This is a genomic window from Sporosarcina sp. P1 (assembly GCF_002743155.1).
Taxonomy (GTDB): Bacteria; Bacillota; Bacilli; order Bacillales_A; family Planococcaceae; genus Sporosarcina; species Sporosarcina ureae_B.
Genome location: NZ_PDYS01000001.1, coordinates 288,234 through 345,904, shown reverse-complemented (window position 1 = coordinate 345,904; position 57,671 = coordinate 288,234). Strand labels below are relative to the sequence as shown.

Here is a 57,671-nt window from a genome sequence, read left to right as displayed (position 1 = left end):
GTTCCTTCAACGAACACCGGTGTGCCTTCTGCAAGCTTCACTTGTTCAGGATAACTCACCCAGAATGGCGAAGGTATGATGACTTCGTCGCCTTTATTAAGCAACACTTGGAAAAGTGTATAGAGTACATGCTTCGCTCCAATACCGACTAACACTTCCTTGCGCGTATAAGTCAATCCTTGGTCTCTTTTCAATTTGTCAATTATGGCATCCTTTAATTGTGGGAGACCACCAGCTGGAGTATATTTCGTCTTACCATCCTTCATTGATTGGTATGCTGCTTCCAAAATGTTTTTAGGCGTATTATAATCCGGTTCGCCAGCTCCAAGTCCGATCACATCGATGCCCGCTGCCTTCATTTCTTTTGCCTTTGCTGTAATCGCTAATGTTGTAGATGGTGATAAAGTACTTACTCTGGACGCTAATTGCTTTCTCAAATTGACCGCTCTCCTTTTGTCCTAATCCCATTTTTCTCTATAACTTTGATATTCGCTTTAACCATTTTCCATCTGCAAAATTCAGATACGCGTAGTGTAAGAAATCCTCGTTATCGAGATAACTGACTTCCCAAAACGGGGTGTCATTTTCCAAACCCAATGAGGCGTTGAGAACTTTTTCGACGTTCTCCTCTTTTTGTATGATGTCTTTGGCTTTCCGCTTTGTAATACCATCTTTGATTGATACAGCTTTCAGAATCTTTGTCGTCTCTTCTTCCACGAAGATAATTTTTTCATGGTTATTTTTATCTGTACCATAAACGGTAATCCATGACGTTTTACCATGAAAATGATCCATCTTATCTACTTTTTCAAGAACGTTATTTGCCAATATGGCTTCTTTCGCTTTGTTTTCAGATGTAGCAAACGGTTTCTCCGCTTGATAGAAAACGACAATAGTAATCGTGAACCCGAGCGCGAGTAAAAATAGGAATAGAAACTTAATCCAGTTGAGCATAAGTGTCACTTCCTATCGAATGAACCGCAGATTTTTTTCGATTCATTTTCTAACCTGCTTTCTTTTTGTACATCACTCATTATAACAATTTTCGATCTCGTTAACTAGACCTTCCAAAGATACTTTTTTCACTAATGATTTAGGTAAAGCTTGTAAAAAGGATTGGCCGTAGGATTTAGTATCAATGCGTCGGTCCAATATGATAAAGAATCCTTGTTCATCGGTTGAACGAATCAATCTGCCGAACCCCTGTCTGAAACGCAGTATGGCTTCGGGTAAACCAAGATGGGTGAATGCATTTTTATGCTCCGCAACTAAAGCTTCTGACCGAGCCTTAAATAATGGCTCCTCAGGTGAAGTAAACGGTAAACGAACGATGACCACCGCAGTTAATTGTTCACCCGGCACATCCACACCTTCCCAAAAGCTTGTCGTACCGAATAATACGGCTTTCTTTTGCTGCTTAAACGTCTTCAGCAACTTATGACGGCTTCCCGAGCTGACACCTTGTGCGATCAGCATGTATTCTTCTTGTAATGACTCGCTGTCAAGTACCGTTTGATATGTCTTCTTCAACATATCATGAGATAAGAACAAGGCAAATACGCGTCCTTCAATCGCAACGGCCGTTTGGATCAATGCATCTGCTACCGCTTCAATGTACTCATCATTTGAAACTTGCTGAATATCCGGCATATCTTCCACAATCAATGTATGCGCACCTTCATAGAAGTTGGCTGGAGCCTCAAATGTATAAAGCGGCACGCTAGAAGGCAATCCTGCCTGGTCTAGCACGAAACGGTCCTGTTGTCCCGCCGTTAATGTTCCGGACGTCCAGACGATGCCCGTTTCGCCTTCAAACGTATCAATAAAATTACGGATCACTTCTGAACCATTTACTGGACTTTTTTTAATTTGTAAACTGCCAGGTAAACTTCGGCTGTCTTTCTCCATCCAAATGGTAGTGCTTCTGTTTGGTTGCTCCAAAAATAATTCTATCCACTCGCCCGCTTTGATTTTCATTTCATTGATCCAATAAAACCATTCACTTAGTGCTGCTTGCTCATGTAAAGTCAATTCATTCGACAAGTTTTGGATGGGCATTGCATAGTTTTCGGTCACACTTATATATTCATTCATCTTACGCAACACTTTGTCGAAGATTTCATTCGTCCGCAAACGTTTGGATAATGGCTTCACAGTTCTCGTTGTCGACTTATTATCGTTAGTTGAATTGGAGTTCGCCAGTATAAGCATCGACTCGTCAAATGCCAACATGAATTCATTGAATGAATATTGAAGACGTTCAGTAAACGTTTTATGATTGAAATGAAATCGCTTTAAGATATCCTGAATATCAAACAATAGTTGGCAGCTAGCTAAACCGTTCAACTGACTCATTACATACTTCCATTTCGTATAAGAAAATACTTGTTGATGCGTCCGAATTGCCGCTTGGTTCATTTGATGGGCCTCATCAATCACCAATCCACTGATGGAATGGAACAATGGATCATAACGTTGCTGGTCATTCACCAGCATGGAATGATTCGTCAAGATCACCATCGACTGCTGACAGTTTTTTAATGTATGCGTATAAAAATCCGCCACCCGCTCGTCTTTCTTTACCCGCATTGAACGCTTACGAATACGGTCGATAAACAGTTGACCGCCACCTGATACATTGACTTCATCTAAATCGCCAGTCGTCGTTTCCGTTAACCAGACCAATAACTGCATAATTGTGATGGAATCATCATAAACCTCATCGTTAAAATGCAAAAGTTCTTCAAATTTCCCAACTGAAATATAATTCGCCATACCTTTAACGACAGTCGTGGGAATCGTCATTTGCAAAGCCTTTTCAAGCTTCTGGACTTCTTCAGCGAGTGTGTCGACTAAGTGATTCGTATACGTACTAATGACAACCGGCTGTTTCGTTTCATAGGCGCGAATCAAAGCAGGCACTAAGTAGCCAATCGTCTTACCAACACCCGTTGGAATCTCCACTGCGATTTGCTTCTTTTCAACAAAAGCTTGCCATGTCAAATCCATTAAGTGTGCTTGACTTTCCCTAACATGATAAGACGGATGAATTTTCTGCATGACTCGTTCTTTCGCCATGTCGTCGACAGGAAATTCTATTGGCTGTGGCCACGATGTAGTGGTTGGTTTAGATTGCAAATAAGGGATCCCACGAAATAGTGCATAGTCACTGGACGTGTCTTTTCCACGTACATGCTTAAGGGCTTCATAAAATAATGTCGACACATCCGATTTCATTGCAAATGAACGCTCATGCATACGATTCAGCGTCTCTTTAGGCAACGTTTTGATTTTCTCAATAGCCTTCAATAAAAACAACGCTGTCGCTTCTGCATCATCATCTGCCCGATGTGCTTGCTTCAATGAAATATTTAATGATTCAGCAATATCTTGCAGACGATAGCCAGGTAAAGTAGGATACATAATCTTCGCTAGTTCTACCGTATCGATCGTCTTGCCATGCCATTTTGCCATACCACAACGAACCAATTCTTTTTGTAGAAATGATACATCAAAGTCTGTATTGTGCGCGACAAAAATACATCCCGTAAGCAAATCAGCCACTTCTTCAGCAATCTTTTCAAAAGGGGCAGCATCCTTCAACTCTTCATCACCAATGGATGTCAGCTGGTGAATGAAAGGTGGAATCGGGCGCTGGGGATGTACGTAACGCATATATGTATCTGTTATTTTATTGTTTTCAATAAATACAATGGCAATTTGAATGATCCGATCTCCATTTAAAGGTGAATGACCAGTCGTTTCCAAATCGACAACTGCATATTTGCTTGTAGACATACCATCATCAACTTCCTATTTGGTTTCTAATGCAAATTGTATCACATTTACCACGGCGACTCACGTCTTGCATGTGGTCATAAAAGAAACCCATCATACCAAACAAATTGAAAGGGATATTTAGGTAGTGGTTCGGGATTGTAGCTCCAGCTGGGGACGCAGATCGACATTGCTACCTCTTCCTACTTACTTATTCTACAAATGAAACCCCCATTCGAATAACTCTCAAATGGGGGTTCAATACTTTTTAGAATATCGCGACGCCTGGCTTTTCGGTGATTACTTCCTTCACACGATTCTGTTCATCCATAATCAGCACAGTTGGTTGATGCGTACGTGCCTCTTCGTCGGACACATACGCATAAGAAAGAATGATCACAATGTCGCCCGGCTGCACAAGACGCGCTGCAGCTCCATTGACACAAATCACACCACTTCCTGGCTCTCCTTCGATAATATATGTCTCGAAGCGCGCACCATTGTTATTATTGACGATTTGTACCTTCTCATTCGGCAACATACCCGCAGCCTCTAATAATGCTCCATCGATTGTAATGCTGCCTACGTAATTCAAATTAGCTTCCGTAACAGTAGCACGATGTAATTTTCCATTCATCATCATTCTAAACATTTTTCTCATCCTTTATAGTTGACATAATAATATTATCTATCAATCTCGCGGAAGTAAATTGTACCGCTGCGGCCAAGATCACTTCTTCCATATCATTAATATTCTCTTCTAGAGAGGGATAGGCAAGTGCTTCGACATAATCAATCGTACCGGATGTTTCTTCTTCAATTGCTTTACGTACAATCTTCACTACTTCTTGCAGCGGAACGCCTTCATAATAACTGCGTTTCCCCTGACACAGTGCACGGTAGATTGCACTCGCTTCATTTCGTTCATGTTCAAGCAAACGAACATTACGAGAACTTTTCGCAAGTCCGTCATTTTCACGCACAGTAGGTACACGTGCAATTGATGTGCGAAGATTGAAATCACGTACAAATGTTTCGATAATCGCTAGTTGCTGCGCATCCTTCATCCCAAAATAAGATTCATCTGGATCCACGATGCTAAATAACTTTAATAGTACTTTCAACACTCCGTCGAAATGTCCTGGTCTTGAAGCTCCGCAAAGACGCGAAGCTTGTTCACCAGGCAAAATACTGATCCCACTCTTACGAGGATACATTTCTTCAACAGAAGGAATAAATAAATAGTCGACACCTGCTGTAGAAGCCAGTTCCGCGTCATGTTGCTCATCGCGTGGATAGGCTTCATAATCTTCTCCCGGCCCGAACTGCGCAGGATTAACGAAAATACTCATGACGACAATATCATGGTCTCTTCTAGCTTCTTCGACTAATTCCATATGACCTTCATGAAGGAAGCCCATTGTCGGTACGAAACCTACTGTGCGCCCTTCACGTTTTCTTGGATTCAGAATGTTTTGCAATTCCGCAATGGAGCGGACAATTTGCATGGTGGCACTAGTATTCATAGTGTTTTGCCTCCGTATAATGCTTCAAGTTCTTCTTCTTTCATTGTAAAACGATGGCTTTCAGAAGGGAATGAACCGTCCTTAACTGCTAGATTATATAATTTCATCGCACCTTCGATATCTTTACCGACTTCTGCGTAACTTTCAACAAACTTTGGTAGTTTGTGGTTGCCGTAGCGCACCATGTCATGGAATACCAGTACTTGCCCATCTGCTTCAGCACCCGCGCCGATTCCAATGATAGGAACTGCTACTGCCTGCGCAACTTCTTTCGCTAATTGGAAAGGAATACATTCCAGTACAATCATGAACGCACCCGCTTCTTCACAAGCTTTGGCATCTTCAATCAGCTGTTTAGCTGCAGCCGCCGTTTTCCCTTGTACTTTGTATCCGCCACTGACTCCAGCAGACTGCGGAAGCAATCCTAAGTGCGCACATACTGGTATGCCAGCTGTCGTCAACAACTTGATTTTATCGATGACTGCACCGCTTCCTTCTACTTTCAGTGCATTCGCAGAAGTTTCCTGGAATAAACGTAAAGCATTCTGTAACGTTGTGTCAGCAGATCCGTGATACGTACCAAATGGCATATCTACAATAACGAATGTATTTTTTGCACCTCGTCGAACCGCTTTACCGTGGTGACTCATTTCGTCCAGCGTTACATGTGCTGTCGAATCATAGCCAAGCACGACCATGCCAAGGGAATCCCCGACAAGAAGTACATCAATCTCCGCCTGTTCTGCAATTTGTGCTGTCGGATAATCATATGCCGTCAACATACTAATTTTTTCACCGTTCGCTTTCATTTTGGAAAAATCTGTTGTGGTTTTCATTGTTCATCTTCTCCTTTACGTCTGATTTCAGCAGGCGTTTGGTAGGCAAAAAAACCAAAATAAAACCCTACTGATCCAAATTTGGACAGAAGGGTTGCGTAAGCGTTTGATTTTGCTTCCTCCGTCCCTGTCTAAATAGATCAAGGCAGATTTCTTATATAATTCATTTGCCAAACAGGTGCAGCTCTAAAATTGATACCGCCCTATGCGTACACTATATCAAAACTGTAAGAACCTGTATAGTTTTAATTCTTAACTTCAATATCTGCGGAATAAATACCACGGACCGTGCCATCTGCAAGTCGTAGTTCCAGCATGCCATCATGGGAAATACCCAGTGCAATACCTTCAACTGTTTCATGGACCATACTCGCTTTGATTTTCTTACCCGTTATCGCAGCATAGCTCTCCCATAAAATTTTAATCGGCGCAAATCCTTTTTCAACATATAAGTCTGTATATTGCTCAAGGTACTTAAGAATGGCTGCCACTAATTGTGCACGGTCAATCATTTCCCCTTTTTCAATACGTAATGAAGTCGCAATTGTTTGCAGTTCTTCAGGAAAATCAGACTGTTGCTGGTTGGCGTTAATACCCATTCCTAAAATAATTGCTTTGACACGGTCGGGATCTGACTGAAGCTCTGTCAGAATACCTGTGACTTTTTTGCCATTGATTAAAATATCGTTCGGCCACTTAATAACTGGTTGAATATCCGCTACTTCTTCAATTGCACGAACAATTGCGACCGCTGCAACCAATGTCAGTTGCGGCGCATATTGAGGCGCCAAGTCAGGGCGAATGATCAAACTCATCCAAACACCTCGATTGGCCTTAGATGTCCATGGTCTCGCTAAACGTCCTTTACCAGCTGTCTGTTCTTCCGCAATAATCAATGTGCCATCTTCCGCACCATTTTGCGCATCTTCATGAGCTATTGTCTGCGTAGTGGGCACAGTTGTGAAATATTTAATAGTCCGACCATAGCGTTCTGTCGTTAAATACTCGGTGATGTTCCCTTTGTTGACCAAATCGGGTGCTTCGATTAAATAATAGCCTTTTTTACGCTGTGACCCGATTTCATAGCCCTCTTCTTCAAGTTCTTTAATATATTTCCAGATTGCAGTGCGCGAAAGACCGAATTCATCGGCAATATCTTGACCCGATATCGGCTCGCCTTGTGCGGCAAATAATCGTTTCAATAATTCACTTTTCACGGGAGATTTCATTGATAAACCATTCCTTTATCGCCAGTGCGTCATTTTTAATGTGTCCGTAGACAACTGCTCGTTCAATTTTCATGATCCAATCACTTGTCCATTTGCCAGCACTTTTTCCTGACCATTTTAACAAATCCTTGCCAGTGAAAGACAGGTCTGTGCGTTGCAGAATCGGTAATTGTTTTTTATACTGTTCAATTTGCTCTTTGTTTATCTCATAATCTTCATGATTTGCGTTAAAGATTTTCCCCACTACTTCTAGTATGTCAGTTGGATAAATATAGAAATCCCACGAATCAAACGCTCGATGCTTGCGTATAGCATATGCTTCTTCACATTGTTTCAAGAAGCGTTTTTCGTCATTAGATAATTTGAAGAGCCGAGCCAGTTCTGTTGCGGGTGTGTCCGTTATTACAAGCATTGCAGCAAAGCCATGGCGCGCGTGAAGAAATGGTGTATAGCGATCTAGCGATTCAAACGCTGCAAATAACTCAGGAAACTGTTCGGGCAATTTAATTTCACGTCCGTAATGAAAAGCTCGTGAAGGGTTCTGTCCTTGAAACAGTTTATCCATCTCTGTTTTGATCCGTTCAATCGCCACATGATGCAATGAAGGAAGCAGCGTCCTCATCGAATGCAATGTTTCCATTTCTATATCAAAATCCAAGACAGATGAAAAGCGCAAGGCACGGAAAATTCGTAACGGATCTTCTTGAAAGCGTTCTTCAGGCTTCCCAACAGCACGGATGACTTTTCGCTGTATATCCTCGAGTCCATCAAATAAATCAATGAGTTCCCCGTCTACCGTCATAGCGAGTGCATTGATCGTAAAGTCACGGTGTTGCAGATCTTCTCGTAATGATGCTACATAGACGGGATAACAAGCATCGCTAGTTGTAGCTTCTGTACGGTATGTCGTCACTTCAATCGGCTCTCCATGCATCAGCACAAGGATCGTACCGTGTTCAATACCAACATCAATTGTCCGTCTAAACACTTCTTTGACTTGAGACGGTGTTGCGGAAGTTGTAATGTCAATATCCAGCGGCTTTTTACCAAGCTCGGCATCACGAACTGCACCGCCGACAAAGACGGCTTCATAACCCGCTGCTTGCAATTCCCTAACTACTTGCCGACTTGCTGCTGAACCGAAAGAAGTTGTCATTTCATCGCCGCCACTTCATAATATAATTCTTCATATTGCGCTACAATCGATTCGGAACTGAATTCTTCCTGTACGGTACGTATAGCATTGCTTTTCATGTGTTGATGCAACTCGGGATCACTTAGTAACTGTGTCACATGATCGGCGACGGCTTGTACATCACCTAGTTCTACTAAAAATCCATTAACGCCGTCTTGAACAACTTCTGGAATTCCACCGATCGCATTTGCTATAGCTGGCACACCACAAGCAAAAGCTTCAAGCAGCACGAGACCGAATGCTTCTTTCTCGGAAAGTAACAACATCACATCACTGATTGATAATAATTCGGGCAGATCGTTACGCTTCCCTAAGAAGTAAATATCTTCTTGCAACTCGTGAGTAGTAACAAACTCTTCCAAAGCGAATTTTTCTGGGCCTTCACCAACTAATAATAATTTCGCTTTATGCTGCTTATCAATCAATCGGAAGCTTTCGATAATATCGGGAATACGCTTCACTTTACGGAAATTAGATATATGGATTAGGACTTTTTCATCCGACGCAATGCCAAGTTCTTCCCGAAGATGTCCCACTTCACGTGGATAATACTTTTCTTCATCAATGAAATTATAAATTGTTCGAATTTCTGTCGTCGGTTGCAACAACTCGATCGTTTCATTGCGTAATGAACGGGATACAGCTGTCACACGATCGGACTTATTGATACCGTAAGACAAAGTATTTTTTAATGCAGGGTCGTGACCAAGAATTGTCACATCGGTGCCATGTAGGGTCGTGATGATGCCAATAGATGATTGCGCCATATCTTTCGCCAAAATAGCGGAGATTGCGTGTGGCACGGCGTAGTGAACGTGTAGCAAATCCAGCTGTTCTGATTCGATGACTTGCGCTATGCGATTGGCAAGGGCAATGTCGTACGGCGGATACTTAAAAACTGCATATCCTTCAATCGTCACTTCATGAAACTGGATATTCGGATGGATATCTAAAAATCGAAAAGGTCTACTCGATGTAATATAGTGCATCTCATGACCTTTGGCCGCCATTTTAAGTCCTAACTCCGTCGCTACTACACCTGAACCTCCAAGCGATGGGTAACAAATGACACCTACTTTTAATTTTCTTTGTTGCATATGTTAACCGCCTCACTGCAAAAGTTTAATCTATAATATTTTCAAGCCCGTAAATAAATCGCGGAGTAGAAACAGATTCACGAATCGATAGTAATATACCCGGCATAAAGGACTTCCGGTCGAATGAATCGTGACGGATCTTGAGCAACTCCCCTTCACCACCAAGTAGTACTTCCTGATGTGCGAGTAATCCCGGTAAACGAATACTGTGAATCTTCATTCCTTCTATATCTGCACCGCGTGCACCTTTAAGCTTCTCTTGTTCTTCTGGGTGACCTTGGATGTGAGCTGCACGTACTTCACGGATCATCTCAGCCGTTTTAACAGCTGTTCCAGACGGTGCATCCAATTTCCGATCATGGTGCATTTCAAGTATTTCAACGTCTCCCAAGTAACGAGCGGCTTGTTGAGCAAATTTCATCATGAGGACAGCGCCAATCGAAAAATTTGGTGCAATAATACAGCTTTTTTGCTGTTCATTGGAAAGGTTCTCTAAATCTGTGAGCATTTCGGGAGTCAAACCAGATGTCCCGATTACTACATCCATGCCTAGTGACAAGGCTTGACTTGCGTTAGCAAATACTGCATCGGGGTCCGTGACATCGAGTAATACATCAGGATGGTGTGCGGCATGCAACGCTTCAAGCGATGTATAAATCGGTATTCCGTCCTTGGTATCAGTTACTGTTCCATTATGTAAATATTCCCCGTCATGTTTATAATCAAGTACCGCCACGATTTCAATATCTGCAGCTTCCGTTCCTGCTACTATAGCAGTCCCACCCATTCTTCCACGTGCACCTGCTATCGCTAATTTAATCATCATTCTTTTCCTCCTTTTTTGTCCAGCGGTCTTTATCTCTTGTATTGAACTTTGTCAATACGGTATCAAGCGCTTCAGATAAATCGATTTGTTGTGAGTTAGCAAAACAAATTAAGACAAATAATAAATCGCCTGTTTCTTCCTCCAACGTTCGGACGGCTTCAGTAGATTTTTTCTTCTTCATACCGTAGCGATCCTGTACTTCACGGGATAATTCCCCTAACTCTTCTGTCAGCCGTGCGATGAGTTCCATTGGAGGAAAGTATCCTTCTTTAAAACCGGTTATGTATGTATCAACATCTTGTTGTAATTGTTCCATCGTTTTAGTCATCACAATCACTCCCCTTCCTATCGTATGCATTCTTCCGGCTATTGTCAAAATATAATATTTAGCACATACTATGTATATTGCACGTTTTATCGAATGATAATAAGCGCGTACATAGGACAAGAGCTCGATTACATAAAAAACCGATTAGTAGGGGGAGTGTTGTGTTTGTTCGCTGGAATTCGCATACGGAATATTTTAATGATTATTTTAGGTGCAGCGCTATTTAGTTTTGGACTTGTGAACTTTACGATTCAGCATGAACTGGCAGAAGGTGGATTTACGGGAATTACGTTAATCCTGCTGTTTGCTTTCAATTGGGACCCTGCTTTGATGAATTTATTGCTGAATATCCCTATGTTTTTAATAGGCTGGAAAATGCTTGGCAGACGTTCTTTCATCTATACCATCATCGGTACAGTGGCAGTGTCGGTTTTCATTAAAGTGTTTATGAAGTATCAAGTGAATATTCATATGGAAGGCGATTTGTTCCTAGTCGCGCTCTTTGCTGGCGTCTTCATCGGTGTGGGACTAGGTGTTATATTTAGAAGCGGTGGGACAACAGGCGGCTCCGATATCATAGCGAGACTCGTGCATAAGAAATATGGAATTACGATGGGCAAAACGATGTTTGTTTTTGACGCCGCTATCATTTTATTATCTTGGGCTGTCTATTTAGATTATCGCTCAATGATGTATACATTGGTTGCGCTCTTCGTTGGAGCACGCGTCATTGATTTCGTTCAAGAAGGGGCGTACTCTGCGAGAGGTGCATTCATTGTAACGAACTTCCCGGATGAGATCGCCAGTAAAATATCAGATTCCATGGAGAGAGGCGTAACCGTGTTCAAAGGTTATGGCCATTTTTCAAAAGAAAATCGTGAAATCCTCTATTGCGTAGTCGGTAAAAATGAAATGATTCGATTAAAAAATCTCATCACTTCTGTAGATCCCGAAGCATTCGTCTCCATGATGGAAGTACATGATGTAATGGGCGAAGGATTTACATTGGATGAACAAAAACGGCCAATCGGTGATTAAAAAAATCCTTCTGCTATTTTAGCAGAAGGATTTTCCCTATTTATTAGTCGCGGTTTAAAAAGATTGAAATCAAACGCACTAGCTCAAGTACAGCTACTGCAGTTGCAGCAACATATGTCATAGCGGCCGCACTCAATACTTTTTTCGCCTGTGGTTCTTCATCATTACGGATGATACCAAGTTGAACGATTTGATCCATCGCACGTGATGATGCATTAAATTCTACTGGCAATGTAACAATTTGGAATAGTACTCCAACTGCCATCAACAAGATTCCGATACCTAGCAAAGAATTCATGCTAGAGAAGATAATCCCGATCATGATAAATACCCATGATGCGTTAGAAGTTATACTTGCGACGGGCGCCAATCTGTGGCGGAAACGCAAGAATGAATAAGCTTCTTTGTCTTGAATAGCGTGGCCAACTTCGTGCGCCGCTACCGCAGTACCTGCTACAGATGATTCATGATAGTTACTTGTGGACAATGCCACAATCTTTGTCAATGGATTATAGTGATCCGTTAAGAATCCTTGGCTTTCCACTACTTTTACATCATGTAAACCATTTTGATCTAAAATGAGCCTCGCTACTTGAGCACCTGTCATTCCAGAAGTCGAACGAATCTTTGAATACTTTTTATATGTGCTTTTCACTTTAAATTGCGCATAGATAGGAAGCAATAAAATGATACCAAAGTAAATCCAGAACACGTCTAGTTCTCCCCTTTCTCTCTATCCTTAATTTTATAATGTTTACTGTCTTACTGCAACTATTTACTACGCTTTCATCATCTGTAAATCCCGTCTTGACTTATAATTCCACATTGCAATAGCAATACAAGCCATAGATAACCAAAATGTGAAATAGCCAATTTGAGGGCTAAATTGCGTAAGGTCATGGTAAATCGGCATTTGTCCGAAAATATAGTCGATGGCGTCATTATGAAGTGTCCAAATTGCGGCAATTGCAATATGCCAAGCTGTGAACTTATATTTTGGCAAGTACAAGATTCCTTGCAATGCCATCGCGAAATGCGAGCCTATCAACATCCAGCCTACCCAACCAATTGAACCCGTTACAACGAGAGTCAACAAATTCATAACGACTGCCCATAAGCCATACTTTACTAAAGTGATGAGTGCAAGAGCTTCCATCAATTTGAAGTTTCGATTAAGTAGCCAGCCTATTATAGCAATACAAAAGAACAAAGTAGCGGTAGGACTATCCGGTACGAAAATCCAAAATTTCGGTTCCGTGATTTCCAGTTGCCACATATACCAATCATATCCGTAGACGGAACCTAATATATTTATAAAAAGAAGAATCCATAAAAATGATTTATGTGAAAGGATCATCCAAATTTGAGCCCATAACATTCGCAAAAACATCACCACTTCCATCGGAATATACTACTTTTATGTATAGTTTAGTTATAGATAAATATATAGAAAAAAAGAGTCAGTTTCCTGACTCTTTTTTCTTATTTCGTTTCTAGCTCAGCTATAAATTCAGCAAGTACTTGAAGATCTTCATCTGAACCTTCCCATGTACCAGCAGGCATTGAACCTCGGCCATCATGAGCAATTTCGATGATTTCTTCAGGTGTCATACCTGTGTTAGTTAACGGTAAGCCCAGTCCACCTTGGAAGGAGTCACCGTGACAGCCAATACAGGAAGAGCCCTGATAAATCTCATACCCTTCTGCCGTTTCATCATATTCAACTTCGTCCACAATAGCACCTTGAACTTTTGCTGCTTCCCAGTCGTGGTTTTCGACTGATTCCCAAGTCAAGTAGAAAATAGCTAAGAATGAAAGAATCATGAAGCCTGTTGGCAACGGACGTTTAAACGGACGTCTTTCTTTCGTAGTATCCATGAAAGGAACAAGCATTAATGCCATAAATGCCAAACCAGGAATTACGATCGCACCGATCACGTTATAAGGACCGGAAGCGAATTCATATTTCAATAGCTGATACATGAATAAGAAATACCAGTCTGGTATCGGTATATACATTGTATCCGTCGGGTCCGCTTGACGCTCAAGCGGTGACGGGTGTGCAAGAGTAACGATCAGATAGCCGATTAAGAAAATCGATCCAACCATCCACTCTTTCAATAGAAAGTTTGGCCAGAATGCTTCGGTTTTACCCGGATATTCTGAGTAATCCTTTGGTGTATTCGACATCTTGCCTGAAGCCTTGATGCGCGAATCCCCAACAAATTTCATCCCTTTTCCGCGGTGCATGTTATTCCCTCCTTCTTAAATTTCAGATGACCCTAACCAAAAAATTGGTTCTTATAGTGGTCCGGAAATACCTTGTCTTCTGATCATGATAAAGTGTGCTGCAAGCAACCCAAGCAAAGCAGCCGGTAGGAAAAATACATGAATCGCGAAGAATCTCGTTAACGTCTGTGCACCTAGAATCGTGGAATCACCCGCGAGAAGGATTTTAATCTGTTCTCCGATGAAAGGTACTGACGCGGCAATCTCAATCCCAACTTTTGTTGCAAATAGAGCCTTCATATCCCAAGGTAATAGATATCCTGTGAAACCTAGACCTAGCATGACGCCAAAAATCAGTACGCCGACGATCCAGTTCAATTCACGAGGCTTCTTATAAGACCCTGTAAAGAATACACGCAAAGTATGTAGGAACATCATTACGATAACTAACGAAGCTCCCCAGTGGTGCATCCCTCGCACAAGTTCACCGAATGCAACATCGTTCTGAAGGTAGAAAACTGATTTCCATGCGTTTTCAATATCCGGTGTGTAATACATTGTCAGGAACATACCAGACAAGATTTGGATAACCGTTACGAAAAACGTCAAACCTCCGAAACAATAGATGAATGCAGAAAAATGATGTGCAGGGTTTACGTGCTCAGGTACTTCGTGGTCAGCGATATCTCGCCAAATTGGTGTGATATCTAACCGTTCATCCACCCAATCATAAATTTTATTTAACACTGCGGTCGTACCCCCTTACCCTTTAGACTAATGTGTTCGGTATTACTCCACCAAGATAGACAAATCCGTCGATGACGTCTACTTCAAACTCATCAAGCGGTCCAAGCGGTGGTGTTCCTGGAATGTTATCACCATTTTTCTTATAACGTCCAGCGTGACAAGGGCAGAAAAATTCGTTTTTATGCTCGTCGCCTTCCCAGTTTACTGTACACCCTAAGTGTTTACAGACCGGAGAAAGTGCTATGACTTTGTCGCCTTCTTTGTAGACCCAAGCCGTGTTAGATTCGTCAGAAGTATACCATGCATCTTGTCGATCTTTGATTGTATAGTCTACACGAACCGGTACTTCCGAAAGATCAGCTTCTTTTTGCGGTGTTGGAATCATGTCGGAACCGCCGGCACTGGCCAGAACGGGATCAATTGCGAAACGAATCATCGGCATCAGCATTGCAGAGGCCATGAACCCACCAGTTCCCATTAGTGTATAACTTAGGAACGTGCGTCTTGACACTTTATTGCTCATCAGTAATTTCCCTCCTCTTACTCCAAAGTCAGTCCCACGGACATTCTTTTGCTAATTGTAATACTAGGACATATCTATGATATATCAATATGAAACTAAATTCAATAATGCTTTTAGTAGGTACTTAAGTTTGTGGACAAATATTAAGATTTGGTGACAAACGGCAATCAACCTTTAAATAAGTCTTGATTAGTGCTTGACCCTTTTGAGGACGGTGTTTAGAGTGCGTCTGTATTGATCATGACATTAAATTTGTTTTAGTTCAAGTTCTAAGCCAAAAGTGGTTGCAATCCTAAACCCGGCCTTCATTAATGATAACCTTACTGCACATTCCAACTTTCCATAAAGTGTGTCAGTACTTGCCGTAGCTGGTCTTCCATGATCGTCTGGCGTAGATGGTTGTCCATTGTCTCTAGAGGGATAGACGGAAGCCAGACAACCTTACCTTTCACCGTCACGCTCGTCCACTTAGGATCCGTTGTAAGATAGAAGACATGTGTGAAGGAAGATTTCTTCAAATCCTTTGATAACGTATCCGCCATTTGCTGCAAGTCTGTTGACTGCGTGTATGAAACAGGGGGCAAGAACATCATACGCCCTTTAAACTGCTTCTCTATGAACATCGATAGATTCATCAAAAACTCAGAAGAGGATGCACTGTTTTTCATCGTTTCTGGTCGTGTGTCTATCGCTATTAAAGGTACTACGACAGTATCAATATATTCTTTCTGATTTATATATGTATCCACATCTTTTGGAACCCAGTTCATTGTCATTCCTCCTTGCATTACTCAGTAAAGTTTAGCCTATATTTTCTCTCAACGCAAACCAATGATTCCACCGCGGAGGGCGAAATCATTGGCTAATGTCTTTATCTTTTTTCATCTCATTCAACATAGCTGTCAGGCTAATGAACAGCTCCCGATCACCGTTGTCCAGCGCTTCGTCGATTTTCTTCAGCAACATGTCGTTCGTCGTTAACGTGAAGCTCTCTTCCAACAGCTTTTCTGCTATTTGTTGGTCTTTCTTTTTCTTCAGCAGATCTTCCGGCAAGTAAGGATTCTCTTCCGCCACACTCGCATACTCAGGACATTTGTTGCTGTGTTTGAAATTCAGTTGGATGAACATATCTTCGTCAGGATGCAGTCTGAGGTCGTGAAACGACTTTTCCGCATCAGCTGTCATCAAGTTCCCCTTGTAGAAGCGAAAAGGGATACTGTCCACCTCTGTTGTAGAAATAATCATGGCGCGCGGACAGTGATGAGCTTCGTTTGTAAAATGAACATTCGTTAATAAATGTTCGTTGCTGAGAAGATAATTTAAAATCCATACACATTCCCGCCGCTTTAATCGATAGCGTTTTAAAAACCACCTCAAGAATTCTTTCTTGGCAGCTACAGGAACCATGGCCTTCATTTTACCCCTCCTCTTCAGATTGCGCGATGTATGCCGTCCATTCTTCTTCATGCGGAGCGATCCTTACTAACTGCTGAATGACCGATAACGCTTCATCGCGCTTACCTTCCTCCAGCAAGAATCGTGCATATTGATCTAAGAAAGCAGCATCCTCGTTCATCCCATCATATGCTTTGAAATACATTTCATACGCTTTTTCGTAATCTTCTGTACGTTCATAGGCATAGGCAAGAAAAGCATGAAGTAAAGGGATTTCTAATTGATCTACTTCAGAGTACGTCAACAATTCAATTAACGCTTGATCTTCTTCCTGATTTTCATAGACCGAAGCAAGCGTCACAAGTGCCTCGATGTATTCAGGATCTAAAACGAGCGCTTCTTTCAAATGCCCTTCTGCTTGTTCTGGCATTTGCAGCTTCAAAGCAGATTTCCCTGCTGCCAGCTGTAGTTCTTTATCGAATTCATCACGTTCAATACCTTTTTTGAAAAGCTCTAACGCTTTGTCGTCTTCATTTTGTTGTGCATAGCTTTGACCGGCAAGCATATAAGCAGAGAAATAATCTGGGTCCATTTCTAATAACTGCTCAAGCCGTGTGACCGCTTCTGCGTAGCGCCCAGTTTGATAGTATGCCAATCCTAATCCAAACAACTCTTCAGGATTTTGTTCCTTATCAAGTAATGCCTCATAGAAAGGAATGGCCTCCTCATACGCAGCACCTGCACTGTACGCTTCCGCAAGCCGTGACGACAGACGAACGCCTGCAATCTCTTCAGTGGTCTCGTGAAGCTTCTCATAAATCCTCACAGCCTCACTGTATCTTCCTGAATCCAAAAGAAGTTCTGCTTGTGCGAGTTGGATTACCGGTTCGTTCGGAGACAATGTTGCTGCTTCTCGCACTTTAGATAATGCCGTTTCAGCAAGTCCAAGCATTTGATAATAATCTGCCTGCGCAAGCAATGCCTGTACATACTCTTCTTCGTCCGGTGAAATGTCTGTCAGCAATAATAATGCTTCGTCTTCTTCACCAAGTTCAAGTAATGCCGCGGCGCGATCTATTTTCAACTGGGCTTCATCAGGGAATACTAGCAACAACTGTGAGAGGATCTCATCGGCTTGTCCGATGAATCCATATTCGATCAATAGATTTGCGACATTGTATAATGCGTCATATTCATTCGAAGCTTGTAGTTTCTGTATTTTATCTTGAAGGGCATCTACATCTCCATCGAGTACTATTTGCTCCAATTCCTGCAATACATTCATTTTTTCACCTGAGCTTTCTATTCTACTTTATTGATTGACTAGCTCTGATAGATCTTCAAAAAAGTGTGGATATGAAATTGCGATACAAGATGGATTGTCGATTTGGACTGGACTTGACGTAATCAATCCCGCAATCGCTGCCATCATTCCTAGACGGTGGTCGCCGTATGATTGAAGTGTGGCACCTGTAAGTGGCGTCGGCCCGTTAATCATCATGCCGTCCGGTGTGGTCTCGATATCGGCCCCGAGTTTCCGTAATTCCGTAGCGACTGCTTCAATACGGTCAGTCTCTTTGACACGAAGTTCTTCTGCATCTTTAATGATGGTCTTTCCTTCTGCTTGTGTTGCTAATAAAGCAAGTACAGGAAGTTCATCGATTAATCTTGGAATCAAATCACCACCGATTTCAGTTCCTCGCAGGCGCGAATGCTTTATTCGGACAGTGCCGTAACGCTCACCTGAAAATCCTTGTTCATCTGATAATTCGATATCTACACCCATCGCTTCTAGTACATCAAGTATACCTGTTCGAGTAGGATTCAATCCAACTTTCAGGAACGACACATCACTGTTTTCAACTAATGCAGTGGCTACCATGAAAAATGCCGCGGAAGAGATATCTCCTGGTACGACAACGTCTGTTCCTGTCAGTTGTTGCCTACCTTCGATCCTTATTACATTATTTTTTTGTTCCAGCTTCGCACCAAATTGTACTAACATACGTTCCGTGTGATCCCGCGATACAGTAATTTCTGTAACAGATGTAGTGCCTTTTGCTTGAAGGCCCGCAAGTAATACAGCGGACTTTACTTGCGCACTAGCAACTGGCATCAAATAGTCGATTGCTTGCAATTCTTTCCCAGTGATTGTAAGTGGTAAATAATCAGTTGATCCTTTGCTAGTGATATCTGCACCCATTTGCTCCAAAGGATTCGTCACACGCTTCATCGGACGCTTGGATAAATATTGATCTCCACACATTTCAGACGTTACGGAAGAACCAGATAAAATGCCTAGCATTAAGCGCGCAGTCGTTCCCGAGTTGCCCGCGTCAAGTGCTACAGTTGGCGTCTGCCAATCCGCTATACCAGGACTTTCAATAGTCACAGCAGTTCCGTTCCGAGTAATCTTTACACCAAGCTGTTTGAACATTTCAATTGTGCTCAGACAATCTTCACCATCCAAAAATCCACTGATCGTTGTTTTGCCTTTTGCAATTGAACCCAACATAACCGCACGGTGGGAAATTGATTTATCTCCAGGTACTTGTAAAGCGCCGCGAAGAACCGGCTTTTCAAATGAAACCGTTTGTTGTTCTGACATTACGCTCTCCCCCTTTTAAAGTACGTGCATAGAATAGTCTGTTTCTGCTGTTAATACTTGACGAGCTTTCTTACGTTCAGCAGCCGATTGGAAGCTGACAACTAAAATACCGTACACGTCTGTACGTGTTTCCACTATACGTATATTGGTCAAACTAATATTGGCTTCTGCAAGAATTTTCGTAATTTCGGAAATGATACCCGGATGATCTGGTATGTCGATGTGTAAATCAAATGTCATGTAGAGCGCACCTTGAACCGCCCCTTCATTTGTTGAAGGAAGTTGATCGCGGTACGTTTTTGCTTGCGCAAAGAAATCGAAAATTTGCTCAGGATTGTTGTCTTCCAACATAGCGCGAATTGTATTCATTTCGTCGAGCCAACCGTCTACTTGCGACAATAACTCTTCCCTATTTTGGATGGTAATATCACGCCACATAATAGGATCTGCGGAAGCGATACGTGTTAAATCGCGGAAACCACCTGCAGCTAATTTTTTCACGAATGGCTGTTGTTCTTCCTGTGCAGCCAAGCGGCCGACTAATGAAGAAGCTACAATATGCGGGAAATGGCTGATGATCGCCGTCATACGATCGTGTTCTTCCGCTTGTAGAACAATCAATTTTGCTTTCGTTGGGGTAAGCAATTTCTCTATATCATCGATTTGTTCTTCAGTCGTTGTGTCATTCGGCGTAAGAATGTAGTATGCGTTCTCAAAAAGATGTTCCATCGCAGCGGATACACCACTTTTATGGGAACCCGCCATTGGATGTCCACCTATGAATGTAATTCCCTTTTCTTGCAAGATCTTTGCAGCATCCATAATCGGTTTTTTCGTACTCCCTGTATCAGAAAGAATTACATGTTCTTTAAAGTCCCAGTCTACCGCTTCTTCAAAAAGGGCAACCGTCGTATTGACAGGCGTCGCAAAAACAACAAAGTCAGCCTGTTCACAGGCTGATTTTGCAGAAGGCGCGACCGTGTCAATGATCCCTCTGCGAAATGCTTCATCAGCAGTTGCATAAGAACGGTCAAAACCTACAATATGAATTTCTGGATTTCGTTTTAATGCTAGACCAAGTGATCCACCGATCAATCCAAGTCCAATTATACTTACCGTCGTTTTCATTGTCATCTATCCTTATTGGTTAGTTAATAGTTGATCGAACGCGTTAAAGAAGCCTGTATTTTGTTCATGCGTTCCAATCGTCACGCGAACAAATCCTGGCGTACCTAGCAGATTTCCACTGCGAACAATATATCCATTTTGCAATAAAATCTCGCATGCAGCATCCGCATCTCCAGGGACAGCGATTAATACAAAATTAGTTGCCGACGGATAGATTGCCAATGCATGTTGTTTCGCATAGTCTGCATAGCGTTTTCGTTCTTCATCATTTTTCGTTACACAATCTTGAAGGAACCGCTGATCAGCAAGAGCCACTTCCGCTACCGCTAATGCGAGTGAGCTGTTGTTGAACGGGTTCCGCACTTTATTGAGCTCCGTTACTACACTTGCGTTAGTGACGCCATAGCCTATGCGAAAACTTGCCAATCCGTACGCTTTGGAGAAAGTACGAAGTACAATTAAGTTGTCATAATCGTGAATCCACGTTATAGCGTCTTGCTGTGTCGGATCCGTAACAAATTCAAAGTATGCTTCATCGAGAACAACAAGTGCCGTTTTTGGTACCCGATCCAAGAATTTTTTAATCGATTCACTCGATAAAAGATTACCTGTTGGATTATTCGGATTACATACCCAGATGACCGCTGTTTCTTCATCAGTAGCTTGTAAAAAGCCTTCTAAATCGTGATCACCATTTTCGAGCATAGCCACTTCACGAATTTCGGCTCCTTCTATTTTTGCATTATGTGCGTATTGCGGGAAAGTTGTAGAAGCCATCACCGTATTCGTACCCGGTTGCAGTAAAGATCTGGAAATAATGGTGACAATTTCGTCAGAACCATTTCCGAAAAGAATTTCATTCGGATCAATTTGATGGAATTCAGCTAGCTTTCCACGTAATCCTGCAGTGTACGCATCTGGATAAATTTCAAATTTAGCAGCCTGTGAATGTAAATATTCCGCGACTTCAGGTGATGAACCATAAGGGTTTTCATTTGAAGCGAGCTTATGTACTTCTTGCAGACCGTATGTACGTTTGACATCCTCTAATGAACGACCGGGTGTATAAGGTTTCATTGTGCGTAAAATTGGTTTCCACTTCATTGGATGGCTCCTCCTTTACTTTCGTTGAGTTATTTTTGTAAATCGGGTCGTAATTGAACTGCGTTATTTTGATAGATATGTTGTATTTCCTCTTGTTTCTTAGAAGTGTTGACGTTCATCATGACCCGTATACACTTACGCATCGAGCCAGGTACATCGATTTCATGTGTACACATGACGGGGACATACGTCCACCCTTTAATTGAGCGGATTGCTTTTGCGGGAAATGCCGCTTTGACATCTACCGTAGTTGAAACAATTACAGAACCGATATCTTCGGGTTTGAATTGATTCGCTTCTGCCATTTCGAGTACAAGTGATTCTGTCGCCAGCAACACTTCTTCCGCGTCATCATTTTCTACTGTAGTCGCGCCTCTAATTCCTCTAACACTCATACGATTCCCTCACTTTCCAACTTTTCTTTGAATTCCTCAAATGCCGTTCGACATTCTTCTGAACTAATTTCTTTCACAAAAGGTTCACCGATTTTTTGTAATAAAACAAAATTCATCTTGCCGAATGAAGCTTTTTTATCCTTCTGCATATAGGATAATAACTCTTCGAAACTATAAGAGAATACCGGCTTAAAGGTATAGTCGTTCTTGTTAGCAAAATGAAGATAGCGATTCGTGAATCCTTCAGGGATATTACCGTATTTCTCACTTAGCAAGAAGGCGTAACCCATACCAATCATGACACACTCCCCATGACTGAGGCTGCCAAATCCAGAAGCCGCTTCCACTGCATGTCCAAATGTATGACCGAAATTCAGAAACTTGCGCGTGGAATTCTCAAACTCGTCTTCTCTAACGATATCTGCTTTTACCTTGATCCCTTGAAGTAATTCCTTCTCAAGCCATTCTATAGAAGGTGTAGAAAACTGTTCTTTTTCCAGTAACTGCTCTGTCCATAACGGATCAGAAATAAAGGCATGCTTGACCAATTCTGCCAAGCCTGAACGCATTTCTGATGCAGGCAACGTATTGAATACATCCGTATCAAACAATACAGCTGAAGGTTGATGGAAAGATCCTACCATATTTTTCCCTTCCGGCATATTGATGGCTGTTTTACCACCGACTGCACTATCATGTGCAAGTACAGTGGTCGGACATTGGATGAAGCGAATACCACGCATAAACGTAGCTGCCACAAAACCTGTTAAATCCCCACACGCTCCTCCGCCAAATGCGATCAAGAGTGAATTTCGCGTAAAACCTTCCGTCAGTAAGAAAGACTGACAATCTACGTATACTTCCGGCATTTTACACTTCTCGCCGCCAGGGACGATTTTCACCGATACTTCGTGACCAGAACGTAGTAAAGTTTCTTGCAATAAAGGGAGGTGTAATTCTGCCACGCGCGCATCGGCAATAATCCCGATTTTATCTGTCGTACTCAGCAATTCTGCATACTCAGTCTGAAGTAATTCATAGGTGTTCGAACCTACATAGACATCGTATTGGTGATCCCGGACGGAAACAGTTAACTTCTCCATCTTAAAACTCCTTTACATATTGTCTATATTGTTCAATATCCTTCTGTAAACCTTCCATTGTATCCGAACGGAATTCTTCCATAATCGCTTTAGCCATCTCTGTTGCGATGACATGTTCAGCTACAACAGATGCAGCAGGAACCGCACAAGGATCAGAACGCTCAATTGTGGCAACGAAGGATTCCTTTGTATCGATATCTACACTCTCTAGTGGCTTATAAAGCGTCGGAATTGGTTTCATGACACCGCGAACTATGATCGGCATACCTGTCGTCATTCCGCCTTCAAGTCCACCTAAACGATTGGATTTCCGGTAATATCCTAGCTCTTTATTCCAGCTTATTTCATCGTGAACTTCACTGCCTGGCATTTTTGCCATATCAAACCCTAAGCCGATTTCAACACCCTTAAAAGCATTGATGCTCATCATAGCCCCTGCAAGCTTGCCATCCATTTTGCGATCGAATTGCACGTAACTACCAATTCCCGGAGGACATCCTTCAATGATGACTTCCACTACGCCCCCCAGTGTATCACCACGCTTTTTAATATCATCTATAGCTTCCGTCATTTTGACAGATGCCTCTTTATCCGCACAATATACTGCATCCTCTTCTACGATGGCGCGCAGTTCTTCTATGGAAAGATCAGCGTAAGCAGCAGGATCTGTTTCGATGCCACCAATTTCCGTAACATGTGCTACAGTTTCAATCCCAAGCTGACGCAAGAATTGTTTTGCTACCGCTCCGATTGCTACACGCATCGTCGTCTCACGTGCTGATGAACGCTCCAAAACATTTCGCAAGTCACGGTGGCCATATTTCATGCCGCCGACTAGATCTGCATGTCCAGGACGAGGACGAGTGATTTGGCGCTTCACGTCTTCAGGATTCATGTCTTCAGGAAGTGGTTCTACGCCCATGATGCCTGTCCAATGTTTCCAATCATCGTTAACAACCGTCAGCGTTACTGGCGAGCCTATTGTTTTACCATGACGTACACCTGATGAGATTTCTACACGATCCTTCTCTATTTGCATCCTGCGACCTCTACCGTGTCCACCTTGTCTTCTCTTCAATTCTTTATTAATCATCTCAGCAGTTAGTTCCATCTGTGCAGGTAATCCTTCAATGATGGCAGTAAGCTGTGGACCATGGGATTCTCCAGCTGTAATAAAGCGCATATTCCATTCCTCCGTAACGTGGTTTATTGTTTTTTTCTATAAAAGAATGTATCTACTGATTCAAAGTTGTATTTTTCAGGATTGAATATTTGTTCCGTGCTTCCAACGAATAAAATACCACCTGGTTTAAGTGCTTTGGAGAAGTTGGTGTAAATCTGATCTTTTGCTTCTTCCGTAAAGTAGATCATCACATTACGGCAGACGATCAAATCGTAGTTCGTATCATAACGATCTTCCAGCAAATTTTGCTGTTTGAATGTAACTGTCTTTTTGATATCTTCTACTACTTGATAAGAAGCACCTTCTTTTATGAAGAATTTATCTACGATTGGCTTTGGCACTTCTTTTAATGCACGATCATTGTAAAGGCCAACTTTGGCACGATTCAATACGCCCATATCTAGATCCGTTGCATAAATGGAAATATCACGCAATGGAAGGTAGGATGATAGAACCATTGCAAGTGAATAAGGCTCTTCGCCGGTAGAACAAGCTGCGCTCCAAATTTTCAATCGTTTATTTTTCTCCAATAATTGAGGTAAAATTTTCTTCTCTAAGACGTTCCAACGTACGGCGTTGCGGTAAAATTCTGACACATTAATCGTCATGCGGTCCAAGAATTCTTCCAGCAAGTCCTTGTCCGTTTGAATAGCTAGAGAATACTCTTTAAAATTACGAAAGCCTTTCTTTTCATACAGAGAAGTGAGTCTCCTCTTCATCTGGGCTTCTTTATACAAAGACAAATCGATCCCAGTTTTCTTCTTGACCCCTTGAATTAACACCAAATAATCAGACATTTAACAACCCCCTGTTGCCGTTGCTTTCTTATGTACGTTCTTATTATAACGGAAAATGTATGTCGTATGTATAAGAAAAACAGCCATGCGAAATTCGCTCGGCTGTTCTTGGCGATTAATTAATCCAGTTGTTCACTGTTTTGTCATAAGTCACAAGCTCTTCTTCTTTAAAGAATAAGTTAATCTCGCGGCTTGCTGACTCAGTTGAGTCTGAACCATGAATAATATTCTTGCCTACTGTTACAGCAAAATCTCCACGAATAGTTCCGGGAGCTGATTCTTTTGGATTCGTTGCACCCATCATTAAGCGAGCAGTAGAGATTACGTTCTCGCCTTCCCATACCATTGCGAAAACTGGTCCGGAAGTAATGAAGTCAACAAGTTCTCCGAAGAATGGACGTTCTTTATGCTCTCCGTAATGTTGTTCAGCAAGTTCTTGAGAAATGTTCATCAATTTCCCGCCAACTAATTGATATCCTTTGTCTTCGAAACGACCAACGATTTCACCTACAAGGTTACGTTGTACGCCGTCAGGCTTTACCATTAAAAATGTTCTTTCCATCTCTAAAACACTCCTTCAATCTTCTATAGGGATTATCCCTTTTAAATCGTAACATTGACGCCTTTTTCTTTCAACTATTAACAAACTTCGTCAATATTTTCGTTGACCGATAAAATCAGCAATTTGAGTCAGTGCTTTCTTCGACTTACCATTCGGCAAACTTTCCAATTCTTTTAGCGCTTTGGATAAGTAGAGATCACTTACATGCTGTGCTTTTTCAATCGCACCACTCTGTCGAATATAGCGAAGCATCGATTGTCTATCCGACTCTTCCATCTGTCCAGTAAAAGCACGATCCATATAGGGCTTGAATTGTTCATCATCTTTTATGTATAAAACAGGCAATGTAATATGACCATTTAATAAGTCGCTTCCTGCAGGTTTCCCAAGTTCTGCATCTGTTGAAGTGATATCCAAAATATCATCGACGATTTGAAATGCCATTCCAGTGAAATACCCATATCTCTTTAGTTTCTGAACAGTTTGAGCATCTGCATCTGCACTGAGTGCGCCAAGTTCACAACTAGAAGATAGCAGTAAAGCAGTCTTTCGCTTAATACGTTTCAAATAGTCGCGAAAATGTTGATCGGTTTGTTGTTGGAAATCAATCTGGATAATTTCCCCTTTGCATATCTCAAGCATCGTTTCAGCGAGAATCTGATGGACAGGTGCTTTCTCGATAGTACCGATAGATGTCAGTGCTCGTGAAAAGATGAAGTCACCTGCATACATTGCCACCCGGTTGTTCCACTTCGCTTTAACGGTTTCTAAACCGCGTCGCATATCAGAATCATCAATTACGTCATCATGGACGAGAGATGCCATGTGGATTAATTCAAGGGACACTGCAATTTTCGCAGCGCTTTCCAGCGAATAAGCTCCGAATTGAGCAGCCATTATAACGAAAATGGGCCGAATCCTTTTTCCACCGGCTTTCAATAAATGCAAGGAAGCTTGACGAACAATGGGAGAAGAGGATTGCACGGAACGCTCAAGCTCTTTTTCAATATAGGACATATCTTTGCGGAAATCCGTATAAAGCGACATCAACTTAATTTTTTCCAACCCCATTACCTTCTCCCGTGTATTCATTATTTATAAGCGATATGGCCTGCCGCCGCACCGCCACTGTAAGACTTGTACGAAACCTCTTGATATCCTGCATCGACGAAAAGCTGTGCTAGCTCTTTCATGCCTGGGAAATCATTTGCTGATTCTTGAAGCCAAGAATATTCTTTATAGCTCTTTGCGAAAAGCTTACCGAATACTGGCATAATATATTTGAAATAAAAGCGAAACCCTTGACGGTATACAGGAATTTTAGGTTGAGATGTTTCTAAACACACTGCCATTCCACCCGGCTTCAACACGCGTCGCATTTCTTTTAATACAGTCAAGTAATCGGGAACATTGCGAAGACCAAACCCGATCGTTACATAATCAAATGAATTGTCCGGATAAGGAAGTGACATGGCGTTACCTTGAACTAACGTAAGGTTCGGGTAAGGGGCTACTTTATCTCTGCCCGAATCCAGCATGTTGGCACTGAAGTCTAAACCGACAACTTCGCCAGTAGGGCCTATAGCTTGAGCCAATGCGACAGTCCAGTCTGCAGTACCACAGCAAACGTCAAGCGCTTTAGCACCAGGCTGTACGTTCATGCGTGCCATGATATCATTCCGCCATTTAATATGTTGATTGAAACTGATCACGGAATTCATTTTATCATAGTCTGTCGAAATTTTTTCAAAGACATTATGAACTTTTTCTTCTTTTGAGACCGCCACAGTTCGTCCCTTCTTTCTTCACTTCAGTTTACTTTCTCATTGATTCGTCATTTTCTGCAACTCTTCTAGTACTTCAGTATGTAAATAAAAGCTGTTATTTAATCTGTTGTTCAGCTGTAGTTGTAATTGATCGATCCACTCTTGTGTATCATTCGTACTCGGCACTAGATGCGGAAATTTCATCCGATTCAAGTCATGCTGTGTGCTGTCGAGCAACCAAACGAGTGGAAAGACTGTTTCTACGATATGTGTGTAGCGACTAAAGCCGAATGCCTCGAAGAATTTCACAATACATGCGCTTTCCACTTCAGCAATCAACTGCAACCGCTCTTCAAGAGTAGGCGGTGGTGCTTGAAACAATGTCGTCTTGCATTCATTAACTCTGCCGATTGCCAATGACAAAGAACGAATGAGATGGAAGTTTGGAATTGACGCCAATAGCTTATAGTGGATACCGCTGAAGTGATCGCCTGCAAGGACCATCAATTGCTGTTCTTTGGAAGAAGCATCCACGACATCGATTTGATCATGGACGTCAAAAGCCGTATGGATGGCACCAATCGCCAACGCCGCGGTTTGCATTTCATCTGTCCACTGCTCTCCGTTAAGCATAGGCAATAGGAGCAACGAAGCTTTTCGCCTGTCAATCGAAGCATGCCCAGCATCTCGTTCGACCACTGGCTGATAAATAGCACGTCGCAAATGGTGTATATAATTGTCGACTTGGTCAGTGAATCCTTTTGTTTCCATCAGTAAGCTCCATTCCCGTAAGGATACGGTCATTCTTTTTCTTCACTGGCAATTACGCCATGTGCTGTATGAATTTCAGCTTCTCCCCGAATCTTAATAGCGGAGGTATGCTCGGTAAACTGCGCGATCATGACTTCTCCTCTATCCAGCTTTTCGGTATGGTGAAACTTGGTGTCATTGCCTCTCGTGAGCCCAATAACATTCACTCCATCTTTTTTCGCTTTGATAATTAGATAATCTGGTTGTGTCATTTTCGCATCTCCAGTCTATATATAATTCTAATGATAGCATATACAGCAAGCGCTGGGCAAAGACCTTAGTGCGTTCTAATGAGAGATAAAATTTCAGCACGTTTCACGTCATCATGTTCATAGATTCCTCTAGCTACAGTCGTGATGGTTTTAGCTCCCGGCTTCTTAATTCCTCTCATCGTCATACACATATGTTCAGCTTCGATAATGATATAGACACCATGGGGATTCAACTTTTCCATCATGGCATCTGCCACACTGGATGTAATGCGTTCTTGCAATTGTGGACGACGTGCTGCTGTTTCAACAGCTCTTGCCAACTTGCTCAAACCTGCAACTACTCCATTACGCGGAATATATGCTACGTGTGCTACACCGAAAAACGGAACTAAGTGATGTTCGCACATGGAATAAAAAGGAATATCTTTCACCAATACCACTTCATCATGATTCTCATGGAATACTGTATCAAAATACTCTCTTGGATCTTTATTTAAACCTTCAAATACCTCTTGATACATTTTAGCAACACGTTTTGGCGTCTCAAGTAATCCTTCACGAGTCGGATCTTCACCGATCGCTTCCAGTATCATTGTAACTGCCTGTTCTAATTTATTTATATCTTGCTCTTTCATAACAGCATGTCCTCCTTGTAGGAACTAAACCTATTTCCCCAAAATATTAGCACATTCCATTCATTCCGTATAGTTACTTGTACTTCCTTATGTATCCCAATAAAAAAAAGGAAAGGAGTCCATCCATGGCCATCTGATGAACAGATTTGCTGGACGGACTCCTATGTAAAATCTCAAATTATTTTACTGCGTCTTTAAGTGCTTTACCTGCTTTGAAAGCTGGAACTTTACTTGCAGCGATTTCGATTTCTTCGCCTGATTGTGGGTTACGTCCTTTACGTGCAGCACGTTCGCGTACTTCGAAGTTTCCGAAACCAATCAATTGAACTTTATCACCGTTAGCAAGAGTCGATTGAATTGTATCGAATACAGCTTCAACAGCTTTAGTTGCGTCTTTTTTTGTTAGACCTGCCGCTTCTGCCACAGAGTTAATTAATTCTGTTTTATTCACACCGTTCACCTCCTCTCAAAGGGGGATGCTATTGCTGTTAACACTGTAAAAAGAGTAACATAAGAAAAACTACGGTGCAACAATATTATCGCGCTTTTCCTTTATTCACGGCATTTCAAGCGATTTTGAAAGAAAAGCATAGAAAAAAGACCCGTTTTTGACGGATCTTTCTTCATTTTAAACTACATTTTTTGTGTGGTTTTCTTAATTTTTCACCTCAAACAATAAACGTAATCATACCTTTATTCCCATCATTAACCATTTGTTCAATTGTTTCACGCAAGCGTTTTCTAGCTCGATCTGGAACTGCGGCAGTCTTATATCGGATACTTTCTTTCATGACTTCATGCAATGGTGTACCAAATAATTGGGTTTCCCATAATGCTTCACGATCATGTAAATACGCATTTTTCAACTCTTTCAACAAGTGATGACTATGGAATTCGGACCCGATTAATGGAGCAAATTCCGCTTCCATGTCGATTCGAATAATGTGAAGTGAAGGGGCTTTCGCTTTCATTTTCACACCATAAAACGTGTCTTGTTTAATCAACTCAGGAGCAGTTGGCTGAAAATCTTCAATGGAAGGCAACGCTACACCATAACCTGATTTTTTTGCTGTATCAATTGCTTCCGCATACATATCATAGGATTTTTTTGCTTTAACTGCCTCTTGAATGAAGATTAACCAATCTTTTTTTGAGCGCATTTCTGTTCCCATGAACTCTTCACACACATTAACAAAGGCTTGCTCATCCATATCAATCTTCACGATGGCGCGGCCTTTACCTGCATCAACTTCCACCACTTCCGCTTGTCTAATAAATTCTTCTTCTTGCAATAGCTCCGCAATCTCCTGAACTTTACGAATCTTAGAGACACCAAGGAATCCATCTGTGATTAGCTGATCGATACGTGCATTCAGCTTATGGCTATCTCCAAGCTCCTCCATCCAGTCAGGACGTTGCAGTTCGATATCCGTGATAGGGAATTCATACAACGCTTCTTTAAGAATGAGCTGGATCTCTGCTGCATTGAGCTGATCCGCACTAATAGCAATTACTGGAACACCATATTTTTCATGTAATTGCTGTTTCAGTTCCAATGCTTTTTCATGGGCAGGCATTTTAGAATTTAATACAATGACGAATGGTTTACCAATCTCTTGCAATTTCGAAACAATTTCTTTCTCAGCCACTTCAGCGGCTGCGCGTGAAATATTGTTTACCGTGCCGTCTGTCGTCAGCAAGATCCCTATAGTGGAGTGATCACGAATAACCTTGTCTGTTCCGATGCGTGCCGCTTCCTGGAACGGGATCGGCTCATTGTGCCATGGTGTATGAACGTATTTCGGTCCATCCTCGTCCTCATATCCTTTGACACCGTCGATGACGTAACCTACACAGTCTGCTAGGCGAATTTGGAATTCCAGCTCGCCATCCCCTATTGAAACGCTTGTGCCTTGGGCAGGTACGAATTTAGGTTCTGCAGTCATGATTACGGGACCTGGTGAACTTTGGGGAAGTTCGTCTTGTGCGCGTATCCGATCGTTGGCATCCGTCATGTTGGGGATTACGACTTCCTCCATGACTCGTTTGACAAAAGTGGATTTCCCTACTCGAACAGGGCCTACCACACCTATATAAATATCGCCGTCTGTTCTTCTAGCTAAGTTTTCGTATAGTTCTTCTTTCATCATTAGCCCTCCTTTTTCTCCGCATTGTAGCTTATGAAATAGAAAAACGTTTCATGCATAAATGCATGAAACGTTTTTGGGTAATGCTACTAATTTAGTTAATAAACTTTGTAACCGTTCGGGATTGGTACTCCAGATGGGAGCGCTTATTGGAGGGCTCGCGGTGAGCCCGCTAGTCACTGCGTTCCTTTAGCGGTCTCACCTGTCAGGCTGATCCTCCCAGAGTCTTCCCATCTTCCGTACCAATCCTAATTATATTATGGGACAGTTTGTATCGCTCTTTGAAATATGTAAAGTTCAAGTGCTGGTACATGGGGTCACCTACAAATTAAAGAACGTTATTTCTTCATAAACACGGGTTCGTTGTTTTCGTCAACTGTGTACGGCAAGGAGTATGCCGGAAGTACTAGGGAGTCTTCGTATAGTAGATAACGGATGTCTTTGCCTGCTTCTATTTTAGGCTTTTGTTCCATCAAGATCTTGTTGAGATCGATGGAATAATCCACGTAGAAGTTTCCGTCGCCGCCTACCACGATGGGTAAGTGAGCGTCAGAGTACGGGCTTTGGACAGTTAGTGGTTCTTTGAAGCCCATTTTCTTGAAGTCTACTTCATAGACGTTGTCTCCGACCGGATCTAGGAATGGTAGTTCTCCGTTAATAAATTTACGCAAGTTTAAGTCGCGTAGTTTTTCAGTTATACGCAAATCGACTAGCTTAACGGTAGGATTTTCTTCCACATCCATGAGAACATATTGGAAGATCCCACCGTTTTCGAATGCGTTGGACGGAATCTTTTCAGTGAAGTCCGGCACGATTTTTGAGAACTCGATTGGATATTTGATGAATTGATCGGTTTCTTGATCGCGTGTTTTAATTGGTAATAGACCGCCTGATTGTTCTTGATAGCGCTCTACAGCTTTCTGGATTGTTTCTTGAAGTTCAGGATACGGTGTCTCACTTGCTTGTTTTTCTTCAGGTGGGCGACCGCCACAGGCAGACAACAAAAGTCCACAGAGTATCATTGAAAATATAAAGATTCGTTTGTTCATACGTTACGCCCCTCCAGTCGGTCCGTTGAATACTAAATAGACCATTGCGAAGAACGATGAAATTAATAGTGTATAGGCAATAATCGCAAATAGAATCTGTACTACACGGTTTTTTATTTTATATCGACTTAAATAAATCAAGCCCATTGAAACCACCATGAATCCCATTGCGTAAAAAGATAGCCACATTTTATCTAACGAGGACAAAATTGTCACCCTCCTACTGTTTAAATACCGAAAAATGTATCGATTTCTTGTTTCTTACCGCGAGTCATTAATTGATCCACGGCTTGTTTAGGGGGAATCCCTCCAAATAGTATGGAATACAGAGCTTCTGTCAACGGCATGTTGACATTAAACTGCTGCGCTAACTGAAACGCGGCCTTCGTAGTACGCACACCTTCTATGACCATGCCCATTTCTTCAGTCACTCTTTCTAGAGACTGACCTTTTCCAAGTAAGTTTCCTGCCCGCCAGTTTCTAGAGTGAACACTTGTACATGTAACGACCAAATCGCCGAGTCCCGTTAATCCAGAAAATGTTTGTTGATCCGCACCCATTTTAACACCCAGACGTGTGATTTCTGCTAGGCCTCTCGTAATAAGAGCAGCCTTTGCATTATCACCGTAACCTAGACCGTCAGAAATTCCGGCAGCTAAAGCGATGACATTTTTCAATGCCCCGCCAAGCTCCACACCAATTACATCTTTATTCGTATAGACACGGAAATAATTGCTCATGAATAAATCCTGTACCCGTTCTGCCGCTTCCATGTTGCTTGAAGCGACCGCTACTGTTGTCGGATGTCTAAGTACGACTTCCTCCGCATGGCTCGGTCCAGACAGCACGACAATGGCTTCGCGCAATGTTTCATCGATTTCATCTGCAATGATTTCAGAAATCCGTTCCAATGAATTCGGATCAATTCCTTTGGAGACATGGACAAATAAAGCAGGTTCAGTTAATAATTCCTGTATACGGCGACAAGTTTCACGCATCGCAACAGTCGGTACGGCAAGTATAATCGTTTTCGCATGTTTGACCGCCATTTGTAGTTCACTAGTAGAGTTAAGGTTATCGGGCAGTTTCACATCTGGCAAATACCGATTGTTCGTGTGCTGATTATGGATTTCATCTGCTTGTTCTGCACGTCTCGTCCAAATTAAGCTATCATGTCCATTTTCAGCCAGCACAACAGCTAGCGCGGTTCCCCAACTGCCTGCCCCGATTATAGAGACTTTTTCCATTACCTCCACCCTTTCTATTTGTGTAGTTAGCTTCTTGCTCTTGTGATTAAACGGATGGGTGTACCTTCAAATCCAAAGGCTTCACGTAATCTGTTCTGTAAAAAGCGTTCATAAGAAAAGTGCATAAGTTCTGGTTCATTGACAAAGACCACGAATGTCGGTGGCTTCACAGCAACTTGTGTTGCATAATAAATCCGCAAACGACGTCCTTTATCTGAAGGCGCAGGATTTCTAGCCACTGCATCCTCTACTACCTCATTCAAGACACTCGATTGAATACGCATCGCATGATTTTCACTGATCAATTGGATATTGGAGAATAATGTATGCACGCGTTGCTTTGTTTTAGCAGAAACAAAGAAAATAGGTGCATAATCAAGGAATCTAAACTGATCGCGAATATCATCGATGAAATTATTCATCGTCTTATCATCTTTTTCAAGAGTATCCCATTTATTCACAACGAACATGACACCTTTTCCTGCCTCTTCCGCAAAACCAGCTACACGTTTGTCCTGTTCGCGAATACCTTCTTCTGCGTTTAAGACAATTAATACAACATCAGAGCGGTCAATCGCTTTTAAGGCACGTAATACACTGTATTTCTCTGTATTTTCGTATACCTTCCCTTTTTTACGCATTCCCGCAGTATCAATAATTTTAAATTCTTGTCCTTCTATTACTTTTGTAGAGTCAATTGCATCTGTTGTCGTTCCAGCGATATCGCTTACGATGACACGATCTTCACCAAGTAACGCGTTAACTAGTGACGATTTTCCGACATTCGGGCGTCCAATTAAACAGAACTTGATGGAATCGTCTTCCTCTTCTTCTAAATTCATATCTTTAAAGCTTTCTGCGACTGCATCCAATAAATCACCAAGTCCTAGACCGTGTGATCCTGAAAGTGGATACGGTTCGCCAAATCCAAGTGAGTAAAAATCATAGACCATATCTCTCATCTCTGGATTATCTACTTTATTCACTGCCAATACGACTGGCTTGTTCGTTTTATACAGCATACGTGCCACTTGTTCATCTGAATCTGTCACACCATCTCTACCATTCGTCAAAAAGATGATGACGTCCGCTTCTTCAATGGCAATTTCAGCTTGCATACGGATTTGGTCAAGTAATGGTTCACTACTAAGTTCAATACCGCCTGTATCGATTAAGTTAAATTCATAATTCAACCAATCTGCTGCGCTGTATATACGATCTCGCGTTACACCGGCAACGTCTTCTACGATAGAAATACGTTCGCCTACGATCCGGTTAAAGATTGTCGACTTACCGACGTTTGGTCTTCCTACGATTGCTACTGTTGGTTTTTTCATTTTCTTTCATAACACCCTTCCGACCTATCTTTGAATATTATACACAAAAAGAATGATGATGCATATGAAAGCATCATCATTCCAATTACGCTTATTTATCATTTGTGGCTAGTTTATTACATTCTGAAGTTTATTTTTGGAATTTCTTCAGTTGATCACCGATGACATCTCCTAAAGAGAAGCCAGTTGTTTCTTCAGGCATTTCATAACTAAAGTTTTCTTCACGTGTTTCTTGTGGCTTTTCAATAAGATCTTTAATGCTCAATGAGATTCGTTTTTCCTGAGGATTTACATCTAATACTTTTACTTGTATAGTTTGACCTTCTTCAAGCACTTCTTGCGGTGTGCCGATGTGCTCATGTGCAATACGTGAGATGTGAACGAGTCCTTCTACGCCGGGCAAAATCTCGACGAATGCACCATATGCTACAAGACGTTTCACCGTACCATCCAGTACAGAGCCCACTTCCGCTTTTTCTTCGATATTTTCCCATGGTCCAGGCAATGTATCTTTAATGGATAAAGATACACGTTCTGCATCACGGTCTACAGACAATACTTTGACTTGGATCTCGTCTCCTTCTTTCAACACGTCTGACACACTTTCAATGTGCCCGTGTGAAATTTGCGAAATATGAACCAAACCATCTACGCCACCGATATCAACGAATGCACCAAATGAAGCGATGCGTTGTACTGTACCGTCGAGAATGTCACCTTCTTGAATTTCAGAAAGCGCAGCTTCTTTTTTCTGCTCGTTCTGCGCTTGAACGACAGCACGGTGAGACAAGATTAAGCGGTTCTTTTCTTTATCCATTTCAACGATTTTAAATGTCATCGTACGTCCTTTATAATCATCAAACGATTCAACGAAGTGATCTTCTACTAAAGAAGCTGGAATAAATCCGCGAACGCCAAGGTCGACAACCAGTCCGCCCTTTACTACATCCTTTACATCTGTCTCGATGATTTCGCCACTTTCAAATTTCTCCTCTAATGAATCCCATGCATTTTCTGCATCTACTTGACGCTTAGACAAGACATACATCTCATCTTCCACCTTGGTAATCGCTAATTGTAATTCATCACCAATTGAGACTGCATCTGCTGCTTTTTCAATATGCAAGCTTGAAAGTTCACTGATCGGAATCACACCGTCAAAAGGAGCGCCAGCGATTTCAACAGTCACTGATTTCTCTTCAACCTTTGTCACTACACCCGTTACGTGTGCACCTTCACCGTATTCTTTAACTTCATCCATATTCATCTCTTCAGTCATATGTAGTCCTCCTCCATAATGATCCTATCTCTATATTATGCGAATTGAGACTTAAAAACAAAAAATTGCACTTATTCTTTTATTTATACTGTTCAATCAACTTGGAGATCTCTGCCATAATCGCTTCCGTTACCTCTTCAGCAGATGCTTTTCTTTCACGATAAGGCGTCATATCCATAGCTTCCCCGTAGACGACTTTCAGTTGCGAAAAGGCTTTATACGGACCGATGATTGCACACGGGACGACTTTTGCATCTCCACCTTTAAGAGCAAAGAATCCTGCGCCCGCTAAACCTTTTCCAATTTCCCCCGTTTTGCTTCTAGTCCCTTCAGGGAAAAGACCTACCACTTTGTCTTCGCGTAATAGTTTAATGGTTTTACGGAATGCTTCTCGGTCACTCATGCCACGTTTTACGGGATATGCTTGTACTTTTGGTAACAACGTTTTAAGAATCGGCTTATCAAATAGCTCTTCTTTGGCCATAAAATGAACTGTTCTCGGACATGTAATACCGACTATAGGCGGATCTAAATTATCTATATGATTGGTGCATAAAAGCACACCGCCTTGTTTCGGGAAGTTTTCTTTGCCGATTACCTTAATTCGATAAAGTGGAAAACAAACAGTACTAATCAAAAACTTGCCAAGTGGATATAAATTCATTGAGCCAACCTCTTTTCGGCATATTCGACAATACTATTTGTCACTTCTTCTATTGTCTTCCCTGTTGTGTCAATTATAATCGCATCTTCTGCTTTTTTTAATGGAGAAATTTTTCGTTCGCTGTCCGCTTGATCTCTTTCGCTTATTTCCCTTTTCAATGTTTCATAATCCGATTTCATTCCACGCTTCTGTTCTTCTAGTAAACGACGCTCAGCACGCTCTTCTACAGAAGCTGTCATGAAGATTTTCAATTCAGCCTCAGGCAACACAGCAGTACCAATATCCCTACCATCCATTACTACGGAGGATTCTGCTGCCAGACTCTGCTGTTTAGCTACCAAAAGTTCACGGACAGATGTCAAAGCCGCGATTGCTGAAACATTTGTCGTCACTTCGTGTGAACGAATCGCGTCAGTTACTTCAATACCATCCAGCAAGACTTTTTGCACTTGTTCGTCCGGTTGCAAATCGATTTCCGTTTGGGCAATCAACTTTGTAATTTCTTCCTCATTACGTGGATCTGTGGCGCTTTGAAGTACTTTGTAAGTAATGGCGCGATACATAGCTCCTGTATCGATATACGTATATCCTAATTTTTTAGCTACTAATTTAGCAATTGTACTTTTACCCGCTGCTGCAGGTCCGTCAATTGCAATTCTCATTCCACCTGTCATGATGAAAACCCCTCCATTTACGCTTTTATTGTACCATAAGCAAAAAGGAAAAGTCTGCTCTCGACAGACTTTTCCTTTAGCTATTTCGTAATTCTAACTGTCGTTCAAAGCAATAGCGAATAATGTGTTGTCGATCTTTATCATCTATTTCATCAAACGTGAAAGAGCTCAATCTACGGTTCTGACTTTCCCAATTTCTTACTACTTTTGCTTTACATGATACATATTTGATTTCTGTTTTCGAGAAATACAATACAATCAATAATTTCACTTCTGTATTTCGCGGGAAATAATCATGATTTTTCATATTGACTGCTAATCCACCAGCGCTAATATCCAATGACACCAATTGCAAAGAGGAAGAGTCTGCTTGTAATGCCACGTCTAATGACGTATCGACACGAACGAATTCTCGTCTTTGGATTTTAATCAAATGCTTATCACCGGGATATTTCAGTTTAAGCATGGGAATCGTTTGATTTACCCGGCTATGCACTTCTGTGCGAAATGCATAAGACATTTTATACTGATCTACGAATGTAACAAGTAACTGCGTACCATCTATGAAGAATGCTGTTTTACCCGTCATTATATTGATAGGGTAATCCATCATGAAGTGCTCTTCATCTTCAATATCCACTACGCGACATTTGAATTTCTCCGATTCCTCAGTATAATCTTTTTCCAATGTTAATACTGTCCCGATACTTAGTCTCATATCTCCACCTGCCATTCGTCCTATTCTTTTATTATGTCATGTGGAGTAAATTTTTCCAATCCTTTTTATTGTTTTTCTGTCGTAATCACTTCTAATGTCTCCGTATCAACGAGAATCTTATATGTCTCTAAATTTTCTTCACCTGAAACGACAGTTAAATAATGCGCAAGGCGTTGCTCCATTTGACTATTTTCTACATAGGCAAGCTCCTGAGCCATTACTGTAACATCCGGTCTAAAGAACGTGTGCCACTCCGCTGTACGAATAGGCTGTGGTTTTGGCTGTTCTTTACGAATGTATTCCGATGCATTCAGACCGATCACTTCCCCGTTGTCTTTTGCTAATTTGATATGAATTGGATCTGAAAATACTTTGGCATCATTTTCAGGATCCACCCGGACGAAAACAAAATGCCACGCGTTATCATTCTCTCTCGCCTCTTCTAAAACCAAATCCGTATAATCCGCCTTCTTTAAAAACTCATCAGCCAGCTTCTCTAATTCTTCATAGGAAACTGTAGGCTTACCCATGCGACGCTCCATGAGATATGACAGAACATGTCCACCTTTTTCAGTTATATCTATATAACCAATTGAAGAATTTTCCGCATAACGGATATGATAAAATGGATATGGAGCCCCTTTTCTACTTCGTTCCGCTGCAATGATATCATTCGATACAGTCGGCAGAAGCTTTTTGAATTTTTGAATTGCCTCGTCTTCGCTAATTTTCTTTTCCTTAATATCACGCAACTCTTTTTTCTTCTTCGCATCAGACTCACTAGCTGTTAGAGGGAATACTGCTTCTGTATATTCCATGACAGACTCTCCCATTTTCGACCAATTCGCCTTTCCATCAGGTGAATCACGCAACTTTTTTTCCCAGTTGCTGATTGACATTTTTCTTGAAAACATATCTTTTGTCGCTAACTGCCATTCACTCGCTAGTTCATCCAGATTTTCTGAAGCGCGTTGCATCACGCCATAGTATTCGTCAGCGTCGCCGTTCTCTGTAGATTGCTTTGCGAAATTCCCTAATCTTCCTAAATAATTCATCCAGGAAGTAGAGAAACTTTCATCTACAGGAAGTGAGGATATGGATGATTTGATATCTGATGACAAACGCCAAATATCTTCTCTTTCCTTTGCAGAACTTTTTTGATCTTCAAATAATAATGACTTATTTACTGCCTCTTCCAACTCACCTAGTTTTTGTGAGGCATCTGTCATACTTTTGGAATATTGGCCATTCAATGCAATTGATAAATCTTCATTTTCACGCACTGTTCCAAACGTATATATTCCTAATACAATAAATGAATAGGTCAGAATGAAAATCATTCGTTTCATAATAAGCTAGGTCTCCTTTCTATTAGTCACAAAATATGTGTAAACCGATTTTCTTAATTTGTGGCCTTGACCAAATCCATTTACTAGTTGCTGTGATTGGATTGAAATAGTAAATTGCATTTTCCGAAGGATCCCAGCCGTTGATTGCATCAATAACGGCTTCTTTCGCACGTTCATTCGGTGTCAGCCAAATCTGTCCATCCGCAACCGCAGTAAACGCTCCCGGTTGAAAGATGACGCCGCCAATTGAATCAGGAAAATCTGGATGTTCGACACGGTTTAAAATAACTGCCGCTACCGCCACTTGTCCTTCGTATGGCTCGCCACGTGCTTCACCATACACTGCATTGGCCAATAAATTAATATCCTGGTCAGTATATTTAGGCGGTGCTTGCATTTGGGTTTGCGACTGCTTGTGCGGGACACTCCCCTTTTTCACTTGGGATTCTAGCGACTGTCCACCGTAATAGGTAAATTGGTTTCCTTTCGCTATCTGCCCTTTTACATACTTTTCATCGTAATCTGAAATTCCTCGCAACTTCTTCTGGGTGCTTTTACCCGCTATCCCGTCAAGTGGTAAACCGTATTGCTCCTGGAAATTGCGTAATGCCCAGTACGTCCCAAAACCGAAATTACCATCAATTTCTCCATGATAGAAACCGATATATTGGAGCCTTGCTTGCAATTCAATTACATCGTCCCCTTTTGCACCTTTCGCTAAGTCACGTCCACTGAACGCTTCACTATGACTCGCAAAGAAAGAAAACATCATGATGCCTGCCAGTAATAAAAATAGGAAGCGTTTTGTAATTCGCTTCATAGACATCCACCTCCATAAAATTGTGCTTCCTCGTAGTTTGTCCAATATCGAGTATTTTATAAGGCAAAAAATCCGTCTGAAGAACTCAGACGGATTTCTAAAAGTTTGATTGATTTCGTTTTCTGAATTGTTGCATCGCAAAAGTATGTGCATACTTCACTCGTGTCAGCCCAAACCACCATAGGAACAGCATAAAAGGGATCATTAAATACAGCCAATAATCATTAGTAAATAAAATTGAGTTGTAAAATATATGAAGTAGCAATGGCGCTAAAAATGCAATAACTATCCATTTCGCTTTTTCTGATGCAACAGAAAACTTGGCTTTACCAAAATAATACCCCATCACGACACCAAATAATGCGTGACTTGAGACAGGCAGTAATGCACGAAGAAAAGCTGTATTCAAACCGAAAGATAGTAAATATAAAATGTTTTCTATTGTAGCGAATCCGAGTGAGACACTCGCTCCATATAAAATCCCATCATAGGCATCTTCAAACTCAATTGTTTTATATACGAGAATAAAAATAATAATCCATTTAAAAAATTCCTCTAAACTGCTCGTAAATAATACATTACGGAAAAACTCATTATGAAATACATGCTCTTCCTCAAATACATGCTGGATAAACAAAATAGGAAAGGTCATGATTGCACCGTAAATGAATGCATGGAATAGCGTCTTGGACGGCTCCTTGGCAATTTGTTTACGTAAATACAAATAACTGAAAAGTGCCAGCGCCGGCGCTATTGCGACTGTCAGTAAAATAAACATAAGCGCCTCCTCATATCGCTAGTATATCACACCATATACAATAAAAGCCGCCTGACCTGTAAGGCAAGCGACTGATTCATTCACATATTTTGTGCAATACATTGTGCAATCATTCCACCATGGAAACGTCCATTTTCGATAAAAATTTCATTGGCATTATTCCCCGCTGCAATAACACCTGCGATGAATAAATTATCAACGTTTGTTTCCATCGTTTCTTCATTGAAAACAGGTCGTCCAGATTGTTCGTTTACTTCAATCCCTATTTTACGTAAAAATGCATGATCCGGATGATAGCCGATCATCGCAAAGACGTAGTCACTATCGAGATCAAATAAGGTGCCTTGCTGATTAACGGTAACTGTTTTTTCAGTAATTTTCGTTACATACGCATTAAAATGCATATCGACTTGACCGTTACGCACCAAACTTTCAAAACCTGGGAGTATCCAAGGTTTTACACTTTTCGAATACGTTTCGTTTCGATAGATGACAGTTACATGCGCACCCGCGCGTTGTAACTCGATTGCTGCGTCGACAGCAGAATTTTTCCCGCCAATGACTGTCACTTTTTTATTGAAGTACGGATGTGCTTCTTTAAAGTAATGATAGACAGTAGGCAAATCCTCTCCTTCGACATGTAAACGATTGGGTTGATCATAATAACCTGTTGCCACTACGACATATTTCGCTTCATAGACCGCTTTATTCGTCGTCACAATAAATTGATCATGCTGCTTATTTATATCTTCCACTCGCTCATGACTATTGATTCGCAAGTTCTCGATTTGTGCAACAGTTCTATAATATACGAGTGCATCATTACGTCTTGGTTTATCTATCGCTGTAATGAATGGCGTCTTGCCTATCGATAATTTCATGCTGGAACTAAAAAACGTTTGGTGAGTGGGATAATTATAAATCGAATTCACGATATTTCCTTTTTCAATCACCACTACCGATAAACCGATATTTTGCAATTCTATTGCCGCTGACAAGCCACATGGACCGCCACCAACAATTACTGCATCTACAGAATTCATGACATCTACTCTCCTAATTTCTCGCGTTCTAGTAATGAACTTCCACTACATGACATTCGGGTTTCGCACCGAAACGCAACGGCACCATTGTCGTTCCATAGCCGTTACTGATTAATTTCGCGCAACTTTCCGCCGTCTCAAAGCGACCAAGGTCTTGCATGCCCCAACGACCAAGTCTAATCTGGCCGCCATGTGTATGGCCAGCAACAGATAAATCAGGTCGCCGCTTCTCTTCAAACTTTCGGAAAAATGAAGGATTATGTACAGCTAGGATCAAATGATCATAACCTTTTGCAGAATCCACAGCCTTATCGATCTCTACTTTTCCGTTATTTGGATCTTGCAGCCCACATATACCGAAATTCGGATGGTTCGGTATCGATGTAGTACTGTTGACCAACACTTTACCACCTACATGTTCCATCACACGCAATATATTTTCTGTGCCTACTTCTTGATCATTATTTCCAAAAATATAGAAGATCGGCCCCACTGAAGCGAGTAAACGCATATTGCGTTCAATTCGCTCAATCGGCACACCGCCTTCCGCCGCATCTCCACCTACGATAACCACATCGATAGAACGCGTACGCAAATCATCTATCAGTCGCTGAGGAATACTCCGTCTGTGGATATCTGAAATGAAGAACACGTTCAATTTATTAGTTGGCGACGATTGAATAGTTAATGTATGAGTAAGCACACGATTCCGATGAGCTAAGGTAAACATATAAGTCAGCATAGTCATCGCTGATAAAAAAACTGATAATCCCGCTATTCGAACCTTTTTCATTAGTCAACTCCCATAAAAAAAAGCAAAGCGTCTACTTTGCTTTTGTAGTAGTAATTTTCATTAGTAGTGTAGCGAGATTTCATTAAAACCCCTAACTATTATACTTCGCTTAGGAAACGGCATGCATGAAATGTGTCATGGACGGATAAAGCCCAACCGACAACTCGACTTTTTCAACAGGTACTTGATCGGGAACGTCAGGGGAATAGAGATCCGATAATACATAAAGGAGTATAACAATAGGTATTAAAGTAAAAATCGCCAGAAAAATATTGATGACTTTCACTTGACCGTATTTCTCCTCTTTCATCTTTCCATGTACTTCTGCACGGGAGGGAAGTTTATCGATAGACGCTTTTTCTTTAATCTCTTTTCGCTGTTGTTCAAAATCCATTTTATACTGATCGTTTAACATGTCTAATTTCTCCTTCACACCGCATAATGTCTGTTGCTATTATATGATGCAATTCCTTTATTCATCCGTGAAAAATACGTCCGTTCACAAACTCATCTATCTCTATTATGCCGAATTTTGTCTAAAAAGTAAATACTGACAGTCTGCTTTAACCTAATAACTGACGTAGACGTTCACTCCACTGTAACGCTTTGTTTACGTGTTCAGTTGATGCTTGTGACTTAATCAACCAATCGTCATCTAGATTCTGGCAGTTTGAACAGCAATCCGTTTCTGCTGGCGACGTATTCTCGCCAAAAAACTGTACTAATTTCTGTCGCAAACACCTTTCACTTTTTACATAACTCTCCATTTCGGCAATTTGTTTCTCTTTCACTTGATATATTTGTTCGATTTGTCGAATGACATGTTCTATATCGTATTGTTCCAAATAATAATCAAGCAAACGACTAGCTACTTCTGATAGTCCAGCTTGCTCGGCAGCCAATTGACTCCCAGTACCTGATTGCAGTAAAGAATGATAATAGAGAATTTGCTGTTCATCTGGCAAATCCTCGTACACGATGAACTTCACTTTCTGTATATCCCGCACACTATATAAAAGAGTGACCGCAGCCTGATCCCCATCACGTCCTGCACGTCCTACTTCCTGAATGTACGCGCTTGGCGTAGCAGGTAGATGTTCATGAATAACTTGTCGAATATCATCTTTATGGATTCCCATACCAAATGCATTGGTAGCACAAATCCACTCGAGTTCACCTTGTATAAATTGTTCTTGAATAATAGATCGTTCATCCTGTTCCTTGCCTCCATGATAACTTGCTGTTGGGATTCCTCTCTCTCGAATTATTGCCGAAAGTTCATCCGCACGTTTTCGTGACGCCACATAAATAATACCAGGTCCGATCGTTGTAGCAAGTCTATCAATAATCCACTCTGTTTTTGCCAATTCATTATCCAAATGCACCACACGATAGGATATAGCAGGACGATCCATCGACTGTCGTTCGATGTGAGGATTTCTCATGTGTAAGTAAGTAGTTATGTCTTCCACTACTTTTTTACTCGCAGTAGCAGTTAATGCCAACACCGGTGCTCTTTTTAAAACTGAGAACAGTTCTTTTAATCGTAAATAGTCTGGTCGAAAATCAAATCCCCATTCGGAAATACAATGGGCTTCATCCACTACAAAAAAAGCTATATGTAATTGTTGAACAAGCTGCCGGACATGTTGTTGCATCATCATTTCAGGTGATAAAAAAATGAACTTATAATGCGCCATGGTAGAGAGCGCCAATTCTTTTTCCTTGCTAGATAAAAACGAATTGATCGCGACCACACGTTTCTCCTTATGTTTTCGTAGATTGGCCACTTGATCTTCCATCAACGCAACGAGCGGAGAGATGACGATCACTGCTCCATCGAGTATATATGCAGGTAATTGATAACAAAGTGACTTCCCCGTACCCGTCGGAAAAATCGCCACAGCATCCCGTCCAGCAAGTAACTCCTTAATGACTTCTTGTTGCCCAGGTCGAAATGATTCATAGCCGAACTTTTGATGCAATACTTCTTGAAGTTCCATCAGCTCTCGCTCCTTCCAATAATGATGATTAATCGCAGTTGGAAATACGACAATTCTGGGCACTGTTGTTTCAACAAACGCAATCTTTTAGTTTGCAACTGTTCAACATGACGCCAAACCATCTCCATTTGTTCTTCCGTTACAAATTCTTTATATGGAAAGCCATCCATATTCGCTGCCATTTCAATGAAATGATCTTCTATAGTACTTAATTTCAAATTTCGTAAAGATGCAATTTGCTCTACCGAATAACCCCGCTCGAATAGTTTTTGTGTCCGTTCGGCAGATTGTGTCAAATACGTGTCTACTCTGCAACCTACCGCTAATTCTGTCAGTAATTGCAAATTCGGTTGTTGTTGTAGGAAGTCCAGCAATATGTGTAATGCTTCTAAATAGTAAAGTTGTAGAGTCATAGTCGATATGTTTAGACTTTCCGCCAGCTGTTCCCAAGTAGATGCCGTAAGTCGGTAACCCGTCAATCGATCGCTCACTATCGTACGTTGTAAATCTGATAATGATGAATGAATTAGCGCGTGTTCCAATTCTTTTCGCAATGATGTAGATAGATTAGTCGTGCTACTTGATTGATTACGTAAAAGTCCTTTGATAAATTGTTGGGTAGGCAATTCTTTCTGGATCGGCATGAACATTGTCTCACCGCGTCGTAAATTGGACAATGTCTGTACTAGCAACGCCAACCGTCTGCCGAACTCTCTTTCACGACCACGGTAATTCCAGCCATTAAATCGCCACATTTCACTACCCGTCCCCATCTGACCTTTTGCCGTCACATAGACGAGTTCATTTATATAGATCAGACCGTTTGCTTGCATCCGCTCTAACGCTTGCTGAAAGTCGCTTGCCGTCAATTGTGGCAACAATGCATAGTATGATTTAACTTGATAATATTCAACGTCTTGTAATGTCTGTCCTGATTTTTTCCCGCGAAGTATATGATAAACTCCTTGCGCTGAACGCTCACCATGGAGACGTTGGAAGATCGTTAGTAAGATAGAATCAAAACTCATTTGCGCTCACTCCTGAAGAAATAACGTTTTTTTGTTGAAAAGTGATGAAAACAGCTTTAGAATAGAGTAGATACAAAATAGGATGAGTGAATGGAAGAAGGGAGAAAGACAAATGTCTAGCAAAAAGTATACGATTGTCGATCAGGATACATGTATAGCTTGCGGGGCCTGCGGGGCTGCTGCGCCAGATATCTATGATTATGACGATGAGGGAATTGCATTTGTTATTTTAGATGATAACACGGGAAACACTGAAGTTCCAGAAGAACTGATGGAGGATCTCGAGGATGCATATGATGGCTGCCCTACCGATTCAATTAAAATTGCAGATGAAGCCTTCGAAGGCGATCCATTAAAATATGAAGATTGATTCAATCCCAACAACACTTCCTACTACTGGATGTGTTGTTTTTTTGCTTTAAATCGATTTTGCACTTTGCCGATAAGGGACTCATGCCGCGCAAACCGTAAAGCGTCCCCAGCTGGCGTTTCAATCCCCTCATTCTCACTAGCTAATTCTCTATATACAGTAAAAACGCCAGTCTTCCTATTATTCAGGAAGACCGGCGTTTATTTGATTAGAACGATAACTTCTTTTGTTGCTGAAGAATCCACTTCTCCATGCTTCTATATAACATCAACGTGATGGCTAATAGCATGACACCCTTTATCAAGTTGAACGGTAAGATTCCCAATATAATCATTTGATAAAGCGAGTCGCCTGTAACTGCTGGCATGCCGAGGAAATATGTGTACATCGGCAAGAACACTAAGTAATTCAATACGCTCATACCTACTGCCATTGCTACCGTACCTGCAATCAAACCTGATGCAAGACCTTTAGCTGAACGATACTTCGTAAAAATCCAGTAGATTGGCATTATGAATAATACGCCTGTCACGAAGTTTGCAACTTCACCCACCGGTACTCCAGTCGGGCTTCCTGATAAGAACCAGTGCATGACGTTCTTCAATAACTCTACGCCTATACCAGCAACAGGTCCCATCGTCATGATTGCCATAACAGCTGGGATCTCACTAAAATCGATCTTTAAAAATCCAGGCATTGCCGGAATCGGAAAGTTAAACTGCATTAACACAGTTGAAATACTCCCCAAAATCGCCACCAAAATCAGCTTACGTAACTTCTTGTTATTCACTTGTTCCTCTCTCCTTTTGCGATTCACTTCAAAAGAGGAAAGGCTGGCTCATCTATTTGTTGCGCTAAAAATCCCTAAAGTAAAATATACTTTAGGGAGAATAAAATGCACTGTTAAGAACAGATAAATCATACAAACTTATCCGTCAGGAAACAAGCACCACTTTTGCGTACACAAAAAGATGGCTGCACCTTCACCTTCTCCCATCCAGACTATACTGTCGGCTCTGGAATCTCACCAGAATCAGCTGTTAAGCTCGCGGGCTAAAAAGTAGTATTCTACTTCATTTCCGCCGGTCGGGAATTACACCCTGCCCCGAAGATGAATCAATATTTAGTTATGAACCTATTATAACGTAAAAAAACTGTTTTGTAAACTTCACAAGTTTACAAAACAGAATTATTCGTTAATTAAATACTTTGGATTTGCACCAATCGGTTTTTCCAATGGCTGAGTGAAATCAAATTCCATCCATTGTGCTTGAGCAACTTGGTCGAATTCTACAAATTTATCAAAACTTGCCGCTGTCATCAAGATCCCTTCTATCAATTGCATGGCCTCTTGACGTTGCATCTTTTCTAAATCAAGTACTTCAGTGAATTTCACTTTAACAATGTCTTTTTCTACTTTGACCGTGAAGTCAATTCCTTTAGGAACCACAGTTGAATATATGTCATTCGGTGACTTTTTCATATCATGTAATGCTTGCTCCACCGTATTAGAAGTTTTACCAAAATTAGTAGAGAGTACTGCTTCTCCATCTGATTTCACGTATCGATAGTATGCTTGATGCGATACGGTACCTGACAAGGCGATCGGTTTTTCCACTTGACCTACTTGATCAAATGTATTTGCAGAAGCATCTTCTTGTAGCAACACGATTTCATCATATCCTTGAAACGTATCTTGTAGGGACAAATTTAACATCTCAAGTGTCGCACTCGAAGTGTCATAGGGATGATCTGCAGCAAACTTCAATTGAACTTGTTTTCCTATTGAAGAAATTATCGCTTTATAGGGATGATACTCTGTAAATCCAAGCGCCTCTTCATCTATTTTATTCGCATACTCATTATAAAGTGTCACTGCATCCGGTGAGGTCTCTAAGTCTCCACTAAGGCGTTCATTCGGTATCAGAAACGTTACTGGAACAACGGTCGCCTGATCGGTAGCAAGGCCGATGTGAAACGCTGTGTAATCTAAGACATCGGTAGGATAGGCAGCGTATGAGGGCGGCATTGAAACCTGTCTTGTAAACATGGATGTATCATTTGTTTCATGCGATTGCAATTCTTCTCCATTCTCCACCTTAACAGCATCAGCAGATTCTTCTGTCGTCGCTTTATCCATCGATACTTCATTACTTTGCTGAAAAAATGTCGGCAAGATGATGGCGAGCAATAAAATCGCTGCTACAGTTGCAATAAGTGGAGACCATTTTGTTTTGTAAGGTCTTTTGTAAGGCTCGTTCGGTTCAGAAAGTCTTGAATCATTTTTTAACCGCTGCATAACCTCATCTTTGGAACGCTGATCTTCTACGATCGGCATGTCACGTAAACGTTTCTCGAGATCATCTTCATTCCATTTATCTTTGCTCATGTCATCACCCCTCTCTGACCGAACGTGCTTCCAATTTCACTTTTAACGCTTTGATTGCACGGTGTTGTGTCGTTTTCACTTTGCTTTCGGTCCAGCCTAAAACTTCAGCTGTTTCAGCAACTGATAGATCTTGGAAGAACCGCATAAGGATGACCATTTTCTGATCACCCGTACATGTGTGCAACGCTTCAAGCATTTGCCTCTGCTCTTCGCCCGCTTCAACTAAACGTTCGGGCAAGTGATTTGTTGAAATTAATTGCTCTGTTTCCCAATCGAAATGAATATTTGTATGTTTCTTGATTGTGGATTGTTTTCGAAAATAGTCAATAGAGACGTTTTTCGCAATTGCAAATAACCAAGTTTTCTCAGAGCTCTTCCCTTCAAAACGGCCGTATGATTTGAGAACACGCACATAAACCTCGTGCATCAAATCTTCCGCTACCTCTCGATTGCGAGTCAAATAAGTGAGGAAGTTGAATACGTCACGGTTATAATCTTCATATAATCGTTGAAAAACGGAATCATCCATTCAATCCCCTCGCTCTGTAGTAGTAGTCGTTTCAGTCCAGGAGAAGTTTCATTTGTTTAGTGCATCAAGTGGAAGAGAACAAATAAAGATTGTACCTTTCTCATCTCCACGTGTCGCTAAAATCGAACCGTCATGTGCTTGCATAATATTCTTTGCAATAGCCAAACCAAGTCCTGTACCGCCTTTACCTCTTGTTCTTGCTTTATCCGCCTTATAGAAACGTTCAAAGACGAACGGCAAATCTTTTTCGGGAATACCAACGCCAGTATCAGCTACTGTAATATCAAGCATTTCAGTAGACCGGTAGACCGATAGCGTCACAGCACCACCGTCCGGAGTATGACGAATAGCATTATCAATCAAATTAGTGAATACTTGCTCCAGCCGGTCTTCATCGGCCGTTATGATCAGAGTATCCGACTCTTCTGTTTCCAAAGACAAGTCCACTTTGGCGTCTTTTGCCACTTGTGAGAACTTTGTCACTATACGTTCCAAAAATTCCACAATTGAAAGGGGATTTTTATTAAGTTGAATGTAACCAGACTCCATTCTAGCAAGATTCAACAAGTCCGTGACGAGACGGCTCATACGCTTGGATTCATCATGAATAATCTGGACCATTTCCATACGTTCTTCTTCACTGCTCACTACATCATCTATGATGGCTTCACTATATCCTTGCAACATCGAAATGGGTGTTCGCAATTCATGTGATACGTTGGCAATGAAATCTGAACGTAATTTATCCAATTTATGCTGTTCCGTCATATCACGAAATACCGCTACCGCTCCACGGATACTATTTTCACTGTATAACGGGCTGATAGAGATCACATAAAACTGTCCGCCCAATTCCAACTCGTCTTCCACTTCCTCAGCGAATGAAATGGCATGCTCAAGCATATGGAACACTTCTTTAGGCAACGGATGATGATTTTTTTGATTATAACCATACCATTTCTTCAACAATAACTCTGCTTGCGGGTTTTTCAGAAGAATGGAATAATCTTGGTTAAACGTCACAACTGCATCTGTCATAGATGTAAGAATACTGGAAAGCTGTTCTTTCTCCTGCTTAATCAATTCAATATTATATTTCAATTGACGTCCCATCTGATTGAAAGCTGTTGCTAACTGACCAATTTCATCTTTTTGCGCAACAGGTAAGTGTGTATCGAAATTTCCTTTAGACAACTCAAACGCAGCTTGCTTCATCTTACGCAATGGCAATGTAATCCGTGTAGACAAGAAAAATGCAAAGAACGTAGTCAATATAAATGCGATGAATGCCGATAAGAATACAATATTGGTTGTACTTTTCGTCGTACGGTGCACAGCATCGAGACTTTGGTACATGAGTACACTCGCTTGTTCACCACTAACTTGTTCGAATGGATAAGATAAAATCAAAAATTGCTCCATGACGTCTTTCTCTGTCAATGAAGGCAATATCATTTCTTTCATTTTTTGCTTACCTAGTTCTGGCGACTCGAATAAACTGCCTTCGGACAGTAATTTATCTTCAATTTCCTCTTTACTCGAAGACGTATGGAATGAATACAAAATATCACCTTGTTGATCAACTACGATTGCATTCGTCTCCATATCAAGAATATCCTCTATAATCTGGTGCATGGAATCGGTCGTTTGTCCGTTATGATCATTGACGATTTTGCTGATGGTGGCAGCTTCCCTCTGCAAGGTCTCTTCTGCTTGTTTCGTATGGAAATTATCTAGAAACTCGAGCAGGAACAGTGTCACGATAAACAGGACAAAGGAAACGAGAAGCAATATGGTGGCCCATAGCTTCCCGACAATTGAATTCCATATTCTAATCATTCGTTTGGAACCTCGAACTTATAACCGACACCCCAAACGGTGACAATCATTTTCGCTGCCCGTTCTGACACACGGCTCAATTTTTCACGTAGCCGTTTGACATGTGTATCCACTGTACGCAAATCTCCAAAGAATTCGTAATGCCATACTTCTTTTAACAATTGTTCACGATCGAATACTTTATCTGGTGATTTCGCCAGGAAATATAGTAACTCATATTCTTTCGGTGTTAGATTGACTTCTTTACCTTCAGCAGTTACACGATGCGCATCATGATCAATCGTCAGCTGTGGGAAGACTACTAAATCTTTTGATGTTGTGTTAGACGACACGTTCGGGAATGCAACTGAACGTCTCAGCATAGCTTTAACGCGTAAGACTACTTCTCTTGGGCTGAATGGCTTGACGATGTAATCATCTGCACCACTTTCAAACCCACTTACACGGTCTGCTTCTTCACCTTTCGCTGTCAATAAAATAACAGGTGTCATAATTTTATTTTCACGCAGTTCAGCTAATACTTCCATACCATCTTTTTCAGGCATCATCACGTCGAGCAATATACAGTCATATTGTCCAGCAAACACTTTCTCTAATGCATCTGCTCCATCGACCGCTTCTTCAATTTCATAACCTTCTCGAGATAAATACATATTCAACAGGCGACGAATGCGATCCTCGTCATCCACCACTAAGAGCTTCACAGTTTCTTCCACAGTTCATTACCCCTTTCGACAACCTTCTAACACCATTGTACAATTACTGACCTATAAAAAGAAATAAAAAGACTGCATGACAATTATTGTCATGCAGTCGAAGATTATGCGTATGAGTGTAAACCTGCAATAATTAAATTTACGGCAATTAAGTTGAACATGATGATAACAAATCCGATGACAGCAAGCCATGCAGACTTTTTACCTTCCCAACCTCTTGATAGACGCAAGTGAAGGAATGCAGCATAGAACAACCATGTAATGAGTGCCCACACTTCTTTCGGATCCCAACCCCAGAATCGTGACCAGGCTTCATGTGCCCAAATCATGGCAAAAATCAACGCGCCGAGCGTAAAGACCGGGAAACCAATCAATACAGCACGATAGCCGATTTCATCCATCAGTTGAGAATTCGCCTTCTTCGCCAACGGTTGGAATACTGCGGCAAGAGGTTTGCGTGCGATCAAGCGTAAAAGTAGATAAAGCACTGAACCTACAGCTATAGACCAAACAAGAGAAGACATTTTTTGGGCATTGATAATCGGTGGCAATTCAACCCAAGGTGTCATTTTATCTGGTGTCATCGCTTCATACTCATTCATTCCGAATAACGGAGGAACGTGATACGTAATTTCAGCAGGTACTTCATCTTTATTTATATATGTGAATTCTGCTTCATAGTCCATTACTTTAAATGTCGTAGAAGATACGACAAAACCAAGAACTAGAACTAGCGTATACATAACTGTTTCTATCCAAAAGCGTGATTTCGATTTTTTCGTCATATCAATATTCTTTACTAAGAATACAAGCCCCGCTATCGCACTGATCGCAAGTATGGATTCACCAATAACCGTCGTGATTACGTGAATGAATAACCATTTACTTTGAAGTGCAGGAATTAGTGGAGTAACGTCCGTTGGAAACATCGTTGCGTATGAAATAATAATAATCGCAATGGGCAACGCGAATAATCCCAGTGATGGTGTTCGGTAAATAATATATAACATGATGAATGCCCCTACGAGCATCATGCCGAAAGCAGTTGTAAACTCGAACATATTACTAAGGGGTGCGTGACCTGATGCACCCCATCTTGTAAAGAAATAGCCTAGGTGAGTAAGGAAACCGATGATCGTAATAACTAGACCAATTGTTCCCCACTTACTATTATGATATGCTTTTTCTGATTTCGACTTTTTTATAGCGCCTCCAAAAAAGAGTGTCGCAACTAAATAAGCAACAAATGAAACTAACAATAAGTTACTACTAATGGTAATTAAGTCCATATTTCCTCGTCCCCTTCCTGTTCTGGCTTGTCCAACTCAGGATCCTGACGATCTATATAAGCAGGCAAGTCTGCAGTTTCACGTAATGTATCCAGCTCTTTACGTAAAGAGAACCAGTTTTTATTCGTGTGTGCTGCAATCAATAGATGACCTTCTGTATCTTCTTGGATCCATACTCTACGATGTTGCCAGTACATACCTTGAATAACACCAATCATAAATACTAGGCCACCGAGTAAGAGGATATATAAAGTTTTATCTTTGCGGATCGTTAAACCTGAAATGTTTCGAGTCTCGGCAGCTGCGAACTTAATCGCATAGTCGTTCTCTTCCACTTCCAACGTTTGACGAATTGCAACGAAACTCTTTTCACCTTTTGGCTTATCCGGTGTGTTCATTTGAAAAATGAACGCTGGATTATTTGGAACAGGTGACTTTGAATAGGGTTCCCCGTCTTTAATCCCATCATAATCCGGATAAAAACCGAGCATATTGACAGTAGAGCCATTCCCCAGATCATATTCCTTCTCTGGGTCACTTAAATTCACCGTAAATTCTCCAAGAGATTCTTCAGAAGATTTATTTACCAAATGGAATGTCATGTTTTTAAGCTCGTTTAGTTTATAATCCATCTGGAATACATTATATCCATCAAACTTTAATGGCTTGTTAACATTGATGGAGTAATCCTCCACTTTTTTAAGACTTTCACTACCAGGTAGTGCTCCTTCTTCTTGCTTATACAATGTAACGTCTGTTGTATAGGATTTGGCGATCGCGCCATTTTTCTCCAACGCCTCACCGAAAACTTTTTCTGCTTCTTCTTTTGTATAATTCTCTAAAGTGAACTTTTTATTTTCAAGTACATAACCTGGTGCTCCGACGATATTACGTGTTTCTCCTTCACGAAGCCACATCGCTTCGTCAACATAAAAACCAGGAATCCCTCTCAGCAGAATGCCCGAAATGAAAATAATTAATCCGACGTGGTTAATATATGGGCCCCAACGTGAAAATCGATGTTTTTCAGCTAAAATTGCGCCATTTTCCGTTTTCACATTGTAGCGCATTGCTTTTAGTTTTTCTGCTGCTTTTACAAGTGACTCTTCTGTATGTTGAACATCACCTTCTCCAAAAATCCGCTGACGCTTCATAAAGGATGGATGACGACGTGTACGTTGCTTTTTAAGTGATTTATAAAGCGGAACTACACGGTCAATACTTGCAATAATAATAGAAGTTGCAAGCATACCGACCAGCACTTTAAACCACCAGCTATTATACATATCATATAAGCCTAGCTCATAATAAAGCTTTCCTACCGTACCATACAGACGCTCATAGTATTCCAAATAGCCTTCCGGCGTAGTGGCAGGTACATAGAACTTCTGTGGAAATATGGTTCCGATTGCTGACGCGATTAATACCGCCGCAATAATACTGACACCAATCTTAACACTGGAGAAGAAGTTCCAAATTTTATCGACAATGGAACTCTTATAGGTTTGGGATCTTCTAGAAGATCCTTCGTAGCGCATATCTACAATATCACTTTTCTTTGCTTTTTCAGATAAGGGACGACCACACTTCTCACAAAGCTCTGTACCATAAGGATTTTCATGCCCACATTGGCATTTGATTTTGCTCATTGAGTAACAATCTCCTTACTTTGGTTGAATGCTTTCTAAATACTCGTAAATTTGTTGCTCTGTCATTCCCTGTTTAATGACTTTCGTAATCTTTCCTTCTGGATTGATGAGGAAAGTTGTAGGTAATGGTTTAATATTATACAAATCCATAACGGTTTTGTTTTTATCCCATAACATCGGGAATGATAGGTTCATGTCATCTCTAAAAAGTTCTATTTTCACTTTTGGTTCTCCTACGTTAACAGTAAGGATATGAACACCTTTCGCTTCAAAGTCTTTATAGAGATCCTCCATGTGAGGCATTTCCTTTTTACAAGGTGGACACCACGTGCCCCAGAAATTCAAGAATACGCCTTGTCCTTTGTAATCTGATAACCGATGTTCATTTCCTTCTAAATCTACAAGCTCGAAATCAGGCGCCATATCTCCTTCAGCCAAGACTTTCACTTTATCATTTGAAGTAATCGCGTAGATAATAATTGCTGCTAATATTACTAGAAGGGCTGCTCTGCTAATTAGCCTAATAGTCTTTTTGTTTTTCTTTTTGGCCAATCATGTAACCTCCTGTCTCATTTATGCTCCAACTGCTATTATACCAAAACATAAAATCAGTTGACTCGGCACTAGTGATAGGTTTGTGAACTTTTGACACTTCCTCAGCCGATCTTTCCTGTTTCTGCTAAGACGCGTAGTTGTTTCAATTCATGTCTCGTTAATTCACGCGCTTCTCCGGCATTCAATCCGCGTGTCGTTAAGTTAGCAAACTCTTCACGCTTCAGTTTTTGTACTGGACAATTTATTGCATCAAACATTCTTCGCACTTGACGGTTACGTCCTTCATGGATTGTGATCTCGACAATTGCAGAATTCGTTTTTTTATCCGAGCTTGTCATTTTCACCCGTGCAGGGGCAGTACTCCCGTCATCTAGTTCAATTCCTGTCTCCAATTTCTTGAGATCATCGCGGGAAGGGATGCCTTTTACTTTAGCCACATATTTCTTTTTAATTTCAAATTTTGGATGCGTCATCAAATACGAGAAATCTCCGTCGTTCGTCATCAGCAATACGCCTGATGTATCGTAGTCCAGTCTACCAACTGGGAATATTCTCTGGCTGATTTCGGGTACTAAATCCATTACGGTTTTACGACCTTTTTCATCATCTACTGTTGAGATATAACCGCGTGGCTTATAAAGCAGATAATAGACAGGTGTTTCTTTTGTCAATTGAACGCCTTCCACTTCAATTGTGTCCATTCTGCTAACTTTTGTGCCAAGTTCCGTTATGACTTTACCATTCACTTTAACTAAACCATCCAATATTAGTTTTTCTGACTTTCTTCTTGATGCTACGCCGGCTTGTGCCAATACCTTTTGTAATCTTTCCATGGGTTCCTCCTTGATGTTACATACTGAAAAAATTATGTCACACTTTGGGACAAATGAAAAGAAGACTGACCTATGTTGGGCAATCTTCGAAATAGTATGTTTTCTATTCACTTTTCGGTCTCGATATCTACTGCTACTGTCTTAATGGGGTCTGTACCTAAATAAATAGACCAATAGCCCTTTTTTTGTTGTTCATCTGCTTGTGGAATCTGTAACACATTGGACAACATTTTTTTCTCTTCTTTCGTTACGAGTAATTTAACAGATTGATCCAACTTCGCGATCATATGAGGAAATACTTGATACTTCCCTTTTTTCACTGCTGTATACGATTGATATTCAGAAAAAACTTGTTGTGATAACTGTTTATGGACTTGCCAATCATCTCCATTATTTAACGTAACGACTATGACAGACTTTCCATCCTTTTCAAAATAGGTAGCCAGTGTTCGGCCAGCAGCTTTTGTGAAACCTGTTTTACCTGCAACAGCAGTAGGTTCAGATAACACTAGGCGATGTTTGTTTTGCCAACTATTTTTACCATGTTCCGTTTCGAAAGGATAGTTTTTTGTAGATGCTATTTTACGGAATTCTGGATTCTTCATGGCAAAATACAACATTTTAGCTGTGTCATACGCAGAAGATAGATGATGCTCGCCGTGTAAACCCGATGGATTCATAAAATGCGTCTGTTCCAAGCCGTGACTTTGCGCCACTTCATTCATCAGATAGACGAACCCTTCAAGTGAGCCACCCGCATGTTCAGCGAGCGCCTGCGCTGCGTCATTACCTGATCGAAGCATTAAGCCATATAATAAATCTCTCGTCTTCATCACTTGACCCGTTTCGAGATAAATGGATGACCCTTCTGCCATAGCGGCTTGTGAGGAGATGACCGTTTCTTGCTCACTGGGCTTTAACTCCAAAAAGGTATAAGCCGTCCACATTTTAGTCAAACTTGCGATGGGTAGTGGTTCATGTTCATTTGATCCCATCAACAACCTACCATTCTCTCCATCTATCACTGCAAAAGACGAACCTGCTGCCTGACTACTTGCAGGATTCATCAATAATCCGACTATCAGTAGAACGATGACCGAAATCTTTCTCAAGCATCATGTCCTCCTTCTTCTGTAATGGAAAATGCTTCTTGGAATTTTGTCATGAATAAATCCGTTTCCTCCGATGCTTCTTGTTCTTCGTCAAGTGACAGTGGCGGCATATCATCGAGCGATGCCAGTCCAAAACGATCTAGGAAGAAAGTTGTCGTACCATATAAAATAGGTCGACCCGGTCCATCCATGCGCCCCACTTCCTCTACGAAGCCTTTACCTGCCAATGAAGACAATGCACGCTCAGATTTGACACCACGCAAATCATCAATTTCTACGCGCGTTACAGGTTGTTTATATGCAATGATGGCAAGCACCTCGAGCGCTGCTTGTGTAAACGTAGACGGTTTTGGATCTTCTAACATCCTTTTAATATCATCTGCCCATTCACTCTTCGTCATTAAGCGGAAAC

63 protein-coding genes and 1 riboswitch (2 of these 64 cut by a window edge) are annotated in these 57,671 nt (G+C 41.2%); of the genes, 2 read left to right on the top strand and 61 right to left on the bottom strand.

What is annotated here, in order from left to right; genetic code table 11:
• The 11 genes from CSV73_RS01740 to CSV73_RS01690 all read right to left on the bottom strand — a co-directional run.
• A protein-coding gene (locus CSV73_RS01740; RefSeq protein WP_099626437.1) for a pyridoxal phosphate-dependent aminotransferase crosses the window boundary here: on the bottom strand, positions 1–437 show its start. It extends 757 nt beyond the left edge of the window; the window shows 437 of its 1,194 coding nt (coding positions 1–437); its start codon is at positions 435–437; its stop codon lies off the left edge, out of view.
• A 37-nt stretch (positions 438–474) separates the two neighbouring features.
• Positions 475–954 carry a cell wall elongation regulator TseB-like domain-containing protein gene (locus CSV73_RS01735; protein ID WP_099626436.1) on the bottom strand — a complete coding sequence of 160 codons (480 nt, stop codon included), beginning with the start codon at positions 952–954 and terminating at the stop codon, positions 475–477.
• A gap of 72 nt (positions 955–1,026) precedes the next feature.
• Positions 1,027–3,798, bottom strand: coding sequence for an ATP-dependent DNA helicase DinG (gene dinG / locus CSV73_RS01730; RefSeq protein WP_099626435.1), 2,772 nt, complete (start codon positions 3,796–3,798; stop codon positions 1,027–1,029).
• A gap of 247 nt (positions 3,799–4,045) precedes the next feature.
• Positions 4,046–4,429 carry an aspartate 1-decarboxylase gene (gene panD, locus CSV73_RS01725; RefSeq protein WP_083035608.1) on the bottom strand — a complete coding sequence of 128 codons (384 nt, stop codon included), beginning with the start codon at positions 4,427–4,429 and terminating at the stop codon, positions 4,046–4,048.
• Entirely contained in the window at positions 4,422–5,303 is an 882-nt protein-coding gene (gene panC, locus CSV73_RS01720; protein WP_332308445.1) for a pantoate--beta-alanine ligase, read from the bottom strand. Before panC ends, panD begins: the two co-directional genes overlap by 8 nt.
• Positions 5,300–6,139 (bottom strand): 3-methyl-2-oxobutanoate hydroxymethyltransferase, encoded by an 840-nt coding sequence (panB, locus tag CSV73_RS01715; RefSeq protein ID WP_099626434.1) that lies wholly within the window; start codon positions 6,137–6,139, stop codon positions 5,300–5,302. The genes panC and panB overlap by 4 nt, the downstream gene beginning before the upstream one ends.
• 245 nt (positions 6,140–6,384) lie before the next feature.
• Positions 6,385–7,368, bottom strand: a complete 984-nt coding sequence (locus tag CSV73_RS01710) for a biotin--[acetyl-CoA-carboxylase] ligase (protein WP_085133409.1) — start codon at positions 7,366–7,368, stop codon at positions 6,385–6,387.
• Positions 7,346–8,524 carry a CCA tRNA nucleotidyltransferase gene (locus CSV73_RS01705; RefSeq protein ID WP_099626433.1) on the bottom strand — a complete coding sequence of 393 codons (1,179 nt, stop codon included), beginning with the start codon at positions 8,522–8,524 and terminating at the stop codon, positions 7,346–7,348. The genes CSV73_RS01710 and CSV73_RS01705 overlap by 23 nt, the downstream gene beginning before the upstream one ends.
• Complete coding sequence (bshA, locus tag CSV73_RS01700) at positions 8,521–9,660, bottom strand: N-acetyl-alpha-D-glucosaminyl L-malate synthase BshA (protein ID WP_099626432.1); 1,140 nt, start codon at positions 9,658–9,660, stop codon at positions 8,521–8,523. The genes CSV73_RS01705 and bshA overlap by 4 nt, the downstream gene beginning before the upstream one ends.
• 25 nt (positions 9,661–9,685) lie before the next feature.
• Positions 9,686–10,486, bottom strand: coding sequence for a 4-hydroxy-tetrahydrodipicolinate reductase (gene dapB, locus CSV73_RS01695; RefSeq protein ID WP_099626431.1), 801 nt, complete (start codon positions 10,484–10,486; stop codon positions 9,686–9,688).
• On the bottom strand, positions 10,476–10,814 hold the full coding sequence (locus CSV73_RS01690; RefSeq protein WP_085133405.1) for a nucleotide pyrophosphohydrolase: 339 nt from the start codon (positions 10,812–10,814) through the stop codon (positions 10,476–10,478). Before CSV73_RS01690 ends, dapB begins: the two co-directional genes overlap by 11 nt.
• 198 nt (positions 10,815–11,012) lie before the next feature.
• On the opposite strand from CSV73_RS01690, the gene CSV73_RS01685 reads away from it, so the two are divergent.
• Positions 11,013–11,852 (top strand): YitT family protein, encoded by an 840-nt coding sequence (locus CSV73_RS01685; RefSeq protein ID WP_369802565.1) that lies wholly within the window; start codon positions 11,013–11,015, stop codon positions 11,850–11,852.
• Positions 11,853–11,895: 43 nt separating this feature from the next.
• On the opposite strand, the gene CSV73_RS01680 is transcribed toward CSV73_RS01685, so the two are convergent.
• From CSV73_RS01680 to CSV73_RS01490, 39 genes are all read right to left on the bottom strand, one after another.
• A complete protein-coding gene (locus tag CSV73_RS01680) occupies positions 11,896–12,564 on the bottom strand; it encodes a zinc metallopeptidase (protein ID WP_085133403.1) in 669 nt (222 codons plus the stop codon).
• A gap of 66 nt (positions 12,565–12,630) precedes the next feature.
• Complete coding sequence (lhaT, locus tag CSV73_RS01675; RefSeq protein ID WP_099626581.1) at positions 12,631–13,242, bottom strand: lipoprotein heptaprenylglyceryl N-acetyltransferase LhaT; 612 nt, start codon at positions 13,240–13,242, stop codon at positions 12,631–12,633.
• 92 nt (positions 13,243–13,334) lie between these two features.
• A complete protein-coding gene (locus CSV73_RS01670; protein ID WP_085133402.1) occupies positions 13,335–14,102 on the bottom strand; it encodes a menaquinol-cytochrome c reductase cytochrome b/c subunit in 768 nt (255 codons plus the stop codon).
• A 51-nt stretch (positions 14,103–14,153) separates the two neighbouring features.
• Positions 14,154–14,828: a menaquinol-cytochrome c reductase cytochrome b subunit gene (gene qcrB, locus CSV73_RS01665; protein WP_029053030.1), complete on the bottom strand. Its 675-nt coding sequence runs from the start codon at positions 14,826–14,828 to the stop codon at positions 14,154–14,156.
• Between the two features lie 22 nt (positions 14,829–14,850).
• Positions 14,851–15,354: a QcrA and Rieske domain-containing protein gene (locus CSV73_RS01660; RefSeq protein ID WP_085133401.1), complete on the bottom strand. Its 504-nt coding sequence runs from the start codon at positions 15,352–15,354 to the stop codon at positions 14,851–14,853.
• 317 nt (positions 15,355–15,671) lie between these two features.
• Positions 15,672–16,121, bottom strand: a complete 450-nt coding sequence (locus CSV73_RS01655) for a DUF2487 family protein (RefSeq protein ID WP_158232264.1) — start codon at positions 16,119–16,121, stop codon at positions 15,672–15,674.
• Positions 16,122–16,206: 85 nt separating this feature from the next.
• Positions 16,207–16,767, bottom strand: coding sequence for a ReoY family proteolytic degradation factor (locus tag CSV73_RS01650; protein ID WP_085133399.1), 561 nt, complete (start codon positions 16,765–16,767; stop codon positions 16,207–16,209).
• Position 16,768: 1 nt separating this feature from the next.
• Positions 16,769–18,031: a tetratricopeptide repeat protein gene (locus CSV73_RS01645; protein WP_099626429.1), complete on the bottom strand. Its 1,263-nt coding sequence runs from the start codon at positions 18,029–18,031 to the stop codon at positions 16,769–16,771.
• 27 nt (positions 18,032–18,058) lie between these two features.
• On the bottom strand, positions 18,059–19,354 hold the full coding sequence (aroA, locus tag CSV73_RS01640; RefSeq protein WP_099626428.1) for a 3-phosphoshikimate 1-carboxyvinyltransferase: 1,296 nt from the start codon (positions 19,352–19,354) through the stop codon (positions 18,059–18,061).
• A gap of 15 nt (positions 19,355–19,369) precedes the next feature.
• Positions 19,370–20,482, bottom strand: a complete 1,113-nt coding sequence (locus tag CSV73_RS01635; protein WP_085133396.1) for a prephenate dehydrogenase — start codon at positions 20,480–20,482, stop codon at positions 19,370–19,372.
• A gap of 12 nt (positions 20,483–20,494) precedes the next feature.
• A complete protein-coding gene (hisC, locus tag CSV73_RS01630) occupies positions 20,495–21,586 on the bottom strand; it encodes a histidinol-phosphate transaminase (RefSeq protein ID WP_085133395.1) in 1,092 nt (363 codons plus the stop codon).
• Between the two features lie 29 nt (positions 21,587–21,615).
• Entirely contained in the window at positions 21,616–21,981 is a 366-nt protein-coding gene (aroH, locus tag CSV73_RS01625; RefSeq protein ID WP_085133394.1) for a chorismate mutase, read from the bottom strand.
• The gene (aroB, locus tag CSV73_RS01620; protein WP_085133393.1) at positions 21,978–23,084 is read right to left on the bottom strand and encodes a 3-dehydroquinate synthase; all 1,107 of its coding nucleotides are present in this window, start codon (positions 23,082–23,084) and stop codon (positions 21,978–21,980) included. Before aroB ends, aroH begins: the two co-directional genes overlap by 4 nt.
• 1 nt (position 23,085) lies before the next feature.
• Positions 23,086–24,267 (bottom strand): chorismate synthase, encoded by a 1,182-nt coding sequence (gene aroC / locus CSV73_RS01615; protein WP_085133392.1) that lies wholly within the window; start codon positions 24,265–24,267, stop codon positions 23,086–23,088.
• Positions 24,268–24,290: 23 nt separating this feature from the next.
• Positions 24,291–25,064 (bottom strand): CheR family methyltransferase, encoded by a 774-nt coding sequence (locus CSV73_RS01610; protein ID WP_085133391.1) that lies wholly within the window; start codon positions 25,062–25,064, stop codon positions 24,291–24,293.
• 115 nt (positions 25,065–25,179) lie between these two features.
• Entirely contained in the window at positions 25,180–25,626 is a 447-nt protein-coding gene (gene ndk, locus CSV73_RS01605) for a nucleoside-diphosphate kinase (RefSeq protein ID WP_085133390.1), read from the bottom strand.
• Positions 25,627–25,716: 90 nt separating this feature from the next.
• Positions 25,717–26,691, bottom strand: coding sequence for a polyprenyl synthetase family protein (locus CSV73_RS01600; RefSeq protein ID WP_099626580.1), 975 nt, complete (start codon positions 26,689–26,691; stop codon positions 25,717–25,719).
• Between the two features lie 26 nt (positions 26,692–26,717).
• Entirely contained in the window at positions 26,718–27,413 is a 696-nt protein-coding gene (locus tag CSV73_RS01595) for a demethylmenaquinone methyltransferase (RefSeq protein ID WP_085133389.1), read from the bottom strand.
• Between the two features lie 36 nt (positions 27,414–27,449).
• Complete coding sequence (locus tag CSV73_RS01590) at positions 27,450–28,163, bottom strand: heptaprenyl diphosphate synthase component 1 (protein ID WP_158232263.1); 714 nt, start codon at positions 28,161–28,163, stop codon at positions 27,450–27,452.
• 29 nt (positions 28,164–28,192) lie between these two features.
• Positions 28,193–28,414 carry a trp RNA-binding attenuation protein MtrB gene (mtrB, locus tag CSV73_RS01585; RefSeq protein ID WP_029053045.1) on the bottom strand — a complete coding sequence of 74 codons (222 nt, stop codon included), beginning with the start codon at positions 28,412–28,414 and terminating at the stop codon, positions 28,193–28,195.
• Positions 28,415–28,479: 65 nt separating this feature from the next.
• The gene (gene folE / locus CSV73_RS01580; RefSeq protein ID WP_085133387.1) at positions 28,480–29,049 is read right to left on the bottom strand and encodes a GTP cyclohydrolase I FolE; all 570 of its coding nucleotides are present in this window, start codon (positions 29,047–29,049) and stop codon (positions 28,480–28,482) included.
• A 178-nt stretch (positions 29,050–29,227) separates the two neighbouring features.
• A complete protein-coding gene (locus CSV73_RS01575; RefSeq protein WP_037561579.1) occupies positions 29,228–29,500 on the bottom strand; it encodes an HU family DNA-binding protein in 273 nt (90 codons plus the stop codon).
• Between the two features lie 217 nt (positions 29,501–29,717).
• Positions 29,718–31,196 (bottom strand): stage IV sporulation protein A, encoded by a 1,479-nt coding sequence (gene spoIVA / locus CSV73_RS01570; protein WP_085133386.1) that lies wholly within the window; start codon positions 31,194–31,196, stop codon positions 29,718–29,720.
• Between the two features lie 338 nt (positions 31,197–31,534).
• Positions 31,535–32,245: an LptM family lipoprotein gene (locus CSV73_RS01565; protein WP_099626427.1), complete on the bottom strand. Its 711-nt coding sequence runs from the start codon at positions 32,243–32,245 to the stop codon at positions 31,535–31,537.
• A 3-nt stretch (positions 32,246–32,248) separates the two neighbouring features.
• On the bottom strand, positions 32,249–32,461 hold the full coding sequence (locus tag CSV73_RS01560; RefSeq protein WP_369802563.1) for a DUF2768 domain-containing protein: 213 nt from the start codon (positions 32,459–32,461) through the stop codon (positions 32,249–32,251).
• Positions 32,462–32,472: 11 nt separating this feature from the next.
• On the bottom strand, positions 32,473–33,492 hold the full coding sequence (locus CSV73_RS01555) for an NAD(P)H-dependent glycerol-3-phosphate dehydrogenase (protein WP_099626426.1): 1,020 nt from the start codon (positions 33,490–33,492) through the stop codon (positions 32,473–32,475).
• 26 nt (positions 33,493–33,518) lie between these two features.
• Positions 33,519–34,829, bottom strand: a complete 1,311-nt coding sequence (der, locus tag CSV73_RS01550; protein WP_085133382.1) for a ribosome biogenesis GTPase Der — start codon at positions 34,827–34,829, stop codon at positions 33,519–33,521.
• A gap of 130 nt (positions 34,830–34,959) precedes the next feature.
• Positions 34,960–36,108: a 30S ribosomal protein S1 gene (gene rpsA, locus CSV73_RS01545; protein WP_085133381.1), complete on the bottom strand. Its 1,149-nt coding sequence runs from the start codon at positions 36,106–36,108 to the stop codon at positions 34,960–34,962.
• Positions 36,109–36,187: 79 nt separating this feature from the next.
• A complete protein-coding gene (locus CSV73_RS01540) occupies positions 36,188–36,772 on the bottom strand; it encodes a lysophospholipid acyltransferase family protein (protein ID WP_085133380.1) in 585 nt (194 codons plus the stop codon).
• The gene (gene cmk / locus CSV73_RS01535) at positions 36,769–37,446 is read right to left on the bottom strand and encodes a (d)CMP kinase (RefSeq protein ID WP_085133379.1); all 678 of its coding nucleotides are present in this window, start codon (positions 37,444–37,446) and stop codon (positions 36,769–36,771) included. Before cmk ends, CSV73_RS01540 begins: the two co-directional genes overlap by 4 nt.
• A gap of 76 nt (positions 37,447–37,522) precedes the next feature.
• Positions 37,523–38,164, bottom strand: a complete 642-nt coding sequence (locus CSV73_RS01530) for a flagellar brake protein (protein WP_158232262.1) — start codon at positions 38,162–38,164, stop codon at positions 37,523–37,525.
• Positions 38,165–38,229: 65 nt separating this feature from the next.
• Positions 38,230–39,513, bottom strand: a complete 1,284-nt coding sequence (locus CSV73_RS01525; protein ID WP_099626424.1) for a PepSY1/2 domain-containing protein — start codon at positions 39,511–39,513, stop codon at positions 38,230–38,232.
• Positions 39,514–39,535: 22 nt separating this feature from the next.
• On the bottom strand, positions 39,536–40,333 hold the full coding sequence (gene sleB, locus CSV73_RS01520; protein WP_085133376.1) for a spore cortex-lytic enzyme: 798 nt from the start codon (positions 40,331–40,333) through the stop codon (positions 39,536–39,538).
• A 97-nt stretch (positions 40,334–40,430) separates the two neighbouring features.
• Positions 40,431–41,111 carry a glutamic-type intramembrane protease PrsW gene (gene prsW, locus CSV73_RS01515; RefSeq protein ID WP_099626423.1) on the bottom strand — a complete coding sequence of 227 codons (681 nt, stop codon included), beginning with the start codon at positions 41,109–41,111 and terminating at the stop codon, positions 40,431–40,433.
• Positions 41,112–41,191: 80 nt separating this feature from the next.
• Positions 41,192–42,154, bottom strand: a complete 963-nt coding sequence (locus CSV73_RS01510; protein ID WP_099626422.1) for a YpdA family putative bacillithiol disulfide reductase — start codon at positions 42,152–42,154, stop codon at positions 41,192–41,194.
• A gap of 28 nt (positions 42,155–42,182) precedes the next feature.
• On the bottom strand, positions 42,183–42,947 hold the full coding sequence (locus CSV73_RS01505) for a metallophosphoesterase (protein ID WP_085133373.1): 765 nt from the start codon (positions 42,945–42,947) through the stop codon (positions 42,183–42,185).
• A gap of 109 nt (positions 42,948–43,056) precedes the next feature.
• Positions 43,057–43,362 carry a hypothetical protein gene (locus CSV73_RS01500; RefSeq protein ID WP_099626421.1) on the bottom strand — a complete coding sequence of 102 codons (306 nt, stop codon included), beginning with the start codon at positions 43,360–43,362 and terminating at the stop codon, positions 43,057–43,059.
• Positions 43,363–43,510: 148 nt separating this feature from the next.
• Positions 43,511–44,950: a RecQ family ATP-dependent DNA helicase gene (locus CSV73_RS01495; protein WP_099626420.1), complete on the bottom strand. Its 1,440-nt coding sequence runs from the start codon at positions 44,948–44,950 to the stop codon at positions 43,511–43,513.
• Positions 44,950–45,978: a YpbB family protein gene (locus CSV73_RS01490; RefSeq protein ID WP_099626419.1), complete on the bottom strand. Its 1,029-nt coding sequence runs from the start codon at positions 45,976–45,978 to the stop codon at positions 44,950–44,952. Before CSV73_RS01490 ends, CSV73_RS01495 begins: the two co-directional genes overlap by 1 nt.
• A gap of 112 nt (positions 45,979–46,090) precedes the next feature.
• Between CSV73_RS01490 and CSV73_RS01485 the strand changes: the two genes are divergently transcribed.
• Positions 46,091–46,348 carry a ferredoxin gene (locus CSV73_RS01485; RefSeq protein ID WP_029053065.1) on the top strand — a complete coding sequence of 86 codons (258 nt, stop codon included), beginning with the start codon at positions 46,091–46,093 and terminating at the stop codon, positions 46,346–46,348.
• A 208-nt stretch (positions 46,349–46,556) separates the two neighbouring features.
• Here the strand turns inward: CSV73_RS01485 and CSV73_RS01480 are convergent, their stop codons facing one another.
• The 11 genes from CSV73_RS01480 to scpB all read right to left on the bottom strand — a co-directional run.
• Positions 46,557–47,138 carry an ECF transporter S component gene (locus CSV73_RS01480; protein WP_085133369.1) on the bottom strand — a complete coding sequence of 194 codons (582 nt, stop codon included), beginning with the start codon at positions 47,136–47,138 and terminating at the stop codon, positions 46,557–46,559.
• Positions 47,139–47,329: 191 nt separating this feature from the next.
• Positions 47,330–47,465, bottom strand: a riboswitch (FMN riboswitch).
• A gap of 72 nt (positions 47,466–47,537) precedes the next feature.
• A complete protein-coding gene (locus tag CSV73_RS01475; RefSeq protein ID WP_099626418.1) occupies positions 47,538–48,737 on the bottom strand; it encodes a GerMN domain-containing protein in 1,200 nt (399 codons plus the stop codon).
• Between the two features lie 4 nt (positions 48,738–48,741).
• A complete protein-coding gene (locus CSV73_RS01470) occupies positions 48,742–49,266 on the bottom strand; it encodes an RNA polymerase sigma factor SigX (protein WP_085133367.1) in 525 nt (174 codons plus the stop codon).
• 48 nt (positions 49,267–49,314) lie between these two features.
• Entirely contained in the window at positions 49,315–51,105 is a 1,791-nt protein-coding gene (locus tag CSV73_RS01465; protein WP_085133366.1) for an ATP-binding protein, read from the bottom strand.
• The gene (locus CSV73_RS01460; protein ID WP_085133365.1) at positions 51,102–51,821 is read right to left on the bottom strand and encodes a response regulator transcription factor; all 720 of its coding nucleotides are present in this window, start codon (positions 51,819–51,821) and stop codon (positions 51,102–51,104) included. Before CSV73_RS01460 ends, CSV73_RS01465 begins: the two co-directional genes overlap by 4 nt.
• A gap of 104 nt (positions 51,822–51,925) precedes the next feature.
• Positions 51,926–53,110: a c-type cytochrome biogenesis protein CcsB gene (ccsB, locus tag CSV73_RS01455; RefSeq protein WP_085133364.1), complete on the bottom strand. Its 1,185-nt coding sequence runs from the start codon at positions 53,108–53,110 to the stop codon at positions 51,926–51,928.
• The gene (gene resB, locus CSV73_RS01450) at positions 53,101–54,759 is read right to left on the bottom strand and encodes a cytochrome c biogenesis protein ResB (protein ID WP_099626417.1); all 1,659 of its coding nucleotides are present in this window, start codon (positions 54,757–54,759) and stop codon (positions 53,101–53,103) included. Before resB ends, ccsB begins: the two co-directional genes overlap by 10 nt.
• A 15-nt stretch (positions 54,760–54,774) precedes the next feature.
• A complete protein-coding gene (gene resA / locus CSV73_RS01445) occupies positions 54,775–55,311 on the bottom strand; it encodes a thiol-disulfide oxidoreductase ResA (protein WP_085133362.1) in 537 nt (178 codons plus the stop codon).
• A 104-nt stretch (positions 55,312–55,415) separates the two neighbouring features.
• On the bottom strand, positions 55,416–56,147 hold the full coding sequence (locus CSV73_RS01440; protein ID WP_085133361.1) for a pseudouridine synthase: 732 nt from the start codon (positions 56,145–56,147) through the stop codon (positions 55,416–55,418).
• Between the two features lie 107 nt (positions 56,148–56,254).
• Positions 56,255–57,259, bottom strand: a complete 1,005-nt coding sequence (locus CSV73_RS01435; RefSeq protein ID WP_233202827.1) for a D-alanyl-D-alanine carboxypeptidase family protein — start codon at positions 57,257–57,259, stop codon at positions 56,255–56,257.
• Positions 57,256–57,671, bottom strand: the 3' portion of a protein-coding gene (gene scpB, locus CSV73_RS01430) for an SMC-Scp complex subunit ScpB (RefSeq protein WP_085133359.1). It continues 196 nt past the right edge of the window; the window shows 416 of its 612 coding nt (coding positions 197–612); its start codon lies off the right edge, out of view; it ends in the stop codon at positions 57,256–57,258. Before scpB ends, CSV73_RS01435 begins: the two co-directional genes overlap by 4 nt.

Coding starts and splice junctions, on each gene's coding strand:
- der (WP_085133382.1), bottom strand. CDS start 34,829: ATGAAAAAACCAACAGTAGCAATCGTAGGAAGACCAAACGTCGGTAAG.
- CSV73_RS01500 (WP_099626421.1), bottom strand. CDS start 43,362: ATGTTAAACGATCAGTATAAAATGGATTTTGAACAACAGCGAAAAGAG.
- ndk (WP_085133390.1), bottom strand. CDS start 25,626: ATGGAAAGAACATTTTTAATGGTAAAGCCTGACGGCGTACAACGTAAC.
- CSV73_RS01555 (WP_099626426.1), bottom strand. CDS start 33,492: ATGGAAAAAGTCTCTATAATCGGGGCAGGCAGTTGGGGAACCGCGCTA.
- cmk (WP_085133379.1), bottom strand. CDS start 37,446: ATGACAGGTGGAATGAGAATTGCAATTGACGGACCTGCAGCAGCGGGT.
- CSV73_RS01590 (WP_158232263.1), bottom strand. CDS start 28,163: ATGGAAACAAAAGGATTCACTGACCAAGTCGACAATTATATACACCAT.
- sleB (WP_085133376.1), bottom strand. CDS start 40,333: ATGAAGCGAATTACAAAACGCTTCCTATTTTTATTACTGGCAGGCATC.
- dinG (WP_099626435.1), bottom strand. CDS start 3,798: ATGTCTACAAGCAAATATGCAGTTGTCGATTTGGAAACGACTGGTCAT.
- resB (WP_099626417.1), bottom strand. CDS start 54,759: ATGAGCAAAATCAAATGCCAATGTGGGCATGAAAATCCTTATGGTACA.
- dapB (WP_099626431.1), bottom strand. CDS start 10,486: ATGATGATTAAATTAGCGATAGCAGGTGCACGTGGAAGAATGGGTGGG.
- CSV73_RS01465 (WP_085133366.1), bottom strand. CDS start 51,105: ATGATTAGAATATGGAATTCAATTGTCGGGAAGCTATGGGCCACCATA.
- CSV73_RS01650 (WP_085133399.1), bottom strand. CDS start 16,767: ATGAAGGCCATGGTTCCTGTAGCTGCCAAGAAAGAATTCTTGAGGTGG.
- lhaT (WP_099626581.1), bottom strand. CDS start 13,242: ATGTTTTTGCGAATGTTATGGGCTCAAATTTGGATGATCCTTTCACAT.
- CSV73_RS01670 (WP_085133402.1), bottom strand. CDS start 14,102: ATGCACCGCGGAAAAGGGATGAAATTTGTTGGGGATTCGCGCATCAAG.
- panC (WP_332308445.1), bottom strand. CDS start 5,303: ATGAATACTAGTGCCACCATGCAAATTGTCCGCTCCATTGCGGAATTG.
- hisC (WP_085133395.1), bottom strand. CDS start 21,586: ATGAAGTGGAAACCAATTTTACGCACAATGAAACCTTATACACCCGGT.
- aroB (WP_085133393.1), bottom strand. CDS start 23,084: ATGGAGAAGTTAACTGTTTCCGTCCGGGATCACCAATACGATGTCTAT.
- spoIVA (WP_085133386.1), bottom strand. CDS start 31,196: ATGAAAGAAGAACTATACGAAAACTTAGCTAGAAGAACAGACGGCGAT.
- CSV73_RS01655 (WP_158232264.1), bottom strand. CDS start 16,121: ATGAACTGGGTTCCAAAAGATGTGGATACATATATAAATCAGAAAGAA.
- aroH (WP_085133394.1), bottom strand. CDS start 21,981: ATGAGTGTTAGAGGAATTAGAGGCGCGACTACAGTAGAAAATGATGAC.
- CSV73_RS01525 (WP_099626424.1), bottom strand. CDS start 39,513: ATGAAACGAATGATTTTCATTCTGACCTATTCATTTATTGTATTAGGA.
- ccsB (WP_085133364.1), bottom strand. CDS start 53,110: ATGGACTTAATTACCATTAGTAGTAACTTATTGTTAGTTTCATTTGTT.
- panD (WP_083035608.1), bottom strand. CDS start 4,429: ATGTTTAGAATGATGATGAATGGAAAATTACATCGTGCTACTGTTACG.
- CSV73_RS01540 (WP_085133380.1), bottom strand. CDS start 36,772: ATGAATTTATATCCACTTGGCAAGTTTTTGATTAGTACTGTTTGTTTT.
- CSV73_RS01645 (WP_099626429.1), bottom strand. CDS start 18,031: ATGAATGTATTGCAGGAATTGGAGCAAATAGTACTCGATGGAGATGTA.
- CSV73_RS01440 (WP_085133361.1), bottom strand. CDS start 56,147: ATGGAAAGATTACAAAAGGTATTGGCACAAGCCGGCGTAGCATCAAGA.
- bshA (WP_099626432.1), bottom strand. CDS start 9,660: ATGCAACAAAGAAAATTAAAAGTAGGTGTCATTTGTTACCCATCGCTT.
- mtrB (WP_029053045.1), bottom strand. CDS start 28,414: ATGACACAACCAGATTATCTAATTATCAAAGCGAAAAAAGATGGAGTG.
- panB (WP_099626434.1), bottom strand. CDS start 6,139: ATGAAAACCACAACAGATTTTTCCAAAATGAAAGCGAACGGTGAAAAA.
- CSV73_RS01710 (WP_085133409.1), bottom strand. CDS start 7,368: ATGAAATCTCCCGTGAAAAGTGAATTATTGAAACGATTATTTGCCGCA.
- CSV73_RS01505 (WP_085133373.1), bottom strand. CDS start 42,947: ATGAAAAAGGTTCGAATAGCGGGATTATCAGTTTTTTTATCAGCGATG.
- rpsA (WP_085133381.1), bottom strand. CDS start 36,108: ATGACTGAAGAGATGAATATGGATGAAGTTAAAGAATACGGTGAAGGT.
- CSV73_RS01565 (WP_099626427.1), bottom strand. CDS start 32,245: ATGAACAAACGAATCTTTATATTTTCAATGATACTCTGTGGACTTTTG.
- CSV73_RS01530 (WP_158232262.1), bottom strand. CDS start 38,164: ATGAGACTAAGTATCGGGACAGTATTAACATTGGAAAAAGATTATACT.
- aroA (WP_099626428.1), bottom strand. CDS start 19,354: ATGTCAGAACAACAAACGGTTTCATTTGAAAAGCCGGTTCTTCGCGGC.
- CSV73_RS01610 (WP_085133391.1), bottom strand. CDS start 25,064: ATGTCTGATTATTTGGTGTTAATTCAAGGGGTCAAGAAGAAAACTGGG.
- CSV73_RS01735 (WP_099626436.1), bottom strand. CDS start 954: ATGCTCAACTGGATTAAGTTTCTATTCCTATTTTTACTCGCGCTCGGG.
- CSV73_RS01490 (WP_099626419.1), bottom strand. CDS start 45,978: ATGAGTTTTGATTCTATCTTACTAACGATCTTCCAACGTCTCCATGGT.
- CSV73_RS01485 (WP_029053065.1), top strand. CDS start 46,091: ATGTCTAGCAAAAAGTATACGATTGTCGATCAGGATACATGTATAGCT.
- aroC (WP_085133392.1), bottom strand. CDS start 24,267: ATGCGCTTTATTACAGCTGGAGAATCCCATGGTCCACAGCTTACTGCC.
- CSV73_RS01475 (WP_099626418.1), bottom strand. CDS start 48,737: ATGAGCAAAGATAAATGGAATGAAGATGATCTCGAGAAACGTTTACGT.
- CSV73_RS01705 (WP_099626433.1), bottom strand. CDS start 8,524: ATGACAACTTCTTTCGGTTCAGCAGCAAGTCGGCAAGTAGTTAGGGAA.
- CSV73_RS01510 (WP_099626422.1), bottom strand. CDS start 42,154: ATGAATTCTGTAGATGCAGTAATTGTTGGTGGCGGTCCATGTGGCTTG.
- CSV73_RS01495 (WP_099626420.1), bottom strand. CDS start 44,950: ATGGAACTTCAAGAAGTATTGCATCAAAAGTTCGGCTATGAATCATTT.
- CSV73_RS01690 (WP_085133405.1), bottom strand. CDS start 10,814: ATGACTAAAACGATGGAACAATTACAACAAGATGTTGATACATACATA.
- folE (WP_085133387.1), bottom strand. CDS start 29,049: ATGAAAGAGCAAGATATAAATAAATTAGAACAGGCAGTTACAATGATA.
- CSV73_RS01470 (WP_085133367.1), bottom strand. CDS start 49,266: ATGGATGATTCCGTTTTTCAACGATTATATGAAGATTATAACCGTGAC.
- prsW (WP_099626423.1), bottom strand. CDS start 41,111: ATGTTTATTTTACTGACAGTCGCAATAGCGCCGGCGCTGGCACTTTTC.
- CSV73_RS01685 (WP_369802565.1), top strand. CDS start 11,013: ATGATTATTTTAGGTGCAGCGCTATTTAGTTTTGGACTTGTGAACTTT.
- CSV73_RS01635 (WP_085133396.1), bottom strand. CDS start 20,482: ATGAAAACGACGGTAAGTATAATTGGACTTGGATTGATCGGTGGATCA.